Below are 43,775 nucleotides of genomic sequence, written 5' to 3'. Positions count from 1 at the left end.
CCCGTGACTGTGGCAAGCCGGACGATGACGCGACCGAGCCTAACCCACGACGCCCAGGGGGCCAACTTCACGCGAGGGGTCTCAGCCGCTTCCCCTCATATCGTCTAGATGGCTGCATGACAAGGGCGAGGTTTCCTAGATGGCTGCGTGACAAGGGCGGCGTTTTCTGGAGCGGGCGGGACCGTCGGCCCCTACGACGAAGGCCGCCCGCCCCTCTCGGCCGGCGACATGCCGGCGAGAAGGACGGGCGGCCCCTCAGGTGCGTATGGCGCGAGCGCTACTTACTCGTTGTCGCCCGCGGTCATCTGCGTGGCGGAGATGTCCTCGCCAGCGTCGGAGGCGTCACGCCACTTCCAGTCGGTGAAGGCCGGGTGGTCGTAGCCGTTGTCGACGGCGAACTGGAACGCGTCGACGCGGAACTTCTCCCACTCAGCGATCTGGTCGGCCCACTTGTCGGCGTCGATCATGCGGAGCGCGTCGGCAGCAAGCGCCCAGCGGTCCATGTCGTTCACGCGAACCATGTCGAACGGCGTGGTCGTGGAGCCCTGCTCCTTGTAGCCGTGGACGTTGAAGTTGTCGTGGTTCGGGCGGTCCCAGATGAGACGACGGATCGTGCCGGGATAGGCGTGGAACGCAAAGAGGACGGGCTTGTCGGCCGTGAAGAGCTCGACGAACTTCTCGTCGGACATGGCCTTGTCGTTCTCGGAGGCGTTCTGGATGCTGAGCAGGTCGAGGACGTTGACCAGTCGGACCTTGACGCCGAGCTTGTCGAGCAGGTCGAGGGCGGCCATGGCCTCGCCGGTGGGAACGTCGCCGCAGCAGGCGAGAACGACGTCGGGCTCCTCGCCCTCAGCGGTGTTGGAGGCCCACTTCCACTCGGCGGCGCCGACCTCGAGCTCCTCGCGGGCCTCGTCGAGCGTCACCCACGTCGGGGCGGGCTGCTTGCCGGCGAAGATCGCGTTCACGCAGTTGGTGGACTTGTAGGCGCGCTCGGCGACGGCCAGCAGCAGGTTGGCGTCGGCCGGGTAGTAGATGTTCACCACGTGGTCGTTGTTGAAGTTCTTGTTGAGAAGAATGTCAACGAAGCCGGGGTCCTGGTGGGAGAAGCCGTTGTGGTCCTGACGCCAGACGTGGCTGGAGAGCAGCATGTTGAGGCCGGAGATCGGGGCGCGCCAGTCGATGTGGCGCACGGTCGCCTCGAGCCACTTGCAGTGCTGGTTGACCATGGAGTCGACGATGTGGACGAACGACTCGTAGGAGCTCCAGAGGCCGTTGCGGCCGGTGAGGATGTAGCCCTCGAGCAGGCCCTCGCACTGGTGCTCGGAGAGCTGCTCGATGATGTTGCCCACGGGCGAGAGGTGCTCGTCGTTGGCGGGGTCATCGTAGTTGCCCTCGCCGAACCACTGCTTGTCGGTCACCTGGTAGGACGGCTGCAGGCGGTTGGAGGCCGTCTCGTCGGGTCCGAAGATGCGGAAGGCGTCGCGGTTGTGATTGATGAGCTCGGCCGTGTACTCGCCGAGGACGCGCGTGGCCTCAACAGCGCCAAAGCCGTGGCCCTTCTCGGCCACCGGCACCTCGTACTTGCGGGTGTCGGGGAGGTCGAGCTCGTTGCGGACCAGGCCGCCGTTGGCGTTGGGGTTGGCGCCGATGCGCAGCTCGCCCTTGGGCATCCAGCTGTTGACCTCGGGACGGATGGCGCCGTTCTCGTCGAAGAGCTCGGCGGGCTTGTAGGACTCGAGCCAGCCCTTGAGGGTCTGGAAGTGGGCCTCGGTGTCACGGGCGGACGCCAGCGGCACCTGGTGAGCACGCCAGGAGCCCTCGGTCTTCTTGCCGTCGATCTCCTTGGGACACGTCCAGCCCTTGGGGGTGCGGAAGACGATCATCGGGTAGAACGGGCGGGAGGCCTCGCCGGCGGCGACGCGCGCCTTGATGTCGCAGATCTCGTCGAAGACGGCCTCGAGCAGCGCCGCAAAGCGACGGTGGATGGAGGCGTGGTCCTCGTTGTCGAAGCCGGCGACGAAGTTGTACGGGTGGTAGCCCATGCCGCGGAAGAACTCGTCACGCTCGGCGTCGGAGATGCGGGCGAGGATCGTGGGGTTGGCGATCTTGTAGCCGTTGAGGTGCAGGATCGGCAGCACGATGCCGTCGGTCAGCGGGTCCATGAACTTGTTGGTCTGCCAGGACGTGGCGAGCGGGCCGGTCTCGGCCTCGCCGTCGCCCACGACGGCCACGGCGAGCAGGCTCGGGTTGTCGAGGACCGCGCCGTAGGCGTGGGACAGCGTGTAGCCGAGCTCGCCGCCCTCGTGGATGGAGCCGGGGGTCTCGGGCGCGAAGTGGCTGGGGATGCCGCCGGGGTAGGAGAACTGGCGGAAGAACTTCTGGAGGCCGGCCTCGTCATCGGTGATGTCGGGACGGACCTCGCGGTAGGTGCCGTCAAGCAGGGACTGAGCGGTGCCGGCGGGTCCGCCGTGGCCGGGGCCCATCAGGAAGATGGCGTTCTGCTGGTGGTCGGCAATGAGGCGGTTGATGTGACCAAAGAGGAAGTTGATGCCCGGCGTGGTGCCCCAGTGGCCCACGAGACGGTGCTTGACGTCCTCACGGGAGAAGCCGTCCTTCATGAGCGGGTTGGAGCGGAGGTAGATCTGGCCCACGGAGAGGTAGTTCGCGGCGCGCCAGTAGCGGTCGACGCCCTTGAGCTCCTCCTCCGAGACAGGAGTGTTGAGCTTCTGCCACGGGGTGCCAATAACGGGATTAGCCATGCGTGTCTTCCCTTCTGCCCGCGCAGACCCGCCAACCGGGCCTGCGGTGTTTCCAGCTGATTTCAGTATATTGGGTAAAACGTTTTACTTCTCGAGATTTTTAGTTTCTCACCTCCGTGTGGAGACGCTGTCCTTGACGACGAGCCGCGGCATGAGGGTCCGCCGCTCGGGGGCGCCCAGCTCACCGCACTCCCGCTCCCCCATCCTGCGGAAGAGCACCTCGAGCGCGGCGGAGGCGAGCTCGTCGACGTTCTGCTCGATTGAGGTGAGCGCGGGCTCGAACAGCAGGTCTGCCGCCGAGTTGTCGTAGCTCACCAGCGAGTAGTCGCGCGGGACGCGCATCCCCTGCTCGTAGAGACGCTTGAGCAGGCCGAGCGCGATGTTGTCGCTGCTCGCAAAGACGGCGGTCGCGTCGGTGCGCAGCAGGGCGGCGGCCGCCTCGTAGGCGTCGGGGATGTAGTAGTCGCACGACAGGACCAGCGCGGGGTCGACCTCCAGGCCGCGCTCGCGCAGCGCGCGCTCGTATCCCGCGAGGCGCTCGCGCCCCGTGTTCGAGGCCACGTTCACGAGGCACGCGATGCGCTCGTGGCCGGCGTCGAGCAGGCACCGGCACGCGAGGTAGCCGCCCGCCTCGCTGTCAAACGAGACGCAATCGCAGGCCATCCTGCCGATCGAGCGGTCCACGGCCACGAACGGCATCGGGATGCCCTCCAGCGCCGAGGTGAGGGCAGCGGCCTCCTCATCGCGCGAGGAGGCGACCACGAGCATGCCGTCGACCCCGCGGTTGGCGAGCATCGCCACGAGCTTGGCGTCGTTCTCCGCGAGGTCGTCGGAGTTGGTGATCAGCAGCGCATAGCCGCGCTCCCGGCATCCCAGCTCGAGGCGGCGCGCCAGGGACGAGAAGTACCTGCTCTCGATGTTGGGGACGATGAGGCCCACGGTCTGGGAGCGCCTCGTCACCAGGCTGCGCGCGATCTGGTTGGGGATGTAGCCCTTGCGCCGGGCCACCTCCTTGATCCTGCGCCTGCTCTCCTCGGAGATCTTGCACGGGCGGTCGTTGAGGACGAGCGAGACGGCTGTGGTGGACAGCCCGACCTCCTGGGCGATGTCCCTCAGCGTGACCTTCTCGGCCAACCTTGCTCACCTCCCGTGCGATCGCGCCCGGGGGTGCGACCCCCGGGCGCGTCCGGCGTCCCTAGTGGGCACCGCCCTGGCCGTAGTAGGCGTTGGGGCCGTGCTTGCGCAGGTAGTGCTTGTCCTGCAGGTACTGAGGCGCGGGCTCGACGCCGGGGCGCAGGGCCTCGGTGCGGGTGGCCATCTTGCAGACCTCCTCGAGGACCACGGCGTGGTAGACGGCCTGGGCGGCGTCCTTGCCCCAGGAGAAGGGCCCGTGGTTGCGAACGAGGACGGCGGGGACGGCGACCGGGTCGATGTCGCGCTCGGCGAAGCCGTCGACGATCACCTTGCCGGTGTTGGCCTCGTACGCCTCCTCGATCTCCTCCTCGGTGAGGCCGCGCATGCAGGGCACGGGGCCGTAGAAGTAGTCGGCGTGCGTCGTGCCGTAGGCGGGCACGTCGCGGCCGGCCTGCGCCCAGGAGACGGCCCAGGCGGAGTGCGTGTGGACGACGCCGCGGACCTTCTCGCCCCACGCGCGGTAGAGGGCGGCGTGGGTGGGGGTGTCGGAGGAGGGGTTGAGGTCGCCCTCGACGACCTTGCCGTCGAGGTCGCAGACCACGAGACTCTCGGGCGTGAGCTCGTCGTAGTCGACGCCGGACGGCTTGATCACGAAGAGGCCCGTCTCGGGGTCGAGCTCGGAGGCGTTGCCCCAGGTGAAGACGACCAGCCCGTGCTTGGGAAGGTCCATGTTGGCCTCGTAGACCTTCTCGCGAAGCTCCTTGAGCATCATGCTTGGCTCCAAACTGTTGGGTGAGCAATGGGAACGAGGACGGCCGCCCGCCAAATAACACGCAGATTCGGAGTTTACATCGAAGTTCATATGGGGATATACGATGCTTTATCAGATTATGCGTGTTATTCGAGAACGGGAACAGGGGCGGACGGTCGTCAGCGGGCCGATAAGAGCCCGGAGAGAGGGGAGGCCGCCGGGAAAGGAGGGCGGCCTCCCCGGGGGAGGAACTAGTCGGTGAAGGCCTGCTCGGCCGCCTTCTCGGCCTCGTTGGCCTTGCGGAACGCGGCGAGGAACGCGCGGTAGCCCTCGACGTCGGCGGCGTCGGGCTCGAGCGTCGTGCCCTCCATGCCGGCGAAGACCTTGTTGGTGAGGTAGTCGGCGAGCGACTCGCCCTCCTCGTGGCGCGCCATGTAGGCGGCGGCGACGGCCTGGCCCCAGGCGCCGCCCTCGCCGGCCGTGGCCATGACGGTCACCGGGGCCTCGAGCGCCGCAGCGAGCAGGCTCTGGGCGACCTTGGGGGTCTTGAAGATGCCGCCGTGGCCGTAGAGCTTGTCGATCTTCACGTCCTCGGCGCGCAGAACCTCGTTGCCCGCGGCGAGGGCGCCGAAGGCCGCCATGATGTTCATGCGCATGAAGTTGGCGATCGTGAAGTTGGCGTTCTGGCCGCGGACCACCAGCGGGTAGCCGGTCTGGACGCCCATGACCGTCTCGCCCGAGATGAACGGGATGGAGACGAGGCCGCCCGCGTCCTTGTCGCCCGTGAGCGCGGCGTTGAAGAGCTTGACGTAGACCTCGCCCTTGTCGAGCTTCTGGCCCATGAGCTCAGCGAAGTCACAGAGCAGGTCGACCCAGTCGTTGATATCGGAGGTGCAGTTGTTGCAGTGCACCATGGCGACGGGGTCGCCGACCGGCGTGGTCACGAGGTCGATCTCGGGAATGGTGGCGTCCTTGAGCGCGTGCTCGAGAACGACCATCGAGAAGACCGACGTGCCGGCGGAGACGTTGCCGGTGCGCGGCGCCACGGAGTTGGTGGCGATCATGCCGGTGCCGGCGTCGCCCTCGGGCGGGCAGAGCGGGCATCCCGGCTCGAGGTCGCCGTCGGCGTCGAGAAGGGCCGCGCCCTCGGCGGTGAGGTGGCCGGCGCACTCCCCCGCCACCAGGATCTTGGGCAGCAGGTCCTCGACCTTCCAGGACACGCCCTTGGACGCCACGAGCTCGTCGAACTTGGCGATCATGGCGGCGTCGTAGTCGTGCGTGGTGGAGTCGATCGGGAACATGCCGGAGGCGTCGCCGATCGAGAGAACCTTCTCGCCGGTGAGGCGCCAGTGGGCGTAGCCGGCCAGGGTGGTGAAGAACGCGATGTTGGGAACGTGCGACTCGTTGTTCAGGACGGCCTGGTAGATGTGGCTGACGCTCCAGCGCTCCGGGGTGTGGAACGCGAAGAGCTCGGAGAGCTCGTGGGCGGCCTGCGTGGTGGTGGTGTTGCGCCAGGTGCGGAACGGGACGAGCAGGTTTCCGTCGGCGTCGAAGGGCAGGTAGCCGTGCATCATGGCGGAGATGCCCAGGGCGCCCACGCGCTTGAGCGTGACGCCGTACTTCTCGGCGACGTCAGCCTTCATCGAGGCATAGGCGGCGGCGAGGCCCGCGAAGATCTCCTCGTCGCTGTAGGTCCAGTAGCCGTCGACTAGGGAGTTCTCCCAGTCGAAGGCACCGATGGCGATCGGCTCGTTGTCGGAGCCCACGAGCACCGCCTTGATGCGCGTGGAGCCGTACTCGATGCCCAGCGCGGTGTTGCCGGACTCGATGTCGGCGATGATCTGGTCTTTGTTCATGTTCGTCTGCCTCTCTCTGCAGAAGTGCGGCCGCGCCCGCAAGCGGGACGCGGCCGGTTCAGGTTCTCACGCGCATGTGCGCGCTCTCACGCCGCGCCCGCTCCTAGCGGTAGTAGACCTCGCCGAGCTTGAGGTCACGCTTGAAGTCGCGGATGTTGGTGTTGGCGTCGATGACCACGCTCTCGATGCCCATGGCGTCGGCCCAGTCGATCATCTGGTCGGCCGTGAGGTCGTAGGAGAACGCGGTGTGGTGCGCGCCACCCGCGTAGATCCAGGCCTCGGTGCCCACCTTGAGGTTGGGGCGCGGGGTCCAGAACACGGTGCCGGTCGGCAGCATCGGCATGGGCTTCTCGACCTTCTTGCAGTCCACGTCCTGGATGATCAGGCGGAAGCGGTTGCCCAGGTCGACGAGGGAGGTGGCGATGGCCGGGCCGGTCTTGGCGGTGAAGATCAGGCGGGCCGGGTCCTCACGGTCGCCCATCGAGAGCGGCGTGGCGCGAATGGCGATCTTGCCCTCGGCGACGGAGGGGTCGACCTCGGACATGTGGGACTCGAGGATGCCGTCCTTGCCCGGGACGAGGTTGTAGGTGTAGTCCTCCATGAGCGCGGAGCCCTTGGCGTTCGGGTCGCCGGCGGTCATGACCTTCATCAGGCGCACCATGGCAGGGGTCTTCCAGTCGCCCTCGGGGCCAAAGCCGTAGCCCTTCTGCATGAGGCGCTGGATGGCCAGCGACGGCAGCTGCTTGAGACCGCCGAGGTCGCCGAAGTGGTCGGAGAAGGCGTTGTAGTTGTGCTCCACGAGGAAGCGCTCGATGCCGATCTCCTGCTGGGCCTGGACCTCGACGTGACGACGGAACTCCTCCGGGTCACGGCCGTCGAGGACGAGCTCGTAGGTGTCGTAGTACTCGTCGGTGAGGGCCTTGACCTCGTCGGGGGTGACGGCGTCGACGTAGGGGACGAGCTCGTTGACGGGCCAGGCGTCGACGGTCCAGCCGAAGACCTGCTGCGCCTCGACCTTGTCGCCGTCGGTGACCGCGACGTTGCGCATCGTGTCGGCGAAGCGGCAGACGCGGATGTTGCGGGACTCGTTGATGCCCACCGCGACGCGCATCCACTGGCCGAGCTCGGAGATGACCGCCTCGTCCTTCCAGAACCCAAAGACCACCTTGTGGTTCCAGCGCATGCGGGCGAAGATGTGCCCGAGCTCGCGCTCGCCGTGGGCGGCCTGGTTCTCGTTCATGAAGTCCATGTCGATCGTGTCGTACGGGATCTCCTCGTTGTACTGCGTCGCGAACTGGCACAGAGGCTTGCGAAGGTCCGTGAGGCCGGCGATGTAGTTCTTGGACGGCGAGAAGGTGTGCGCCCAGGTGATGATGCCAGCGCACTCGGGATCCATGTTGGCCTCGTTGAAGGTGGCCTGGATGACGTCGCTCGTGAGCAGGTTGGGCTTGAGCACGACCTCGAACGGGATCTTGTCGGAGGCGTTGAGGTGTGCGACGACCTCGGCGGAGTGCTCCGCGACGTGCTTCAGCACCTCGTCACCGTAGAGATCCTGGGTGCAGGGGCAGAAGTAGAACTTGTACCTCTTGATGTCGAGCATTTCCATCACTCCTTACTGGGGATGCCCCGCCGTGCGGCGGGGAGGCCGGGGGGCGAGGCCGCCCCCCGTGCCAGAACTACTTGATGACCTGGTTGGAGGCGCGCTCGGAGAAGACCGCGACCATGATGACGAACACGATGCCCAGGATGAGCTGCTGGATCTCGGTGGTGAAGCCGAGCATGACCAGGCCGCGCTGGAGCACGAGGTAGGACAGGACGCCGGTCACGACGCTCGAGAAGCGGGAGCGAGCGCCGCCGTTGATGGGCATGCCGCCGAGGACCAGGGCGATCAGGATCTGGGTCTCGAGCATGTTGCCGGAGGACGAGGTGACCGAGCCAACGCGGATGGCGTTGATCAGCGCGGCGAAGCCGGTGATGGCGCCAGCGACCACGTAGATGATGATCTTGGTGCGCTGGACGTTGATGCCGGCGAAGCGGGCGCCGCTCTCGGAGGCGCCGATCGCCTTGAGGTTGGAGCCGAGCGCCGTGAAGTGCAGCACCAGGTACGCGATGACGAGCACGACCACGACGATGCCGACCAGCAGCGGCGTGTTGGTGGCGAGCGAGGTCAGCGTCGTGGAGGCCATGACCGGGCTGGAGGTGGTGATGTAGGCGATGATGCCGCGGAGCAGGAACATCATGCACATCGTGACCACGAACGACTGGATCTGGCCCTTGACGTGGAACACGGCGTTCACCAGGCCGATGAGGGCGCCCGTTGCCATGCCGCCCAGAATGGCGACGAACGGGTTGAACTGCGAGAGATAGCAGACCACGGCGCAGGACAGGCCCATCATCGAGCCCTGGGAGAAGTCCAGGCAGCCCATGGACATGATCATGTAGACGCCGACGGTTGCGATCATGAGCGTGAAGCCACCCGAGATGATCAGCGTGATGTTGCGCGGGGTGATCAGCTGTCCACGCGTCAGGATGGCGAAGATCGCCACGATCGCAACGAAGCTGATGATGGGCAACAGGCTCTTGATCTGGTGCCAGTCGAACTTCTTCTCCTGGACCTCGGCCGCAGCCTTCGTATTAGTAGAAGCCATCTGTTTCGCCTCCTTAAATCATCTTCGCGATGATGTCCTGCTCGGTAAGATCGGGGCTGCGGAACAGCTGGCCGTTGATCTTGCCGTCCTTCATGACCAGGATGCGGTCGCACATGCCGATGAGCTCCATGATCTCCTCGGAGATGATGAGGATCGCCTTGCCCTGGTTGCGCATCTCAGCCAGAAGCTGGTAGATGTCGGCCTTGACGCCGATGTCGATGCCGCGCGTCGGGGAGTCGAGCAGCAGGATGTTGGACCGCTTGCCGAGCCAGCGGGCGAGAACGACCTTCTGCTTGTTGCCGCCGGAGAGCGCGGAGACGTACTGGTCGACGCCGACCATCTTGGTGGACATGATGTCCGCGTACTTCTTGGCGAAGGCCTTGAGGTCCTTCTGCTTGAGGATGAAGCCCATGTCGCGCATCGAGGGCAGCGTGATGTTGTCCTGGATGGTGTCGTTGATGAGCAGGCTCTCGTTGTCGCGGTCCTTGGACGCGTAGGCGATGGAGTGGTTGATGGCCTCGTTGATCGAGTTGATCGGGGTGCCGTCACCCAGCTCGACCGTGCCCGTGCGGTCGTAGGAGGCGCCGAACAGGGCCTTGCCGACCTCGTGCATGCCGCACTCGGACAGGCCGCCGATGCCTAGGATCTCTCCCTTGTGGAGCTGGAGGGAGACGTCGTCGAGCGAACCGGGGACCGAGACGTTGTTCATCATGATCGCGATCTCGCCCTGGGGCTCGGTGGCGTAGTTGGGGTAGTCGGTGCGGTAGTAGTTGTCGCCCATCTCGCGGCCGACCATGAGGGTCTTGAGCTTGTCCTCGTCCACGTCCGCGGCGTTGATGGTGGTGATGTAGTCACCGTCGCGCAGGATGGAGATGCGGTCGGACATCTTCAGGACCTCGGCCATGTCGTGCGAGATGAAGATCACGCAGTGGCCCTTGGCGCGGACGTCGCGCATGACCTCGAAGAGCTTCTCGCGGCCGTCCTGGGAGAGGGCCGTGGTGGTCTCGTCGACGACCAGGATCTTGGGATCGAACCACGTGGACTTGAGGATCTCGATGATCTTGCGCTCCTCGAAGTTGTAGTTCTCGATCGGAGCGGTGGCACGGATCTTCGAGAGGCCAAAGCCGTCGAGCAGCTCCTGGGCCTTCTTGTTCATGGCGGCAGTGTTCTTGATGCCGTACTTCATGAAGCGGTCCTCGTCGCCCAGGAAGAGGTTCTCGGCGACGGTGAGGCCGTTCAGGGTGCCGAGCTCCTGCACGATGACGGCGACGCCGTGGTGGTTGCCGTCGACCTGGTTCTTCGGGGCGATCTGCTCGCCGTCGAGGGTGAAGGTGCCGCCGCCGATGGGCAGGATGCCCGTCAGCATGTTGGTGAACGTGGACTTGCCGGAGCCGTTCTCGCCGATCAGGGCGTGGATCTCACCGGCGTAGAAGTCGAGGGACACCTCTTTGACGGCGTGCGTGGGACCAAACTTCTTGTCGATCTTCTCTGCGTGAAGCAGGAGCTTGTTGTCTGCCATGGTGTATCCCTCCTTTACTTGACGACAGCGCCCTTGACGCGCTTGACGGTCAGGGTGACGACGGCGAGCAGCGTGGCTCCCGTGACGACGTTGTTGATGGTGGTGGGCATGCCGAGCGCGACGAAACCGGCGAACAGCATCGAGATGATGAGCTCGCCGATGACGATGGCGACGACGGGGTGGCCGTACTTCTTGAAGGCGAGACCGAAGAACGCACCCATGAGCGGCGTAAAGTTCAGCGACTGGGAGAGCATGCCGGTCATCGGCGTCTGGGCGGTGCCGTAGCTGATGTAGAGGACAGCCATGACGCCCACGAAGCCCGCGCAGAGGATGAACGCGATGAACTTGTACTTGTCGACGTTCACGCCCATGTTCTTGGCGGTGAGCTCGTTGGTGCCGATGGCGTTGATGTAGGTGCCGACCTTGGTGTACTTGAGGATGAAGCCGCAGATGAAGAACGCGATGAGCGCCAGGATGACGTTCCAGGGATAGGCGCCGAACATGTTGTACTGGGCGTCGAGACGGGTGCCGGCCCAGTTGGCAGCGAAGACGCTGAAGCTCTCATAGATGAGAGAGAGGCCGACCGTGACGATCAGCGACGGGATGCGCAGGACCGTGTAGGCGAGGCCGTTGCAGAACCCGAGCAGGATGCCACAGAGGATCGGGGCGACGACCAGTCCGGCGATGCCGAACATCTGGCTGCAGCCGATGGCCAGCAGGCAGGACAGAACGAGGACCGAGCCGATGGAGAAGTCCCACAGGCCCTGGGTCACGATGAAGTACATGCCGCAGCCGCCGACGGCGTAGATGAGCGCGCTCTGCAGATAGGTCAGGATCTGCTCGGGCGAGCCGAACGTCTCGGGACGCAGCACCTTGAAGATGGCCCAGCAAAGAATCGTGAGGACGACGAGGAAGCCCACGCCGAACCACTGGCTCTGCTGGAGTTTCTTGATTGCGTCCATACACCTCTCCTTCCAATGGTGATGGAAACCTGGAAAAGGGGGCAAGTCCAAGTGCGTGAACTTGCCCCCGGTCCAGGACAGACGGAACTAGCGCTAGGCGCTGTGGCGCTGCATAACGTCGTCGATGGAGAGCGAGGTCGCGGCAGCGTTGAGGTCATCGAAGCTCATCTCGGCGAGCTCGGCGATCTCCTCGTCGTTGTACGGGTCGTCGTCGACGAAGTACTTCTCGTAGTTCTCGTACTCGGCCACGGAGGACACGAAGACGTACGGGAACTGGATGTCCTTGCCGAAGTCGCCCTGCTCGGGGACGAAGCCCTCCTTCTGGCGGACGGCGTTGTAGACGAGAAGGAGCGCGTAGAGCGGGTCGCAGAAGTGGCCGCCGGACTCAGCGTACATACCGCCGGTCTCGAGCTGCTCCTTGAGGTCCTCGAGGAAGTCGGTGGAGGCGACGCGGATGGTGCCGGTGAGGCCCATGTTGGCGAGCTGGCCGATGGAGCCCACGAGCGGGTCGCCGCCGCCGCCGGCGACGATCAGGGCGTCCATGTCGGGATAGTTGTTGACGAACTGCTGGGTGACCTTGGCGCCCTCGGAGGAGGAGGTGTTGGCGTAGACCGGGTCGGTCATGGTCACGGGGTCATCGGGGTGAGCGTCGTTCCAGGCCTTGACGCCGTTCTGGTAGCCGGTCCAGCGCTGCTGGAACGTGGCGTCGCCGACGGTCCAACCCTCGAGGCAGATGTTGCGGGCGCCCTTCTGGATGCCCTCGAAGGCGTCGGGGTTGTCCATGGTGAGCAGCTCGATGAGCTTCTCGCCGTTGCCGACCTCGTCCTCGTGGACGGCGCCGACGTAGTACTGGGAGTTCTGCGCGGTGGCGTAGACCTCGGGGCTGTTCTCCTCGTTGATGATGCGATAGAACTGGGCGAGGTAGACCTGGTTCTGGTCGCAGGTGGAGATGCAGGCCTGCATCTCGGAGTCGGCGGAGTTGCAGACGATGATGCCCTGGCAGCCGGCGGCGCACAGGGTCTCGATGGAGGCCGTGACCTGCTCGGAGACGTGGCCCTGGTCGACGTAGGAGAGCTCGACGCCCAGGATGCCAGCGGCCTTGTCGAGGATGGCCTTGGACAGCGAGCCAAGAGCGTCGGTGGAGCTCCAGATGGAGACGCCGATCTTGATCTTCTCGCCGCCGTCGCCGCCCTCGGCGCCGCCGCCACCGCCGTTGTCGCAGCCGGCGAGGCCGAACGCGCCAGCGGTGCCGCCCATCAGGCCGGCGTACTTCAGGAAGTTCCTTCTCGAGATGCTCATGTTCCTTTCCCTTCTTCTCGGAAACCCTGCTTCCTGCCTTGCTTACAAACACAAAGTAAACGTTTATTTTACGTTTACTCACTTACAAACCATCTGCGTGGGCTCAGTGGGGTCAGTTCCCGGTATATGCCCCTCTACCTCCACCTTCTGGGTATCGGACTCGGGTCGGTTCTCCAATTCTCTAAGAAAACAGCCGGTAGACCTTCTTTTGAAATCGTTTTGACGGTCTCGCGCCACGCTCAGCGCCTGGCGCAACCGCCTCTGGATACTGTTTTACTATTCGTGAGCTGCTTTTTATGTAAGTTTGCCCGCAAACGGTACGGTTCGGTCTGTAAGCGTATTGTCAGCAATACGTTTATGCAAAATATCGGGACGATTTTGCGATTTGTTTAGATTTGTTTAGTTCCATCGCCCTTGTCGCCTGCCGCGCATAGAGAAACCCCGTCCCCCCTCTCGGGGGAACGGGGCACGGGGAGGGAACGCAGGAAGCCCGCTCAGGACGGGCTCCCCACAGGGAACCTGGTTGGAAGAGGTCACTCGACCTGCTTCTTGCGCGCTAGGACGACGCTCTGGATGACCAGGAACAGGCAGATCATCGCGGCGACCGTGATCTTTGCCCACCACGCGTCGGAGAAGCCGGCGGAGGAGACGATGTTCTGGATGGTGCCCAGGGACAGGACGCCGAAGAACGTGCCGATGATGTTGCCCACGCCGCCGGAGAGCATCGTGCCGCCGATGATGGACGCCGCGATGGCGTTCATCTCCATACCGTCGGCGTTGGTGACGGCGCCGGAGGCGGAGTGCATGATGTAGACGTACCCGGCAATGCCGGCCAGGACGCCGCTGATGAGGTGCGCGAGGAACAGCGAGCGCTTGGTGTTGATGCCGAGCATGAGGGCGCTCTGGCGGTTGCCGCCGAGGGCGTAGAAGCTGCGGCCCAGGCTCGTCCAGCGCAGCATCACGAAGGCCAGGACCACGAGGGCGAGCGCCACGGCGACGCCAATCTCAATGTAGGCCGGCGTGAAGTTGCCGGAGTTGTTGAGCGACCCCAGGAACGGAATCGTGATGCGGGTGTCCTTGAGCGCGAGGAACGCGGCGTTCTCGACGTTGAAGGGCTCGGCGTGGATGATCGTGGTCAGGCCGCGGGCGAAGAACATGCCGGCGAGCGTGACGATGAACGGCTGAATTTCCAGGTACGCCACCAGGAAGCCCTGGACCACGCCAAACGCGAGGCCGATGCCCAACGAGATGAGCAGCGCGGTCATGGGGTCCCCGCCCATGTAGTCGAGGTTGACGGCGCAGCACATGGTCACGAGGCCCACGACGCCGCCGACGGAGATGTCGATGCTGCCGCAGATCATGACGAGCGACAGGCCGATGGCCGTGATGATCAGCGACGCGTTGGTGTTGAGGATGTTGAAGAACGTCTGCCACCTCAGGAAGCCGCGGCCGAGGCCGAACATGGCGAAGAGGTACATGGCGGCGAAGACGACGATCGTGATGGTAAGCAGGAGGTTGGTGTCCGTGATGCTGCGCTTACCAACAGCCTTCTTGAGCTCTGCCATCTTACTTTGCCACCTCCACTTCGGTCTGCTTGGGACTACGGATCTTCTTCCAGAGCGCGGAGAGCTTGTTGCGCACGATCGGCGCGCTCAGCACCACGAGCAGGATGACGACGACGGCCTTGTACGCCGGAAGGGCGGCGGAGGCGACGTTGAACTTGTAGAGCGTGGTGGTGAGGAACTGGATGACGTAGGCGCCGAGGATGGAGGAGCCCATGTTGAACTTGCCGCCGGAGAGCGCGTTGCCGCCCAGGGCGACGGCGAGGATGGCGTCCATCTCGATGTCGGCCGCGATCGTCTGGTAGTTGATCGTGGAGATGCGGCTCACCTTGATGAGGGCGGCCACGGCCACGCACACGCCGAGGATGACGAAGGTCAGCCACTTGATGAACGTGGGGTTAAGGCCGTTCAGGCGGGCGGCGCGCTCGTTGATGCCCACGGACTGGACGTAGAGGCCCAGGCTCGTGAACTTGAGCACGAGGAAGATCACCACGATGCACGCGGCGGCGATGAAGACCGGCGTGGGGATGGGGATGCCCGGGATGAACCCGCCGAAGATGCCAAAGCCCGAGTTGGTGGGGATGATCGGCAGCGCGTTGTTGTTGATCCAGGCGGCGATGGAGCGGCCGGCCGTGTAGAGGATCAGCGTGGCGACCATCGGCTGGACCTTGAAGACGGCGACCATGACGCCGTTGAACGCGCCGCAGAGCATGGCGACGAGCACGCCCACGATGAAGGCCACGATGAACGGGGTCGTGACCACCTCGGGGCGCATGTTGCCGCCGCAGAGCACGGCGAGCATGGCCGAGCCGGCAACGGCGATCGTGGCGCCCACGGAGATGTCCTGTCCGCCGGTGGCCGCCGTGACCAGCGTCATGCCAATGGCCAGGATGGCGAGCTCGGAGCCGTTGTTCAGGATGGAGATCAGCTGGCCCGAGAGGACCGGGTTGCCCGTGCTGTCCTGACCCATGGAAATGGCGAAGAACGACGGGTCGGCAATGAGGTTGAACACGACAAGCGCGAGAAGCGCCGCGATCGGGATGATCATCTGGCTGTGAAGAAGCTTCTTGAAGAAGTTGTCGTCCTGGTTCTTCTCGATCGTCACTTTGCCTCACCTCCCGCGATGGTGCTCATGATCTTGTTCTGGTTGAGGTCGGAGCCCGAGAGCTCGCCGACGACGTGACGGTCACGCATGACGACGAGGCGCGAGCAGGTGCGGATCATCTCGTCGAGCTCGGAGGAGATGAACGTGACGCTCATGCCCTCGGAGGCGAGCTGGAGCACCAGCTTCTGGATGTCGACCTTGGTGCCGATGTCGATGCCGCGCGTGGGCTCGTCGAGAATCAGGTAGTCCGGGTGCGTGAAGAGCCAGCGTGCCAGGATGACCTTCTGCTGGTTGCCGCCGGACAGCGACGCGATCGGCGTGTCGGCGGAGGCCGTCTTGATGTCGAGGAGCTTGATGTACTCGTCAGCGATCTTGTAGGTCTCGGCCTTGGAGAAGGGCTTCAGGAAGCCGCGGAGCACCTGGGCGGCGAGGATGATGTTCTCGCGCACCGAGAGGTCGCCGATGATGCCGTCGCCCTTGCGGTCCTCGGGCAGGTAGGCAATGCCGTTCTTCATGGCGTCGAGTGGCTTGGAGATCTTGACGTCCTTGCCGGTCTTCTTGACCTTGCCGCCGGTGACGTGGTCGGCGCCAAAGATGGCGCGCACGCACTCGGAGCGACCGGAGCCGAGAAGACCCGTGAAGCCCGTGACCTCGCCCTTCTTGATGTGGAAGTCGAAGGGGTAGACGGCCGTGTTGCTCTTGAGGCCCTCGGCCTCGTAGACGAGCTCGTCGGCGTCGTCGCCGGAGTAGGTCGTGTAGTCGCCCTTGATGTCGGCCATGTCGTCCATCTGCTTGCCGAGCATGGCGGCGACGAGGTCGACGCGCGGCATCTTCTCGATCTCGTACTCGCCGACGAGCTGGCCGTCGCGCATGACCGTGATGCGGTCGCAGATCTCATAGACCTGGTCGAGGAAGTGCGTGACGAAGATGATGCCGACGCCGCGGTCCTTGAGCTGGCGCATCATGCCGAAGAGCTTCTCGACCTCGGACTCGTCGAGCGACGAGGTGGGCTCGTCGAGGATGAGGACCTTGCAGTCCATGTCCACCGCGCGCGCGATGGCCACCATCTGCTGCATGGCGATCGAGCAGCTGCCGAGCTGCTGCTTGGCGCTGACGGGGATGCCGAGGTTCTGGAGAATGGCGTCCGCGTCGGCGTACATCTTCTTCCAGTTCTCGGTCTTCTTGTGGCCGCGGCCGATGTACATGTTCTCCGCCACCGTGAGGTTGGGGCAGAGCGTGATCTCCTGATACACCGTGGCGATGCCCAGGTCCTGGGCATCCTGCGGCGAGCGGATGGAGACGGCGCCGTCGTTACCCTGGAGGTAGATGTCGCCGCCGTCCTTCTCGTAAACGCCGGTCAGAACCTTGATCAGCGTGGACTTGCCCGCGCCGTTCTCGCCCATGAGGGCGTGGACCTCGCCCGGACGGAGCGTGAAGTCGACGTTCTGCAGTGCCTTCACGCCAGGGAAGTACTTGCAGATGCCGCGCATCTCAACGAGATGGTTCTCGTTCACCGGTAGTTCACCTCCTTGTCAATGGAAGGGGGCGCGGCCCGACGTTACCCCGGTCGCGCCGTGCCCCCTCGAGCGATCAATCAGCCATGAGGCTATCGACTGGGCTTAGATGCCGTTCTCGTCGATGTACTCCTGGGTGATGGTGTCGCAGTCGGCGTAGCCCTCCTCCATGATGACGGTCTTCTCGGTGACTTCCTCACCGGCCTCGAGCTTGTTGATGATGTCGAGGATCGTGGAGGCCTGGTAGGGGTTGCACTGGCCGTCGTAGTTCCAGCGGCCGGCCATAACCTCCTCGAGGGCCCAGGTGTTGTGGTCGAAGCCCATGATGATGACGTCGCCGTCCTTGCCGTGGGTGATGCCAGCGGCGTCGAGAGCGGCCACGGCGCCCTTGGCCATGTCGTCGTTCTCGGCGTAGATGACGTTGAAGGACTGGCCGGAGTCGATCACGGACTGGGTGATCTGCTGGGCGGTCTCAGCGTTCCAGTCGGCGGTCTGCTGGACGACGAGGTTCCAGCCGTTGGCGGCGACGGCCTCGTCGAGAGCGCCGGTGCGGCCGACCTGGGCGGCGGAGCCCATGACGCCCTGGATGTGGATGATGTTGTACTCGGGCAGGGCCTGGTCGGTCAGCCAGTCAACGGCGGTCTGGCCCTCGGCGTCCATGTCGGAGACGACGGCGGCCACGTAGAGGTCCTCGGGGGCGTCGACGACGCGGTCGAAGAGGATCGTCTGGGTGCCGGCGTCCAGGGCGTCCTGGAGCGGGGTGTCCCAGCCGGCGGTGTCGGCGGCGGAGACGAGCAGGTACTTCACGCCGTTCTGGATGAACTGCTGCGCGGAGGCGATCTGCTCCTCGTTCTTCATGCTGTAGGCGAACTCGGCGGCGAAGCCGTTCTCCTCAGTGAAGGTCTCCTTCATGTCCTTGTCGTTGGCGGTGCGGTAGCCGGACTCGTTCGGGTCGTTGTTGATGATGCCGACGGAGATGAGCTCGCCACTGGCCTCATCGGTGGTGGTGTCATCGGTGGTCGCGGCACCGCCGCCACCGCCGCAGCCGACGAGAGCGAGCGTGCCACCGGCGAGGCCGGCGCCCTTCAGAAAGTTCCTTCTCGAGATCATGTCCCATTCCCCTTCCTGTACTTCTCTGTCTTACGACAGCCTACAAACCATAAGTAAACAATCTGTTCATGTTTACTTACTACCTAAATCAGTGACGCCCTCTTGGGAACGAGCGTCGACGTTCTCGTTCCGCTTCCGTCAAACATATCTGGCCCCACGATAGCGTTTCCTCCAACAGGTATCTAACTGGTACCTTGGCAGGAAAGCGCGCAGGCCCAGATGCGGAACGCTTTTCCTCTCTTCAGTTTTGTACTGGTTCAGTTTTACGCCTTGCCTCCGGACGGGCATCACCCTACCCGACGAGCGGTTTGTAATCTCCTGTAAGCGGATTGTTTAGTAACCGTTTAGACGATTTTCAACGAAATTTTGAGTGGTTGTTTAGATTTGTTTACATCCTAGGGGCGCTGGTTCGCCCGCCAGAGCGCCCACAACCCACGCAGCGTGAGCGTGTCGTCGACCTGCACGTCATGGCGCAGGAGGGACGCCATCTCGTCGGCTCCGTCCCCGGTCAGGACAACCGGGGCATCGACGCCCGTCTCGGCCGCGATCGCGTCGAGCAGGCCGTCGATGCGCGCAACCTCCCCCAGCACGACGCCCGACTCCATCGCGGCGCGGGTGCTGCGGCCGACCACGGTCGCGGGGGCTCGGAGCTCAATCAGGGGCAGGCGCGCCGCCGCCGTGCTGAGGGAGCGCGCGCCGAGCGCGACGCCGGGAGCGATGATGCCGCCCGCGAACGCCCCGGTCTCGTCCACGACCTCGAAGTTCGTGGTCGTGCCAAGGTCGACCACCACCACGGGGGCGCCATGCGCCTCGCGCGCGGCGACGACGTCCGCCACGCGATCGGCCCCGACCTCCGAGGGGTCGTCGTAGCGCATGCGGACGCCTGTCCTGAGGCCGGGCCCCACGACGAGCGGTCTCGTCTCGCTGGCGCGGGAGAGGGCGTCACGCCACACGTCGGAGAGGGGCGGGACCACGCAGCCGAGGATGGTACCGTCGACGCTCCCGACACCGAGGGAGCCGAGCGCTCCCGAGAGGGCGAGCCAGGCCTCGTCTGCGGTGAGGCGCTCGGGCGTGGTGAGGCTCAGGGTTCCGGTCAGACCCGTGCCGTCGAAGAGACCCAACCTGGTCACGGTGTTGCCGACGTCGACGACGAGCACGTTCTTCTCGGCGCTGTCACTCATGGAGCCTCCGGAAACTCTGCGGTCCTTCCCTCGCGTTCTCTATATACTGTATCAGTCCATGCCGTAACCCGACTCCCCGCGCGGGGGAGCGGATATACGAAGGAGCACATATGAGCGAGAACGGCTCTCGCGCCTCGTGGCGCGGGCAGCTGAGCCCCGTTGGCGTTGCCATCGGGTGCGTCGGCTGCGTCATCATCACGGCGTCGTCGGTCTACACCGCCCTCAAGATGGGCGCGCTGCCGTGGCCCACCATCTTCACCTCCATCGTCGCGCTGTTCCTGCTGCGAGCCTTCGGGCGCCGCAGCCTCAACGAGGCCAACGTCACGCAGATCGTGATGTCGGCGGGCTCCATGGTGGCGGGAGGTCTTGCGTTCACCATCCCCGGCATCTGGATGCTCGGCCTCGCCGACGAGGTGAGCTGGGTGGAGATGCTCGTCGTGGCGCTCGCCGGCACGCTACTGGGCCTCGTGTGCACCGCGGCGATCCGACGTCGCTTCATTGACGAGTCGGACCTGGAGTACCCCATCGGCACCGCGGCGGCCGAGACCCTCATGGCCACCAAGACGGGCGGCGTCACCGGCAGGCGGCTCTTTGGGTCGATGGGCCTGGCCGGCCTGTGGTGCGTCGCGCGCGACGCGCTGGGCTGGATGCCCTCGCTCGTGGCGCAGCTCCCCATCCCCGGGGTGAGCTTCGCGATCTACAACTCCCCGCAGATGCTCTCGGTGGGCTTTCTCGTGGGCGGCGTCGCGGTGGCGTTCTGGCTCCTCGGCGCGCTCGTGGGCAACTTCGGCATCATCGTGGGCGGGAGCGCCGCGGGCCTCTGGGACGTGGCGACGGCGCAGGGCATCGTGTCCAGCCTGGGCATGGGCCTCATGATGGGGTCCGGCGTGGGCGTGGTCCTGAAGGACATCCTGCCGCACGCGACTCGCGTGCTGCGCGGCAGGCGCTCGGGTGACGAGGGCGACAGCGCCGCGACCTCCGGCTGGAGCGGCCTCGAGCGGGGCACGCTCGCCCTCATGGTGGCCGCGGCGGCACTGCTCGTGTGCATCGGGCTCGGGCTGGGGCCGGTCGTGGCGGTGGCCGTGGTCGTCCTCGCCTTCGTGACCACGATCATGAGCGCGCAGTCCGTGGGCCAGACCGGCATCGACCCGATGGAGATCTTCGGCCTCATCGTGCTGCTGGCCGTGGCCGCGTTCTCCGATGCGAGCCAGGTGCAGCTCTTCTACGTGGCCGGCGTGGTGGCCGTGGCGTGCGGCCTGGCAGGCGACGTCATGAGCGACTTCAAGACCGGGGCGATCATCGGCACGAACCCGCGCGCCATGTGGGTCGGCCAGGCCATCGGTGCGCTGCTGGGCACCGTCGTCGCCGTCGCCGTGCTGGTCACGCTGTTCTCCGCGTACGGGCCGGGAGCCTTTGGCTCCGGGCAGATGTTCGTCTCCGCGCAGGCGAGCGTGGTGGCGACGATGGTCTCGGGCATCCCGAGCGTCCCGGGCTTTGTGATCGGGCTTTTGGGCGGCGTCGCGCTCTATTGGGCGGGGCTGCCCGCGATGATGTTTGGCCTGGGCGTCTACCTGCCGTTCTACATGTCGCTCACCGCGGCGCTCGGCGCGGGCGTGCGATGGGTCTACGAGCGCGTCTGCAGGGCGCGCGGGGTCGCCGACGCCGAGGAGAAGGGCGTCGTGGTGGCGTCCGGCGTCCTGGGCGGCGAGTCCATCGTAGGCGTGGTCATCGCGCTGGCGAGCGTGGTGGGCGGGCTCGCCGGGTAGCGGTCGGCCTCACGCGTAGCGGCGAGCGGCGGCCGTCGCCTCCGCGAGGTACCACCCTCCAAAGAGGACGCAGTGAAGGAGCAGCGGGGCGAGCTGGTGGAGGGCGACGCGCTCCCGCCAGCCGTCCGCGAGCGGCGACGCCTCGTCGTAGCCGCGGAGCACCTCTTCGAGGAAGGGATACCCGAAGAGCGCGAGCATCGCGAGGTCGGTCTCAGCGTGGCCGCCGTAGGCCATCGGGTCTATGAGGACGCCGCCGGTAGGCGAGGCGGGGTCGGCGTCCCACAGGACGTTGCCCGCCCAGAGGTCGCCGTGGAGCCGGGCGCAGAGGACGGCGGAGTCGCGCACGAGCCGTGGCTGCGGGGCGTCGAACTCTCCCGCCTCGAGGCGCGCCGCCACACGCTCGAAGAGGTTGAGCTCTGACGTGCCGAACTCGCCTCGGTCCACGAGGGTCCGGACGTAGTTCATGATGCGATGCTCGGCAAAGAACGAGCCCCAGCTTTCCGTTGCCCCCTCGCGCGCGACATAGGGCGTTCGGGCTTGGCTGCACCACGGCTCCCCTGACCATCCGTCCGGGGCGCATCCGTACCAGGGGGCGCCCGCGGCATGTGTGCGCGCCAGCGCGGCACCGATCCGTCGTGCCGCCGCAGCCGACGGGGCTCCCGTCGTCACGCGCTCCTCGACGAGCTCGTCCGTGGTGACGCTCAGCACGCGGGCGACACGGATGCCCCCTGTCGACTCCGCCTCGGCGAGCCAGCGCAACGCCGCCGCCTCACCCGGAAGGTTGTCCCCGTACCCCGCAGTCTTCACGAACGTCTCTGCCACGATGCCCCCAATTGCATAAAACTGTCGCTCGTGCGACATTTTGGCCGTTTGATTCATAAAAACGTCGCTCGTGCTGCGTAGAATTCCCCTCAGAAGAGCATATCAATAAATTAAACTCATGTTTTCGCAGGATTTGATAACAATAGTTGAATCGCTTTCGCGCATGGTCGAAAAAACGTGCTACACGAACGAGCGTTTTATGCAGCCAATAGGTCAGCTTGTAGCACGAGCGAACATTTTATGCACCCAATGTGACTCATTCGCCCCAATCGCCCCACGAGCGCTCGCACGTTAGAATTGCCTCACGCAATCGCACCCGAAAGGACGCCCATGGCAGGCATCAACTACCAGACCGCACGCTTCGAGGCCTCGTACGGCACCGTGGCACAGCTCCCCGCCTCCACCACGCCCGAGGTCGCCGTGGCCGGTCGCTCCAACGTGGGCAAGTCCTCACTGCTCAACAAGCTCTTCGGACGCAAGGGCCTCGTCAAGGTCTCCGCCACGCCGGGCAAGACCGCGAACATCAACTTCTTCGAGGTGGACGGGATTCGCTTCGTGGACCTGCCTGGATATGGCTTTGCCAAGGTCTCGCAGAAGGAGAAGCAGCGCTGGGCCGACCTCATCTCGGGCTACTTTGCCCAGGAGCGCAGCTTCAACCTGGTGATCGCCCTCGTGGACATCCGTCATGACGCCCAGCGCCTGGACCACGAGATGGTCGCCTTCCTCAAGGAGAGCGAGCTTCCCTTCGTGGTGGCACTCACCAAGGCGGACAAGCTGGGACGTTCGAAGCAGGCCCAGCAGGCCGCCGCCATCGCACGCCAGCTCGGAATCGACCGCGATCAGCTGGTCGTCACGTCCTCGGAGACGGGCCAGGGCGTCGACGAGCTCCGCCGTCGCATCGCCGAGGCATGCCTATAGCGCCAGCACGCCGAGGTGCTCCAGCAGGACCTTGAGCCCAATCAGGATGAGCACGACGCCGCCCGTCACACTCGCGGGCTTCTCGTAGCGCGCGCCGAAGAAGTGCCCCACCGCCACGCCGGCGAACGAGAGCGCAAAGGTGATGACGCCGATGAGCGTCACCGTCGTGACGATGTCGACCGACAGCGCGGCGAACGAGATGCCCGCCGCGAGCGCATCGATCGAGGTCGCCACCGCCAGGACGAGGAACTCACGCAAGTCGATGCCGCTCGTGTCCTCGCAGCCACAGTCCTCGTCGGCGTCCTCGTGGAACGCCTCCCAGAGCATCTTGCCGCCGATGAAGGCGAGCAGCACGAAGGCGACCCAGTGGTCCACCGGCTCGATCAGCCACATGAACTGACTGCCGAGCGCCCAGCCGACGAGCGGCATGAGCGCCTGGAAGCCGCCGAAGAAAAGCGCCAGCACCGCCGCCGTGCGCAGGTTGAGCTGCCGCATCCCCAGCCCGCGGCAGATCGAGACGGCAAACGCGTCCATCGAAAGCCCCACGGCTATGAGCAGCAGCTCCACGATTCCCATGACGTCCCCTCTCGCGACCACTCGCACGGGGACGCATGGTACCACAGCCCCTCTGTTTCCAGCCTGAAAACCGTCTTGCACTCTATCGTGGTAAAGCGTATATTCGAGCATGCACTTTAGCAAAGTAAAGCGCCTCACGTGGGCGCCTCATGAAAGGATCTCTCATGCTCGATAGAAGGTCGTTCCTGTCCCTCGCCGCCGCCGGTCTCTCCGTCACCGCTCTTGTCGGCTGCGGTGGATCGCCCGACGCCAGCGACGACGCCCCCGCCAGCGACACCACCACCGAGGCCGAGGATGAGGCCGGAACCGGCGCCGTCGACACCGGCAAGCTCATCGTCGGCTTTGACTCCTCGTACCCACCCTACGGCTACGTCGGCGACGACGGCGAGTACACCGGCTTCGACCTCGAGCTCGCCCAGGAGGTCGCCGCTCGCAACGACTGGGAGGTCCAGCTCGAGCCCATCGACTGGGACGCCAAGGACACCATGCTCGACAGCGGCGCCATCAACTGCATCTGGAACGGCTTCACCATGGAGGGTCGCGAGGACGACTACACCTTCTCCGAGCCCTACATGATCAACGGCCAGGTCATCGTCGTGCGCGCTGACTCCGGCATCGCGAGCTTCGACGACCTCGCGGGCAAGGCCGTGATCACCCAGGTCGACTCTGCCGCCTACAACGTCCTCGCCGGCGAGGACGCCACGCAGGCCGAGCTCGCTGCCACCTTCGCCGGCCTCGAGACCATCGGCGAGTACAACACCGCCTTCATGCAGCTCGAGTCCGGTGCCGTGGACGCCGTGGCCTGCGACCTCTCCATCGCCGCCTACCAGCTCGCGGCCAAGCCCGACGCCTACGTCCAGCTCGACGAGTTCCTCTCCGAGGAGCACTACGCCGTCGGCTTCAAGAAGGGCGACGACGCCACCGCCGACGCCGTGAACGAGGCCCTGCGTGCCATGGACGAGGAGGGCTTTGTCCAGGAGCTCTGCGACAAGTACGCGGAGGACGGCATCTCCTACGACAACTGGTGCCTCGCGTAGCGCCCCAGAAGAATTCCTCCCCGGGATGCCCGAGCGGCGAGCCGCCTCGGGCATCCCGCGCATGAAGGGAACACCGTGGACTTCCTCACCATGACCGGCATGCTCTCCGAGGGTTTCCTCGTGAGCCTCCAGATCTTCGCCTTCACCCTGCTGGGCTCGCTGCCGCTCGGCATGCTGGTGGCCTTCGCGCGCATGAGCCGCTTCAAGCCGCTCGCGCTTCTCGCCCGCCTGTACATCTCCATCATGCGCGGCACCCCGCTCATGCTGCAGATGTTTGCCATCTACTTCGTGCCGTACTACGTCTTTGGCATCCGCCTCACCACCGACAGCAAGTGGTACGCCACAATCGTGGCCTTCATCGTCAACTATGCGGCCTACTTCGCCGAGATCTACCGCTCCGGCATCCAGTCCATCCCGCGCGGCCAGCACGAGGCGGCCCAGGTCCTGGGCTACTCGCGCGCGCAGACCTTCGTGCGCATCGTGCTGCCGCAGGTGGTCAAGCGCATCATGCCCGCCATGACCAACGAGGTCATCACGCTGGTCAAGGACACCTCGCTCGCCTTCTCCATCGGCGTCATCGAGATGTTCACCGTTGCCAAGCAGCTGGTGGCGAGCCAGGTGTCCATGCTGCCCTTTGCCATCGCCGCCGCGTTCTACTGGGTCTTCAACCTGCTCATCGACTTCGTCGCCGGGCGCATCGAGAGAAAGCTGAGCTACTACCATGACTAGCGCAAGCACCGTCGAGAAGGACGAGATGCGTCCCGTCGTCTCCCTCGCGCACGCGCGCAAGAGCTTTGGCGACGTGGAGGTCCTGCACGACATCTCGCTCTCCGTGGCCCCCGGCGAGGTCGTGGCCATCATCGGCCCGTCCGGCGGCGGCAAGTCCACGCTGCTGCGCTGCCTCACGCTGCTCGAGCGCCTGGACGGCGGCGACCTCTCCTACGAGGACGTCACCGTGGCCACGAACGGCGCGTATGGCGACAAGGGCGTCCTGGCAGCGGCGCGCGCCCGCTTTGGCCTGGTGTTCCAGAACTACAACCTGTTCCCGCACTTCTCGGTGCTGCGCAACGTGATGGACGCGCCGGTCGTCGTCCAGGGGCGCGACCGCTCCGAGGCCGAGGCAGAGGCCCGCGCGCTTCTCGCCAAGATGGGGCTCGCCGGTAACGAGGACAAGGTGCCCTGCCAGCTCTCCGGCGGTCAGCAGCAGCGCGCGAGCATCGCCCGCGCCCTGGCCCTGCACCCCGACATCGTCTACTTCGACGAGCCCACGAGCGCCCTCGACCCCGAGCTCACGGCCGAGGTCCTGCGCGTCATCAAGGAGCTCGCCGCGGAGAACATGACGCTCGTGATCGTGACGCACGAGATGGGCTTCGCGCGCGAGGTCGCCGACCGCGTGATCTTCATGGACGGCGGCGTCATCGTGGAAGAGGGCCCTGCCGAGCAGGTCATCGACCACCCGCGCGAGGAGCGCACCCGCGCCTTCCTCGCCCAGCGCGAGGGATAGCGCGACTATGGAGCGGTTTGGGTTCGCATTCTCGCGGTTTCGAGAGTAGCCGATTAAGGAGTCCCAGCTCAGCGGCTTGCGCCGGTGCGCGGTGTTGCGGGCACGAACCCAAACCGGAAAACGGTTTGGGTTCGCTGTGGGGCGACGGCGTCAGGACGCGACACCGCTACCTGCGCGTTTGCAAACGGATACTCGCGGAACCGCGAGAACGTGAACCCAAACCGCGTGGAGGGGGCAACGGAGCCGGCTACTCTGCGGACTTGAGGGCACCCACCATGTCCACGCGGTCGAGCGCGCGGTTGGTGATGAGGTTCACCACGACCGTGAAGGCAAAGGCCATAACCGCCGCGATCAGGTACGTGAGCGGGTCCACCACCACGTCGAAGTAGAGCGAGGGCATGCGCAGGATCCACGTGAGGCTGCGCGCCAGCGCATAGCCCAGCGGCAGGCCCATGACCACGCCGATCCCCGTGAGGATGAGCGTCTCGGTGTTGATGTAGCGGTGGACCTCGGGACGCTTGAAGCCCAGGACCTTGAGGGTGGCGAGCTCGCGCTCGCGCTCGGAGATGTTGGTGTTGGAGAGCGTGAAGACCACGGTGAACGAGAGCGCCGCCGCCAGGACGATGACCACGTAGACCACGGTGTTGATCAGCGTGAAGGCGCTCGAGAAGTCGTTCACGAGCTTCTGGGTTGAGACCACGGAGAGGTAGCGCCCGTCCTCGGAGAGGCGCTCGGAGAGCGCGACCTGCTCGCCCGCGTCACCCGTCAGGTGGGCGAGAAGACCATTGGGCTCAAGCTCCTCCCCAAACGCGTCCTCGTAGGCCGCCTCGGTCATGTAGAGGGTGTTGCCCAGATAGTTGAGGACGATCGAACCCGGCGCGGCCGTGCCCTCGGCAAGCGTGGAGTCCTGCAGGCCCAGCTCGTCGCCCACGACGACGCCCATGACCTGCTCGGCGTTCTTGGTGATGGCCACCTGCGCCTCGTCCAGGGAGACCGCCGAGCCGTCGTCCGCGACGAGGTTCACGTAGCCCTCAAGGCTCTCCCCCTCCGGCACCACCACGAGCTGCACGGTCTCCTTGTCGTCGCCATAGCTCACGGTGAGGTTGTCGATGTAGACGCGCACGAGGTCGGAGACGCCCTCGTCGTCGGCCAGCTCATCGGCGGCGGAATCCAGGTCGTCAACGGAGGTCACCGCCATGAGGTCGTAGCCGATCACGCCCGCATCGCCGTACTGGCGCGGCGAGAGCGAGAGCACGGTGTCGCGAATGCCAAAGCCAGTGATGAGCAGCGCCACGCAACCCGCCACGCCAAACGTGGTCATGAAGAAGCGCTGCTTGTAGCGGAAGAGGTTGCGCGCCGTGACCTTGTTCAGGAAGCTCATGCGCCGCCAGACGGGCCCGATGCGCTCGAGGAAGATGCGCGAACCGGCCTTGGGGGCCTTGGGCAGCATGAGGGAGGCGGGAGTCTCCCGCAGCTCATGGCGGCAGGTAAGAGCCGTCGCGCCCACGATGCCCACGGTGAAGAGCAGCAGCGAGACAACCGAGTACGCCGCGTCGAAGCCGTAGACAAAGCCCGGCAGCGCGTACATGGTCGAGAAGATCGTGAAGATGATGGCCGGGAGCACGATGAAGCCGAGCAGCGTACCCACGAGCCAGCCGAGCACGCACGCCGCCAGCGCGTAGAGCACGTACTTGGAGAGGATGCGCCCGCGACCGTAGCCGAGCGCCTTGTAGACGCCGATGAGCCCGCGCTCCTCCTCCACCATGCGCGTCATCGTGGTGAGGCTGATCAGCACCGCCACCACGAAGAAGACGACCGGCAGCACCGTGCCGATGGCCTCGATCGAGGAGGCGTCGGAGTCCACGCTCGCATAGCTCGAGAGGCTGGAGCGGTCCTGCACGTACCACGTGGCGTCAGGAAGGTCCTCGACCTCCTCGCGGGCGTCCGCGATCTCCGTGAGCGCGTCGTCACGCTCCTGCTCGAAGGTCGCGCGGCCCTCATCGAGCTCTTTCTGGCCGTCGGCGATCTCGGCGAGCGCATCATCGAGCTGGCGCTGGGCGTCCGCGAGCTGCTCCAGGGCATCTGCGCGCTGGCGGTCGAGCTCGGCCTGGCCCTCGGCGAGCTGGGCACGGCCGTCGGCGATCTGCGCGGCGCTCTGGTCGAGAAGGGCGCGGGCGCTCTCGAGCTGTGCCCGCCCGTCGGAGAGCTCCTGCCAACCCTGGTCGATGAGCGCCTGCTGGCGGTCGAACTCGGCCTCCACGGCGCTCTTCGCCTGGTCGATCGCCGGGTTGAGCTGGTCGAGACCCGCCTGGGCCTGCGCGAGGCCGGCGACTGCCTGGATGCGGCCGCTCGCCAGGGCAGTGGCGCCCTGACCGTCCGCGGCGTCATCACGTCCGAACGAGACAAGCTGGTCAAGGCTCGTCTGGTGACCGGCGTAGGTCTCGCGCTGGGTTCGCAGGGTGTCGCACTGACCCTGGAGCTCCTCGCGGTCCCCCCGCTGCCACTCAAGCGTCCCCTCGAGCTCGGACTTTTGATCGATGAGTTCCGCAAGATCGGGCGACCCGGGATCGGACGCCTGGAGGTCCTCGATCTTGTCCGTAAGCTCCTCAAGTTTCCCCTCGTTCTCCCCGATGGCAACCTCAAGGTCCCTAAGCTGGCCATCGAGTTTTTCGATCTCCGCGTCGAGTCCACTCAGCTGCCCCGCAAGAATCGACGAGAAGGGCGCGAGCTTGTCCGCCGTCTGGGAGAGCACGTCCGCGTAGGCGGTGGTGGCGGCAGCCGCGGCCTCCTCGTCTGACGGGTCCACGGTCTCGACGGTCGCCCACGCCTCGCGCGCCTGCGTCGCCAGCGCGCCAAGCCCCATGTCCGTGCCCATCATGCCCTTGAGCGCTGCGGCCAGCTGGTCGATGCCCGAGGCAATGCTCTCGGCGGTGTCGTCGATTCCGGCAATCGTTCCCGGCAGCGAGTCCACCGCTGCCTGGGCCTCGTCGCGCTGCGCCTCGAGGTCGCCGATCGTGACGCCATCCGCGACCTCGATGCCGCTCACGTTTGCCCGCGCGGCATCGAGGGCCGCCTGGCCGTCGCGGAGTTGCTGCTCGGCGCCGGGGAGCGCCGCCTCGTACTCGGCAAGGCCGGCCTCGTACTCCGCGAGGCCCGCCGCGTACTCCGCGGCGCCGTCCTCGAGCGTGCGGCGGTTCTCGTCTATCGTGGCCTGCGCGTCGTCGAGCTGCGCCATCGCGTCCTCGCGCTGCTCGTCGAGCTCGCGCTGGCCGTCGGCCACCTCGGCGCGGCCCTCGTCGAGCTCGCGCTGCGCGTCGTCGAGCTCGGCCTCGGCGTCGGCTAGCTCCTCGAGCGCCTCGGCCTCCGCCTCGTCGATCTCCTCGTTCGCATCGGAGCGAATCTGGTCGCCACGGGCGCGCTCGCGCTCGGCACGCGCGTCCTCGACGCTCTGAAACACCTCGTCGACGATCCCCTCGTACTCGGCCGAGTAGCACAGCGGCGCCTCCGCGCCCTCGACCATGACGTACGCCACGGTATAGACGCTCGGGTCGACGACCTCGTCGGCCACCACGAAGAACGAGTACTGCGAGCCTCCGCTCGAGCGGAACGACATCGTGCCCTCGCCGGCGTTGATCTCCATCGGGTCGAGCACCGAGCCCACGATCGTGTACTCGCCGCGCTCGAAGACCTCGGTCGACTCGGAGTCCAGCGCGTCGAGCCCCTCGTCCTTCTCGGCATCGTCGCCCTGGTCGTCGTCACCGTGGAAGCTCACGACGTCGCCGATCGTGAGCCCGGAGTCCTTGAGGTAGCGCTGGGTAACAGCTACCTCGCCCGACGCCTCGGGCAGGCGCCCCTCCAGGACGAGCGGCTCGTTCAGGCCGCTCGACGAGAGCGCCTTGACGTCGACCTTCTCGGAGGCGGAGCCCACCGTCGTGTAGGCGGTCTCCGACCAGCCGCCCTCTGCCGTCTCCACGCCGTCGAGCGCCGCGAGCGCCGCCACGTCCTCGTCCGTGAGGCCGAGCGTGGACTGCACGCGCACGTCGAAGAGGCTCTGCTCGTCAAAGAAGCGGTCCGCGGAGTTGCGCAGGTCGACGCAGGCAGCACGCAGGCCCACGAGCATCGTAACGCCAAGCGCCGTGATCGTGGTCAGCGCCACGAAGCGCTTGAGGCTCCCGCGCACCGTGCGCAGAATTCCCTTGGCAAAGGCTGACGTATCGCGGCGGCCGGCCATGCGCTACCACTCGATCTCCGCGATGGGCTTGGGCTCGGGGTTCACGGTCATGGAGGTGACCTTTCCGCTCTTGAAGCGGATGAGACGGTCGGCCATGTCCGCGAGCGCCGCGTTGTGCGTGACAATCACGACCGTGATGCCCTCCACGCGGCACATGTCCTGCAGCAGCTGCAGGATCTGCTTGCCCGTCTGGTAGTCGAGGGCGCCCGTGGGCTCGTCGCAAAGCAGCAGCTTGGGGTTCTTGGCCAGGGCGCGCGCGATGGAGACGCGCTGCTGCTCGCCGCCGGAGAGCTGGGCCGGGAAGTTAGCCAGACGCGCGGACAGGCCCACCTTGGCGAGCGTCTCCTCGGGGTCGAGCGAGTCCGGGCAGATCTGCGTGGCCAGCTCCACGTTCTCGAGCGCCGTGAGGTTGGGAACGAGGTTGTAGAACTGAAAGACAAAGCCCACGTCGGCACGCCGGTACAGCACGAGCTCGCTCTCGCTCGCGCCGCTGATGTCGCGGCCGTCCACGCGCACGGTCCCGGAGGTGGCGCTATCCATGCCGCCCAGGATGTTGAGCGCCGTGGTCTTGCCCGCGCCGGACTGCCCCAGGATGACGGCGAGCTCGCCCTTCTCGACCTCAAAGGTGGCCCCGTCCAGGGCGTTGATCTTGGCGCCGCCCTCACCGTAGGTGCGCACGACGTCCGTAAACTCGATGTAGGCCATCCCAGCTCCGATTGCTCGACAGCGTGTTGTCTACATCGAAGTATACTGAGGAAGGTGGGCGAGAAGAACCTGCGCTCGACAGGCGCGCTCCAAGTGTCGCGCCCTTCTCGGCTCCGCCACAAAACCTAAGGGGATGCCGTCATGAAGAAGCAGCCGCAGGTCACCGAGCAGACGCGCGCCAACCTCCGCCAGGCGTTCTGGGAGCTCTACGCGGAGAGGCCCGTCGAGAAGATCTCCGTGCGGGAGATCACGGACCGCGCCGGCTACAACCGGGCGACCTTCTACCTCTACTACCACGACGTCTACGAGCTACTCGATGAGATCGAGGACACGGTGCTCGGCAACATCGAGCGCCTGGTGCAGGGCCGCCTGCTCCAGGGCGACCGACTCGACTTCTCGCAGCACATGGGTCTCATCCTGCGCCTCGCGCAGCGCTCGCGCGACTACACCCGCGTCCTTCTGGGCCCGCACGGCGACCCCGCATTCTCGGACCGCCTCAAGCAAATCATCAGCCCGCTCGTTGACCGCTTCTTCCTGCCCGAAGCCCAGCTCGACGAGCAGGCAGGCGACATCGTGCGCGAGTTCTACCTCTCCGGCATCCTCGCAATCATTCGCACCTGGACGGCCGACGAGGACCCCATGCCCATCGACCAGCTCATCCAGCTCGTCATGCGCATCGTGCAGTGAGGTGCGGCGCTAGTTCTTGGCAAAGAAGGCGAGCGCGATGGCACCCGGGCCCACGTGCGTGCCGATGGTGGCGCCCACGGACGCGATGGGCAGGTCCTCCTCGGCGACCATGTGCTCCCAGATGGCGCGGTTGTCGTCGAGATACTTGCGCAGGAGCTTGTCCGAGAGACCCGTGTAGCCGAGAAGAACCGGCATGGTGAAGTCGATGCCGTGCTTCTCGACCTGCTGGTGCAGCTGGTTGCGGCCGTTCTTGGAACCGCGCGCCTTACCAAGCATGACGACCTCGCCGTCCTCCACGCCCACGACGGGCTTGATGGAGAGCACCTCGCCGACCATGCCCACGCTTTTGGGGATGCGACCACCGCGGCGCAGGTACTCGAGCGTGTCGAGAAGCGCGAGCAGACAGACGCGATCTGCCGCCTCCGCGGTCTTCTCGGCGATCTCCGCCGCGCTGAGTCCCTCGTCGACAAGGCGCAGCGCGTACTGCACGAGAATCGTCTGACCGATGGTCACGTTCTTGCTGTCGACCACGTGGACCTCGGGATAGTCGGAAGCGGCGGTCACGGCGCTCTGGTAGGTTCCGGAAAGCTTGGAGGAGAGCGTGATCACCACGGCCTCCTCTCCCGCCGCGCGGACCTGCTCGAAGGCCTCCTGGTAGGCAAAGGGCGTGGCCTGGCTCGTCTTGGGGAGCTCGTCGCTCTCGATGAGCAGCTCGTAGAAGCGGTCGTTGGTGAGGTCCACGCCGTCGGCGTAGGTGGTATCGCCGAAGGTGATGCCGAGGGGCAGCACCGTGAGACGAGGGTCGGCCTGACCGGGGAGATCGATGCCAGAGTCGGTGATGATGCGAACAGCCATGGGTCTTCCCTTCTCTCGCCCAGCCGGGCTCGGGCGCGACTAGCGGCCGAAGGTCCTGAGCTTCTCGAGGATGTGGTTGAGCGAATCGTACATCTGCATGCGCTGGCGCAGGGCGAGCTCACCGCCAGCCTCGTCGAGGACTCGGTGAATGATGTCGTCGAGCGGCCTCGCGGCCTCGTAGCCCTTCTCGGTGAGGCGAATGGGCGCGCGGTAGCGGGAGGCCTCCTCGTCGGAGCCCCCCACCTCAACGAAGCCGTCCTCGGCGAGGTGGGCCACGGTGCGCGACACGGCGGCGCGGCTCACGTCCACCAGCCGGGCGAGCTCGGCGGCGGTGAGACCGTCGGGATATTTGACGAGGTAATAGAGGCACATCACGTCCGCGCCGCGAAAGCCCAGTCGATGCGCCTCGGCGTTCTTGATGCGCTGGATCTCCTTGTTCAGGGCGCTGATGATGCCCACGAAGTCCTCGAAGCGGGTCTCCTCCATGGCGCGCCTTCCTCCTCGCTTGTTGACACGTCAACAGTATCGGCGGAGTTGTTACCCTGTCAACATTCGGCACGCGCTCATCACGGTTCCGTCACGAGGTGTAAATCGGCCAACCATACACACCTACCCCTTTTACGCCACTTTCAAGGTGTTTTTAGGTAGGTATGTATGGTCGCTCGTTATGGGTATCTCTAGAGCAGCGAGAAAGGCGGCGCATGAACCTCTTCGACTATCTGGAAACGGCCCTCGACACCTTTGACGAGCGCCCGCTGGGCCCGGTGGACTCGGCGGCGCTCTCCCAGTTCTGCATGGTGCGCGGCGAGGGCGTCATCCCCGCGGCCCTGTGGCGCGGGAGTGCCGCGGATCGCCTGCGCGCCTGGGCCAGCCGGCCCGCGCGCTTCTCGGACCTGTTGCAGGCCGAGCGCTACAGCGGCCTCTTCTGCGGCCTGGCGCCCGAGGGCGTCAAGCGCGAGCTGGCGGCACTCGTGGCGAGCCCGCGCTTCCGCGACCTCGAGCTCAGGGACTATGCCTCCCGCTTCGATGAGACGGAGCATGTGCAGTTCTCGGCGACCACCTTCGTATGGCGCTCCCCCGCCGGGCACGACCGCGACTTCGCCTACGTGGGCTTCCGCGGCACCGACGACTCCTTCACCGGCTGGCGCGAGAACTTCGACATGGCCATCGACCCGCCGGTGCCGGCACAGCGCATGGCGGCAGACTACCTGGCGTCCGTCGCACGCTACCTGCCGCGACGCCTCTACGTGGGAGGCCACTCCAAGGGCGGCAACCTCGCCACCTACGCGGTGCTGCGGGCGCCCGAGGAGGTCCGCTCCCGGATCGAGCGCGTCTTTGACCACGACGGGCCCGGTTTCAAGGCCGGCTTCCTGCGCGATGAGGACTTCGAGCCCGTGCGCGACCTCATCCACCGGACCGTCCCCGAGGAGTCCGTGGTGGGCATGCTCATGGACACGCCCATCGAGCCGCACGTGGTTCGCAGCACCGCCCGCGGTGCCGAGCAGCACGACATCTTCACCTGGGAGATCGACGGCAACGACTTTGCCTACGTCGACGAGCTCTCGCCCTCGGCGGTGTTCACGCACGAGCTCATGGACGACTGGCTCGCGTCTCTTTCGCCCGAGGAGATGCCGCGCGTGGTGGACGCTCTCTTCCGCGCGCTCGAGGCGTCCGGCGCGCCGAGCGTGGGTGCCGTGATCTTCAGCGGGGCGGACGCGCCCGCGCTCATCGGCGAGGCTGCGCGCAACCTCGACCAGGAGTCGCGCGACGTGCTCACACCGGCGCTCGGCAAGCTCGCGGCCTCGGCGGCGCGGGCCGGCGCCAAGGGGCTGTCGGAGCTGTTCTAGGGACGAGAGCAAGAAGGGCGGAGCAGAGGCGCTCCGCCCTTCCGATTAGGACGTATGGGCCGTCAGTTAGTCGTCGTCCCAGTCGTCATCGTCGTCGTCCCAGTCATCGTCGCGATCGTCATCGCGGTCGTCGTCATCGTCGCGGTCGTCGTCCCAGTCGTCGTCACGGTCGTCGGCGTCGTCCCAGTCGTCGTCACGGTCGTCGGCGTCGTCCCAGTCGTCATCACGGTCGTAGCGGTCGTCGTGCCAGTCGTCCCAGTCGTCACGGTCGTCCCAGTCGTCGTTCCCGTCGATGTCGGCCTCGAGGACCTTGCCGGTCCTCGCATCGACCTCGTATTCGTACTCAACGCCGTCCGACGTGAACTCGAGCTCGTAGACGCCGTCATCGAGCTCGTACTCATGGTCGTTGAACGACGCCTCGCTCAGGCCGAGCTGGGCGAGGACAATGTCCTTTGCCGCATCGATGCCGATGTAGCCACGGTCGTCGAGCTGCTCGGGGGCAACGGAGAGCGTGTCGGACTGCAGGCCAAAGCCGCTGACGGTCGATCGAACGTCGCTCTCAATGCCCGTGAGGAAGTCGTCCCCGGGATACTCCGACCCCTGCTCGAGCTTGACGACGATGTTGCGGTCGTGACCGTCAATCGTCTGGTTGAAGTGTCCAGACTCGTAAATCTCGGTCACGAGCTCGGACACGACCTCGCGACACTCCCTGCCCTCGAACCCGCTGTAGCCGTCCGCGATGCCCCTGCCCTCGTCGTTGACGCCCTCGACCTCGGTCACGAGGCCCTTCTCGTCATACTCGACCTCGATCTCGGGGTTGACGCTCAGGAGCAGGACGCCCGCGGTCCTCGTTGCGGCGGTCTCTGCGGAAGCTCCCGACGGGGTGCTCTGGGCGGTTCCCAAAGCCGCTCCGCACCCTCCCAGGGTTGCCACTAGAGCGGCGCCGACGGCCGCGGTCGCGATGATGCCCCTCATCTTCAGGCTCGTGGTCTTCATGGTGTCCTCCTCGGTGGTTGAGCCCTTTTCTTGCCGTACGGTGAGAGAATGCGCAGGGACAACCTCAAAACCGGGGTCGCGCCGGAACTTTTTTCTCGCGACTAGTCATCGTCATCCCAGTCGTCGTCCCAGTCGTCGTCATCGTCCCAGTCAGCGTCGTCGTCATCGTCGTCCCAGTCGTCGTCATCGACGTCGGGGGCGGGCTGAGCGGGCGCAGGGGTGGGCGCCTCTGGAGCCTCCGTCTCCGGCGCACCCTGCTCCGGAGGCGTCTCTACTGGGCCGGCCTCTTCCGCCTCGGGCTCGGGGGTTACCGGCTGCTCGAGGTGCACCTCGAGCTCGATGATGAGGCGGTCCTCGGTCGCGACGCGCCACTCCTCGTCATCGGACTCCACGCTGATCTGGATCGTCCCGCCCGGCACGAGATAGCCCTGGTCCTTGGCCCGCAGCGCAAGATCGTCCGAGACCTCGTCGATCGTGCGCCCGTAATACGAGAAGCCCTCGATCAGCCTCTCGCCGTCCTCGTTGCCCCCGTCGAGCCCCACCACGCGGTCGAAGCGGTTGACGTCGATGTCTACCTCGGGGTTGATGCTCATGTGAACCGTTCCTATGGGCGTCTGCCACGTCGCGAAGCCGCCAATGACGAGCGCGCACAGGCATGCAGCAGCCGCGAGCGCCGCAGCGAGCCTGCGGCGAGCCCTTCTCGGCCGCGCTCGCTCGAGTGACAGCACCTCGGCGTCGAAGGTCACGACGTCGTCGAGTCTCTGTCCCACCTCGTAGCCGAGGTTTGGCACGCGGACGAACCTGCCCTCCCGATCAAGGACGACGGCGTATGCCGGATGGCATTCCATGACGAGGTATCTCATCGCCCGTCACCCCCAGTCGGGACGATCTTTCTCAGGTGGCCGCGGATGATCTCGAAGCCGTTCGTGAAGGCGAGAAGGACAGCCACGAGGTACCGACGGTGCCGCTCGATCGTCTTCCGCTCCACCCCCGAGCCACGGGAGAGCTCCGCCATGGGCAACTTCTTCGTCTGCACCAGACGGTCGAGCAGCTCCGGGTTCCTCCGCGCGCAGCCGAGCACGCGCTGGCACGCCTCGAGCGTGCGCTGTTGCTTCGGGCAGTTCTCGGACACATCGAGGAAGGTGAGGCCAAAGGACTCGAGCTCCGCCCCAAACTGGACGATCTCCTGACGGGAGGCCTCCCGCGTCTGACGCTCCTCGAGCTCGTCGCGCTCGGAGGCGATCATCTCAACGAGGGAGCGCTCGCCCCCCTCGCCTCCGTCGGGGCGCCTCTCGTCGAGCGAGAGGACGTCGGCGTGGCGACGCTCCCTGCGGGAGAAGTCCACGAGACGGTTGCGCACGTTCATCGCCGCGAATAACAGGAACGCGCCGCGCGCCCGGTCGTACGAGAGCACCGCCTCGTGGAATGCGAACATAGCAATCCCCAGCTCGTCGTCGCTTCCCTGCCGCGGGGGCCGGCCCATGAACCGCGCCGTCTCCGCCTTGATGAACGGAAGGTAATCGCGCACGAGGTCGTCCGCGCAACGAGGGTCCCGCTTCGCAGCAAGGACCCGAGCAACCAGATCCCTGTCCCGTTTCATCACGCCCCCCATGTGAAAGAATGCGCACGGCGTGCCCCGATTTCGGGGTCGCGGCGAAAATTGTCCGATCACCTCAGGTTACCGGCCCGCCACGACCCGTATGTAAGCCGTTCGTAAGGAGCGGCGAGTGTACGAGTTTTGGCCTTCCGAGCGTCCTTCTCGCCCGCGTTTGCCCAGTTGGCGAGAAGGACGACGTGTCCGACGAGCGGCTAACTCGTACACTTGACGCAGCCAGACGGACGGGGCGGAAAGGCGCACAATGGGAGGGCGAGAAGAACCGTCCGCCCGAGGGGGGTGCGCGTGCCCACGCCGATCGACATACTGCGCCAGACCTTTGGCTACGAGACCTTCCGCCCGCACCAGGCGGAGATCGTGGACGCCGCGCTGGCGGGTCGCGACGTCCTCGCCGTCATGCCCACCTCGGCGGGCAAGTCGATCTGCTACCAGGTGCCGGCGCTTGCGCTCGACGGGCTCACGATCGTGGTCTCGCCGCTCATCTCCCTCATGGCCGACCAGGTGGGAGCGCTGCGCCAGATGGGCGTCGCGGCGAGCTACCTCAACTCGACGCTCGGGGCCGCCGAGCGCTCCGAGGTGCTCCACGGCGTCGCCGCCGGCGCGCTGCGCCTCGTCTACGTGGCGCCCGAGCGACTCGACGACCCCGCCTTCGTGGAGACCGTGACCGCGCGCGGCGTGAGCCTGCTCGCCGTGGACGAGGCGCACTGCATCTCGCAGTGGGGCAACGACTTCAGGCCCAGCTACCAGCGAATCATTGACTTCCTGGACGCGCTGCCTGAACGGCCGCCGGTCATGGCGCTCACGGCGACGGCCACGCGCGCGGTGCGCCGCGACATCCGGGAGGCGCTCGCGCTGCGCGACCCGCTCGTGGTTCTCGCCAGCTTTGACCGCCCCAACCTGTTCTTCTCCGTGGAGCGCCCGCGCGGGCGCGCCGAGAAGGACCGCATGCTCGTGGCCTTCTGCCGCGAGCGGACCGAGCGCTCCGGCATCGTCTACTGCTCGAGCCGGCGTGCGGTCGAGGAGGTCTGCGAGCTGCTGTGCGACGAGGGCCTGGCCGCCACGCGCTACCACGCGGGGCTTGCAGCCGGTGAGCGCGAGCGCAACCAGGAGGACTTCCTCTACGACCGCGCCCGCGTGATGGTGGCGACCAACGCCTTTGGCATGGGGATCGACAAGTCCAACGTGAGCTACGTGGCCCATTACAACCTACCGCTCTCGCTGGAGAACTACTACCAGGAGGCTGGGCGCGCCGGGCGCGACGGCACGCACGCCGACTGCCTTTTGCTCTACTCCCCCGGCGACGTGCACACGGCCGAGTTCCTCCTCTCGAAGAGCGAGCCGCGCGAGGACCTCACGCCCGAGCAGGTGGCGCTTCTCGCCGAGCGCGACGCCGAGCGGCTGCGCCAGATGGTCTTCTACGCCACCACCACGGAGTGCCTGCGCGCCCACATCCTGCGCTACTTTGGCGAGGAGGCGCCCGCGTACTGCGGGAGCTGCGGCAACTGCCTCACCGACTACGAGGAGACCGATGCCACCGAGGACGCCCTCAAGGTCGTGAGCTGCGTGGCGCGAATCGCCCAGCGCGGGCGCAGCGCCGGGGCCGGCATGGTCGTGGACGTGCTGCGCGGCTCGCGCGGCGAGAAGGTCCGGCAGCGCGGCTTTGACACGCTCTCCACCTACGGCATCATGGCGGACGCGCCCGCGGCGCACGTGCGGGCCGTCCTGGACGAGCTGGTCTTCCGCGGCGTGCTCGCGCGCACGGGCGGCGACTACCCCACGGTCGCACTCACCGCGAGCTCGGGCGCGTTCCTGCGGCGCGAGGCGCCTTGGGACGAGCCGTTCGTCCTCAGGGTGGCGCGCGGCAAGCCCAAGGCGGAGCGCGTTCCCGCGGCGCCCGCGAAGACGCGCGCGGCGACCGACGTCTCCGAGCTGGACGCCACCGGCCAGGAGCTCTACGCTCGCCTCGCGTCCCTGCGCGGCGAGCTCGCGCGCGAGCAGGGCGTGCCGGCCTACATCGTCTTCTCCAACGCCGCGCTGGTTGACATGTGCGCCAAGCGACCGCGCACGCACGAGGAGTTCCTCGGCGTCTCCGGCGTGGGCGCCAAGAAGGCCGAGCTCTACGCCGACGCATTTCTCGCCGAGATCGCCCGGTGAGACAAAGGGGACAGGTTCGTTTGTCTCACAGCGTCACGGTATGGAGCGGCTTGTAGCGGGCGCCGTCGGGTTCGAGGATGCTGCGGAAGAGCGTGACGCGGCGCGCCTCGTCGGGCAGCGGGAAGGCGAGCTCGCCCAGCTCGCCGCGGGGCATGCGGGCGCGACGGGCCAGCGTGACGTGCGGCAGGAAGTCCTTCTCGTCGTAGGCGAGCCCTCGCGCCGCGAGCTCGCCGCGCACGCGCCGGGCGAGGAGGTCCAGCTCCTCGGAGCGCCGAATCCCCAGCCAGAGCGTAGTGGCGCGGCCACGGCCGAACGTTCCGAGCCCCTCCGCCACCAGCTCGACCGGCCCCATGCCAGCGCACGCCACCTCGAGCGCGTCCATCGCGGACCGCACGCCCGCCTCGTCGAGCTCGCCAAGAAACGCCAACGTGAGGTGGTGGTTTCCCTCCGCCACGAAGCGCCCCTCGCAGACAGCGGCCAGCTGCCGCGACAGGGCGGCGACCTCGTCCGCAAACGCCTCCGGCAGCTCCAACGCAATGAACGCCCGCATGACACCCTCCTCGAAATTGTCCGGCCCCTTCGCTATGATGGTCCCATCATAGAACAAACGTTTGGACCGGAGGACATGGACCGCGCCTACCTCTGCATAGACCTCAAGTGCTTCTACGCCTCGGTCGAGTGCGTGGACCGCGGGCGCGACCCGTTCGAGCACCGGCTCGTGGTGGCCGACCCCTCGCGTGGCCGCAAGACCATCTGCCTGGCCATCTCGCCGGCCATGAAGGCGCTCGGCGTGCGCAACCGCTGCCGCGTCTTCGAGATCCCGGACGGCATCGACTACGAGATGGCCCGGCCGCGCATGCGGCGCTACATGGAGGTCTCCGCAGACATCTACGCCCGCTACCTGAGGTACTTCTCGCCCGAGGACATCCACGTCTACTCGGTGGACGAGGTGTTCATCGACGTGACGCCCTACCTCGCGCTCTACGGCAAGACGGCTCGCGAGCTGGCCGTGGAGCTCATCGACATGGTCCGTCGCGAGACCGGCATCTGCGCCACGGCCGGCATCGGGACCAACCTGTTCCTGGCGAAGGTCGCGCTGGACATCACGGCCAAGCACACGCCCGACAACATCGGCGAGCTGGACGAGGAGCGCTACAAGTGCCTCATCTGGCACCACCGGCCCATCACCGACATCTGGGGCATCGGTCCCGGCATCGCTCGGCGCCTGGCCCAGATGGGCGCGCACGACATGGGCGGCGTGGCCCTGCTTCCCGAACGGGCCCTCTACGACGAGTTTGGCATCAACGCCGAGCTGCTCATCGACCACGCCTGGGGTATCGAGCCGTGCACGATGGCAGAGATCCACGCCTATCGGCCCAGGGCGCACTCGATGGGCTCGGGGCAGGTCCTCATGCGCGACTACGCCTTCGAGGAGGCGCGCGTGGTCCTGCGCGAGATGGTCGACAACCTCACGCTGGAGCTCGTGGACAAGGGCCTGGTCTGCGGACACGTCTCGCTCTTCGTGGGCTACGCGCACGAGCGGGGGCCGGCGGGCGAGAGGGGCGCGGCAACGGAGACCTTCACCGGCGAGCACGGGACGCGCGTGGTGGGCCGTCGCGGCGAGGGCGCCAACGCCTCGCGCAAGCTCGCCGAGGCCACGAGCTCGCGCACGGAGCTCACTGCGGCGTTCCTCGCGCTCTACGAGGAGATTGTGGACCCTGCCCGGGCCGTGCGCCGCGTCAACATCTCCGTGGGCGAACTCGTGCCGGAGGAGTATGCGGAACTCACGCTCTTCTCAGACCCCGCGGCGGACACGGCCGAGAAGAGCCTCGCGCGCGCCACGATGGCCGTGAAGCGGCGCTTCGGAAAGAACGCGCTCGTGCGCGGGATCAGCTACCGCCCCGAGGCGACCGGGCGGGAGCGAAACGAGCAGGTGGGAGGCCATCATGAGTAGGGTCGAGGAGCCGCGCCGACACGCCGACCGAGCGGCGCAGTTCTCCCCGTTCGCGGCGCTCACCGGCTATTACGACCTCGTGCGGGAACGCGAGCGCGTGACCGAGCCGCGCCGCGAGCCCTCCGAGGAGGAGTCCGCGCGCATCTCCGGCGAGCTCGCCGCCGTGCGCAAAGGCCAGCTCGTCCGCGTGACCCACTACGAGCGCGACGCCTACGTCACGACCGAGGGCATCGTGACCTGCGTGGACCCCGTGTCCCGCGAGCTCACGGTCGTGCGGCACCACATCGCCTTCGACGACGTCTGGTGCGTGGAGCCGCTCTCCTGAGCATTAATTGGGTACTTTTTGAGGACCCCCGAAGTATCCCCGCCCATCCAGCTCACAAATCCGCTGGTAGAAAAATGGCACCTCCCAGGTCGTACTTGGGAGGTGCCAGAAAAAGTACCCAGATAATGAAAGACGGACGCTAGCCCTGGCGGTAGTGGGCGAAGAAGTCCGCGAGGTCGGTCATGGCCTCGCGCAGGACGCCCATGCGCGGCAGATAGACAATGCGGAAGTGGTCGGGCTTGGGCCAGTTGAAGCCGCCGCCGCGCGTGATGAGGATGTGCTTCTCGTGCAGCAGGTCGAGGGCGAACTGCTCGTCATCAGTGATGTTGAACTTCTTCACGTCGATCTTGGGGAAGATGTAGAACGCGGCCTTGGGCTTCACGGCCGTGATGCCGTCGATGTCGTTGAGCGCCTCGTAGACGAAGTTGCGCTGCTCGTAGATGCGCCCGCCGGGCTCCACGTAGCGCTCCACGCTCTGGTAGCCGCCGAGCGCCGTCTGGACGATGGACTGCGCCGGCACGTTGGAGCACAGGCGCATGTTGGAGAGCATGTTGATGCCATAGATGAAGTCGCTCATGCAGCGCTTGTTGCCCGAGAGGATCATCCAGCCGATGCGGTAGCCCGCCACCATATGGGACTTGGAGAGGCCGGAGAACGTGACGCACGGCAGGTCGGGCGCCAGCGAGGCAATGGAGACGTGCTCGAAGCCGTCCATGCACAGGCGGTCGTAGATCTCGTCCGAGAAGATCATCAGCTGGTGCCGGCGGGCGATCTCCACGATCTGCTCGAGCACCTCGCGCGGGTAGACGGCGCCCGTGGGGTTGTTGGGGTTGATGATCACGAGCGCCTTGGTGTTGCTCGTGATCTTAGCCTCCATGTCGGCGAGGTCGGGCGTCCACTCGGCCTCCTCGTCGCACAGGTAGTGCACGGGCGTGCCGCCCGCGAGCGTGGCGCAGGCGGTCCACAGAGGGTAGTCGGGGCTCGGGATGAGGATCTCGTCACCGGTGTTGAGCAGCACGTTCATGCAGAGCTGGATGAGCTCGGAGACGCCGTTGCCGGTGTAGATCCCGTCCATGCTCACGTTGGGCAGGTGCTTGAGCTGCGCGTACTGCATGATCGCCTTGCGGGCAGAGAAGAGGCCGCGCGAGTCGGAGTAGCCCTCGCAGTCGGGCAGCTGCTGACGCATGTCGTGGACAACCTCGTCGGGCGTGCGGAAGCCAAACGGCGCGGGGTTGCCGATGTTGAGCTTGAGGATGCGCAGGCCCTCGTCCTCCATGCGGGCCGCCTCGTCGGCGACGGGGCCGCGGACGTCGTAGAGGACGTTGTCGAGCTTGCTGGACTTCTTGAACTCGCGCATGGTGGAACTCCTTTTGCCGGTGTCGGTGGGGATGGGCTGGGTCGCGGTCTCAGGCCGCGCGGCAGCTCGGGCCCCCTCCCCCGTGGCAAGCCAACCCGCATCCACGCCGAGAAGCGCAGCAAGCAGGGACACCACGTTCGCACGCGGCACGACCTTGCCGCTCACATATTGGCTGACCTGGCTCTTCCCGAGCTTCTCGCCACGTGCCGACGCCTCGCGGACGAGGTCCGTCTGCTTGAGGCCCTTCTCGGCCATCGCCTGGCGAAGACGCTCTGCGAAGGTCTCGTGCGCCATCTCGTCTCCCGGAGTTCAATCTGATGGGCAAAAATTGAACTTCTCGACCGAGAAGTTCAATATCGGTACTCTAGCACAACTCAAATTGAACTTGTCGAGACAACGGGCCCTTGTCGTCAGTACTTCTAGAAATCGCGGACCTTGTGCGGTCCTGGCCGCCCTCCAGCGTACAAGGGCGCCATTTCATAGAAGCTCTGGCGACAAGGGCCCGGATTCTTAGAACCCTGGCGGACAAGGACGGCGATTCCTGGACGCCGGCAGGACAAGGCCCCGGCTTTCCAGGCTCGCACATGAGGTCAACGGGGGCAGGCTCGTCAGCTGAGGTCGATCTCCACCATCGTGACGCCGCCAAACTCCTCGCCGCCCATGAGACTCACCTGGCAGCTTCCCTCCCCGTCGCGGAACGGCATCGAGTCGCTGTCAACGAACAGCACCTCGCCGAGGTAGTCGGTGACGTCGCCTCGGTCCTCGCCTACGCCCAGCTCGTCAAGGGTGCTCGAGAGGATGTCGTCACTGCTGGCAGAGACGCGGGTGGCGGCGGGCAGCTCCATCGAGGAGAAGATCGAGCCGGCCGCGCTCGCGAACTCGGAGGACTCGACGGGAGAGTAGAACTCGATCGCGATTCCGCTTATCTCCGCGTCGTCGGCGAGATCGTTCAGGGAGGAAATCACGTCGTCGGCATATCCGAGGTCATCCCACGTGACGGGGGTGGAGCCAAGATAGGCCTGGACC

General features: G+C 66.1%; 36 protein-coding genes (1 of these 36 running past the window's edge). 10 read left to right on the top strand and 26 right to left on the bottom strand.

Annotation, left to right across the window (positions count from 1 at the left end):
* Positions 1-281: 281 nt before the first annotated feature.
* The 14 genes from B5F73_RS06325 to B5F73_RS06260 all read right to left on the bottom strand — a co-directional run bounded on the left by B5F73_RS06325 (position 282) and on the right by B5F73_RS06260 (position 19,400).
* Positions 282-2,759, bottom strand: coding sequence for a phosphoketolase (locus tag B5F73_RS06325; protein ID WP_087227407.1), 2,478 nt, complete (start codon positions 2,757-2,759; stop codon positions 282-284).
* Between the two features lie 108 nt (positions 2,760-2,867).
* Positions 2,868-3,893 (bottom strand): LacI family DNA-binding transcriptional regulator, encoded by a 1,026-nt coding sequence (locus B5F73_RS06320; protein ID WP_087227406.1) that lies wholly within the window; start codon positions 3,891-3,893, stop codon positions 2,868-2,870.
* Positions 3,894-3,954: 61 nt separating this feature from the next.
* Complete coding sequence (locus B5F73_RS06315) at positions 3,955-4,665, bottom strand: L-ribulose-5-phosphate 4-epimerase (RefSeq protein ID WP_087227405.1); 711 nt, start codon at positions 4,663-4,665, stop codon at positions 3,955-3,957.
* 230 nt (positions 4,666-4,895) lie between these two features.
* The gene (locus tag B5F73_RS06310; RefSeq protein ID WP_087227404.1) at positions 4,896-6,500 is read right to left on the bottom strand and encodes an FGGY-family carbohydrate kinase; all 1,605 of its coding nucleotides are present in this window, start codon (positions 6,498-6,500) and stop codon (positions 4,896-4,898) included.
* A 103-nt stretch (positions 6,501-6,603) separates the two neighbouring features.
* Positions 6,604-8,100 carry an L-arabinose isomerase gene (araA, locus tag B5F73_RS06305; RefSeq protein ID WP_087227403.1) on the bottom strand — a complete coding sequence of 499 codons (1,497 nt, stop codon included), beginning with the start codon at positions 8,098-8,100 and terminating at the stop codon, positions 6,604-6,606.
* Between the two features lie 76 nt (positions 8,101-8,176).
* Positions 8,177-9,148 (bottom strand): ABC transporter permease, encoded by a 972-nt coding sequence (locus B5F73_RS06300; RefSeq protein WP_087227402.1) that lies wholly within the window; start codon positions 9,146-9,148, stop codon positions 8,177-8,179.
* Positions 9,149-9,161: 13 nt separating this feature from the next.
* Entirely contained in the window at positions 9,162-10,667 is a 1,506-nt protein-coding gene (locus B5F73_RS06295; protein ID WP_087227401.1) for a sugar ABC transporter ATP-binding protein, read from the bottom strand.
* Positions 10,668-10,681: 14 nt separating this feature from the next.
* On the bottom strand, positions 10,682-11,629 hold the full coding sequence (locus B5F73_RS06290; RefSeq protein WP_087227400.1) for a branched-chain amino acid ABC transporter permease: 948 nt from the start codon (positions 11,627-11,629) through the stop codon (positions 10,682-10,684).
* A gap of 93 nt (positions 11,630-11,722) precedes the next feature.
* The gene (locus B5F73_RS06285) at positions 11,723-12,928 is read right to left on the bottom strand and encodes a twin-arginine translocation signal domain-containing protein (protein ID WP_087227399.1); all 1,206 of its coding nucleotides are present in this window, start codon (positions 12,926-12,928) and stop codon (positions 11,723-11,725) included.
* 533 nt (positions 12,929-13,461) lie between these two features.
* Positions 13,462-14,493 carry a sugar ABC transporter permease YjfF gene (locus B5F73_RS06280; RefSeq protein ID WP_087227398.1) on the bottom strand — a complete coding sequence of 344 codons (1,032 nt, stop codon included), beginning with the start codon at positions 14,491-14,493 and terminating at the stop codon, positions 13,462-13,464.
* A 1-nt stretch (position 14,494) separates the two neighbouring features.
* Positions 14,495-15,595, bottom strand: coding sequence for an ABC transporter permease (locus B5F73_RS06275; RefSeq protein ID WP_239379818.1), 1,101 nt, complete (start codon positions 15,593-15,595; stop codon positions 14,495-14,497).
* Positions 15,592-17,109, bottom strand: a complete 1,518-nt coding sequence (locus B5F73_RS06270) for a sugar ABC transporter ATP-binding protein (RefSeq protein WP_204206273.1) — start codon at positions 17,107-17,109, stop codon at positions 15,592-15,594. The genes B5F73_RS06275 and B5F73_RS06270 overlap by 4 nt, the downstream gene beginning before the upstream one ends.
* A gap of 105 nt (positions 17,110-17,214) precedes the next feature.
* Positions 17,215-18,219 (bottom strand): substrate-binding domain-containing protein, encoded by a 1,005-nt coding sequence (locus B5F73_RS06265; protein ID WP_087227397.1) that lies wholly within the window; start codon positions 18,217-18,219, stop codon positions 17,215-17,217.
* A 395-nt stretch (positions 18,220-18,614) separates the two neighbouring features.
* Positions 18,615-19,400, bottom strand: coding sequence for a type III pantothenate kinase (locus B5F73_RS06260; RefSeq protein WP_087227396.1), 786 nt, complete (start codon positions 19,398-19,400; stop codon positions 18,615-18,617).
* Between the two features lie 110 nt (positions 19,401-19,510).
* Between B5F73_RS06260 and B5F73_RS06255 the strand changes: the two genes are divergently transcribed.
* Positions 19,511-21,166: an OPT/YSL family transporter gene (locus tag B5F73_RS06255; RefSeq protein ID WP_087227395.1), complete on the top strand. Its 1,656-nt coding sequence runs from the start codon at positions 19,511-19,513 to the stop codon at positions 21,164-21,166.
* 9 nt (positions 21,167-21,175) lie between these two features.
* On the opposite strand, the gene B5F73_RS06250 is transcribed toward B5F73_RS06255, so the two are convergent.
* Positions 21,176-21,988: a fructosamine kinase family protein gene (locus B5F73_RS06250; RefSeq protein WP_204206272.1), complete on the bottom strand. Its 813-nt coding sequence runs from the start codon at positions 21,986-21,988 to the stop codon at positions 21,176-21,178.
* A 330-nt stretch (positions 21,989-22,318) separates the two neighbouring features.
* Here B5F73_RS06250 and yihA point away from each other — a divergent pair, with 330 nt between their 5' ends.
* The gene (gene yihA, locus B5F73_RS06245; RefSeq protein WP_087227393.1) at positions 22,319-22,906 is read left to right on the top strand and encodes a ribosome biogenesis GTP-binding protein YihA/YsxC; all 588 of its coding nucleotides are present in this window, start codon (positions 22,319-22,321) and stop codon (positions 22,904-22,906) included.
* Here yihA and B5F73_RS06240 read toward each other — a convergent pair.
* On the bottom strand, positions 22,901-23,482 hold the full coding sequence (locus tag B5F73_RS06240) for a manganese efflux pump MntP family protein (protein ID WP_087227392.1): 582 nt from the start codon (positions 23,480-23,482) through the stop codon (positions 22,901-22,903). The two genes, yihA and B5F73_RS06240, sit on opposite strands and share 6 nt — an antisense overlap.
* Before the next feature lie 164 nt (positions 23,483-23,646).
* Here B5F73_RS06240 and B5F73_RS06235 point away from each other — a divergent pair, with 164 nt between their 5' ends.
* The 3 genes from B5F73_RS06235 to B5F73_RS06225 all read left to right on the top strand — a co-directional run bounded on the left by B5F73_RS06235 (position 23,647) and on the right by B5F73_RS06225 (position 26,023).
* Positions 23,647-24,519: a transporter substrate-binding domain-containing protein gene (locus B5F73_RS06235; protein ID WP_239379817.1), complete on the top strand. Its 873-nt coding sequence runs from the start codon at positions 23,647-23,649 to the stop codon at positions 24,517-24,519.
* A gap of 75 nt (positions 24,520-24,594) precedes the next feature.
* A complete protein-coding gene (locus B5F73_RS06230) occupies positions 24,595-25,248 on the top strand; it encodes an amino acid ABC transporter permease (protein ID WP_239379816.1) in 654 nt (217 codons plus the stop codon).
* A gap of 25 nt (positions 25,249-25,273) precedes the next feature.
* Entirely contained in the window at positions 25,274-26,023 is a 750-nt protein-coding gene (locus B5F73_RS06225) for an amino acid ABC transporter ATP-binding protein (RefSeq protein WP_087227390.1), read from the top strand.
* A 247-nt stretch (positions 26,024-26,270) separates the two neighbouring features.
* Here B5F73_RS06225 and B5F73_RS06220 read toward each other — a convergent pair whose 3' ends face one another.
* The gene (locus B5F73_RS06220) at positions 26,271-30,254 is read right to left on the bottom strand and encodes an FtsX-like permease family protein (RefSeq protein WP_087227389.1); all 3,984 of its coding nucleotides are present in this window, start codon (positions 30,252-30,254) and stop codon (positions 26,271-26,273) included.
* 3 nt (positions 30,255-30,257) lie between these two features.
* Entirely contained in the window at positions 30,258-30,959 is a 702-nt protein-coding gene (locus B5F73_RS06215; protein ID WP_087227388.1) for an ABC transporter ATP-binding protein, read from the bottom strand.
* Positions 30,960-31,100: 141 nt separating this feature from the next.
* On the opposite strand from B5F73_RS06215, the gene B5F73_RS06210 reads away from it, so the two are divergent.
* Positions 31,101-31,646 carry a TetR/AcrR family transcriptional regulator gene (locus tag B5F73_RS06210; protein WP_087227387.1) on the top strand — a complete coding sequence of 182 codons (546 nt, stop codon included), beginning with the start codon at positions 31,101-31,103 and terminating at the stop codon, positions 31,644-31,646.
* A gap of 9 nt (positions 31,647-31,655) precedes the next feature.
* On the opposite strand, the gene B5F73_RS06205 is transcribed toward B5F73_RS06210, so the two are convergent.
* Positions 31,656-32,501: a DegV family protein gene (locus B5F73_RS06205; RefSeq protein WP_087227386.1), complete on the bottom strand. Its 846-nt coding sequence runs from the start codon at positions 32,499-32,501 to the stop codon at positions 31,656-31,658.
* Positions 32,502-32,540: 39 nt separating this feature from the next.
* Positions 32,541-32,987 (bottom strand): MarR family transcriptional regulator, encoded by a 447-nt coding sequence (locus B5F73_RS06200; protein WP_087227385.1) that lies wholly within the window; start codon positions 32,985-32,987, stop codon positions 32,541-32,543.
* A 215-nt stretch (positions 32,988-33,202) separates the two neighbouring features.
* Here B5F73_RS06200 and B5F73_RS06195 point away from each other — a divergent pair, with 215 nt between their 5' ends.
* Positions 33,203-34,348 carry an Mbeg1-like protein gene (locus B5F73_RS06195; protein WP_087227384.1) on the top strand — a complete coding sequence of 382 codons (1,146 nt, stop codon included), beginning with the start codon at positions 33,203-33,205 and terminating at the stop codon, positions 34,346-34,348.
* A 66-nt stretch (positions 34,349-34,414) separates the two neighbouring features.
* Here B5F73_RS06195 and B5F73_RS06190 read toward each other — a convergent pair whose 3' ends face one another.
* The 3 genes from B5F73_RS06190 to B5F73_RS06180 form a co-directional block, all read right to left on the bottom strand.
* Complete coding sequence (locus B5F73_RS06190; RefSeq protein WP_087227383.1) at positions 34,415-35,344, bottom strand: PepSY domain-containing protein; 930 nt, start codon at positions 35,342-35,344, stop codon at positions 34,415-34,417.
* Positions 35,345-35,445: 101 nt separating this feature from the next.
* The gene (locus B5F73_RS06185) at positions 35,446-36,207 is read right to left on the bottom strand and encodes a hypothetical protein (protein ID WP_087227382.1); all 762 of its coding nucleotides are present in this window, start codon (positions 36,205-36,207) and stop codon (positions 35,446-35,448) included.
* Positions 36,204-36,944, bottom strand: a complete 741-nt coding sequence (locus B5F73_RS06180) for a sigma factor (protein ID WP_255376241.1) — start codon at positions 36,942-36,944, stop codon at positions 36,204-36,206. The genes B5F73_RS06185 and B5F73_RS06180 overlap by 4 nt, the downstream gene beginning before the upstream one ends.
* 300 nt (positions 36,945-37,244) lie before the next feature.
* On the opposite strand from B5F73_RS06180, the gene recQ reads away from it, so the two are divergent.
* Positions 37,245-39,113, top strand: coding sequence for a DNA helicase RecQ (gene recQ / locus B5F73_RS06175; RefSeq protein WP_204206270.1), 1,869 nt, complete (start codon positions 37,245-37,247; stop codon positions 39,111-39,113).
* A 25-nt stretch (positions 39,114-39,138) separates the two neighbouring features.
* Here the strand turns inward: recQ and thpR are convergent, their stop codons facing one another.
* Positions 39,139-39,663, bottom strand: a complete 525-nt coding sequence (thpR, locus tag B5F73_RS06170) for an RNA 2',3'-cyclic phosphodiesterase (RefSeq protein WP_087227379.1) — start codon at positions 39,661-39,663, stop codon at positions 39,139-39,141.
* 75 nt (positions 39,664-39,738) lie between these two features.
* On the opposite strand from thpR, the gene B5F73_RS06165 reads away from it, so the two are divergent.
* Positions 39,739-41,067: a DNA repair protein gene (locus B5F73_RS06165; protein WP_087227378.1), complete on the top strand. Its 1,329-nt coding sequence runs from the start codon at positions 39,739-39,741 to the stop codon at positions 41,065-41,067.
* A complete protein-coding gene (locus B5F73_RS06160) occupies positions 41,060-41,392 on the top strand; it encodes a hypothetical protein (RefSeq protein ID WP_087227377.1) in 333 nt (110 codons plus the stop codon). Before B5F73_RS06165 ends, B5F73_RS06160 begins: the two co-directional genes overlap by 8 nt.
* A gap of 139 nt (positions 41,393-41,531) precedes the next feature.
* On the opposite strand, the gene B5F73_RS06155 is transcribed toward B5F73_RS06160, so the two are convergent.
* Both B5F73_RS06155 and B5F73_RS06150 read right to left on the bottom strand, forming a co-directional pair.
* Positions 41,532-43,043 carry an aminotransferase class I/II-fold pyridoxal phosphate-dependent enzyme gene (locus tag B5F73_RS06155; protein WP_087227376.1) on the bottom strand — a complete coding sequence of 504 codons (1,512 nt, stop codon included), beginning with the start codon at positions 43,041-43,043 and terminating at the stop codon, positions 41,532-41,534.
* A 314-nt stretch (positions 43,044-43,357) separates the two neighbouring features.
* Positions 43,358-43,775, bottom strand: the 3' portion of a protein-coding gene (locus tag B5F73_RS06150) for a zinc ribbon domain-containing protein (RefSeq protein WP_158094774.1). It continues 839 nt past the right edge of the window; the window shows 418 of its 1,257 coding nt (coding positions 840-1,257); its start codon lies beyond the right edge, outside the window; its stop codon occupies positions 43,358-43,360.

This window comes from Olsenella sp. An270, from assembly GCF_002159735.1.
Classification (GTDB): Bacteria; Actinomycetota; Coriobacteriia; order Coriobacteriales; family Atopobiaceae; genus Thermophilibacter.
The sequence above is the reverse complement of the archived record's forward strand: the minus strand, read 5'-3'. Positions and strand labels throughout refer to the sequence as shown.

Excerpts from the sequence above, each read along its gene's own strand:
- B5F73_RS06310 (WP_087227404.1), bottom strand. The coding sequence starts at position 6,500 with ATGAACAAAGACCAGATCATCGCCGACATCGAGTCCGGCAACACCGCG.
- B5F73_RS06280 (WP_087227398.1), bottom strand. The coding sequence starts at position 14,493 with ATGGCAGAGCTCAAGAAGGCTGTTGGTAAGCGCAGCATCACGGACACC.
- B5F73_RS06180 (WP_255376241.1), bottom strand. The coding sequence starts at position 36,944 with ATGAAACGGGACAGGGATCTGGTTGCTCGGGTCCTTGCTGCGAAGCGG.
- thpR (WP_087227379.1), bottom strand. The coding sequence starts at position 39,663 with ATGCGGGCGTTCATTGCGTTGGAGCTGCCGGAGGCGTTTGCGGACGAG.
- B5F73_RS06300 (WP_087227402.1), bottom strand. The coding sequence starts at position 9,148 with ATGGCTTCTACTAATACGAAGGCTGCGGCCGAGGTCCAGGAGAAGAAG.
- B5F73_RS06255 (WP_087227395.1), top strand. The coding sequence starts at position 19,511 with ATGAGCGAGAACGGCTCTCGCGCCTCGTGGCGCGGGCAGCTGAGCCCC.
- B5F73_RS06205 (WP_087227386.1), bottom strand. The coding sequence starts at position 32,501 with ATGGCTGTTCGCATCATCACCGACTCTGGCATCGATCTCCCCGGTCAG.
- B5F73_RS06210 (WP_087227387.1), top strand. The coding sequence starts at position 31,101 with ATGAAGAAGCAGCCGCAGGTCACCGAGCAGACGCGCGCCAACCTCCGC.
- B5F73_RS06315 (WP_087227405.1), bottom strand. The coding sequence starts at position 4,665 with ATGATGCTCAAGGAGCTTCGCGAGAAGGTCTACGAGGCCAACATGGAC.
- B5F73_RS06325 (WP_087227407.1), bottom strand. The coding sequence starts at position 2,759 with ATGGCTAATCCCGTTATTGGCACCCCGTGGCAGAAGCTCAACACTCCT.
- B5F73_RS06215 (WP_087227388.1), bottom strand. The coding sequence starts at position 30,959 with ATGGCCTACATCGAGTTTACGGACGTCGTGCGCACCTACGGTGAGGGC.
- B5F73_RS06285 (WP_087227399.1), bottom strand. The coding sequence starts at position 12,928 with ATGAGCATCTCGAGAAGGAACTTCCTGAAGTACGCCGGCCTGATGGGC.
- B5F73_RS06220 (WP_087227389.1), bottom strand. The coding sequence starts at position 30,254 with ATGGCCGGCCGCCGCGATACGTCAGCCTTTGCCAAGGGAATTCTGCGC.
- B5F73_RS06260 (WP_087227396.1), bottom strand. The coding sequence starts at position 19,400 with ATGAGTGACAGCGCCGAGAAGAACGTGCTCGTCGTCGACGTCGGCAAC.
- B5F73_RS06240 (WP_087227392.1), bottom strand. The coding sequence starts at position 23,482 with ATGGGAATCGTGGAGCTGCTGCTCATAGCCGTGGGGCTTTCGATGGAC.
- B5F73_RS06195 (WP_087227384.1), top strand. The coding sequence starts at position 33,203 with ATGAACCTCTTCGACTATCTGGAAACGGCCCTCGACACCTTTGACGAG.
- B5F73_RS06160 (WP_087227377.1), top strand. The coding sequence starts at position 41,060 with ATGAGTAGGGTCGAGGAGCCGCGCCGACACGCCGACCGAGCGGCGCAG.
- B5F73_RS06185 (WP_087227382.1), bottom strand. The coding sequence starts at position 36,207 with ATGAGATACCTCGTCATGGAATGCCATCCGGCATACGCCGTCGTCCTT.
- B5F73_RS06165 (WP_087227378.1), top strand. The coding sequence starts at position 39,739 with ATGGACCGCGCCTACCTCTGCATAGACCTCAAGTGCTTCTACGCCTCG.
- B5F73_RS06295 (WP_087227401.1), bottom strand. The coding sequence starts at position 10,667 with ATGGCAGACAACAAGCTCCTGCTTCACGCAGAGAAGATCGACAAGAAG.
- B5F73_RS06290 (WP_087227400.1), bottom strand. The coding sequence starts at position 11,629 with ATGGACGCAATCAAGAAACTCCAGCAGAGCCAGTGGTTCGGCGTGGGC.
- B5F73_RS06225 (WP_087227390.1), top strand. The coding sequence starts at position 25,274 with ATGCGTCCCGTCGTCTCCCTCGCGCACGCGCGCAAGAGCTTTGGCGAC.
- B5F73_RS06190 (WP_087227383.1), bottom strand. The coding sequence starts at position 35,344 with ATGAAGACCACGAGCCTGAAGATGAGGGGCATCATCGCGACCGCGGCC.
- B5F73_RS06155 (WP_087227376.1), bottom strand. The coding sequence starts at position 43,043 with ATGGCGCACGAGACCTTCGCAGAGCGTCTTCGCCAGGCGATGGCCGAG.
- B5F73_RS06265 (WP_087227397.1), bottom strand. The coding sequence starts at position 18,219 with ATGATCTCGAGAAGGAACTTTCTGAAGGGCGCCGGCCTCGCCGGTGGC.
- B5F73_RS06200 (WP_087227385.1), bottom strand. The coding sequence starts at position 32,987 with ATGGAGGAGACCCGCTTCGAGGACTTCGTGGGCATCATCAGCGCCCTG.
- araA (WP_087227403.1), bottom strand. The coding sequence starts at position 8,100 with ATGCTCGACATCAAGAGGTACAAGTTCTACTTCTGCCCCTGCACCCAG.
- yihA (WP_087227393.1), top strand. The coding sequence starts at position 22,319 with ATGGCAGGCATCAACTACCAGACCGCACGCTTCGAGGCCTCGTACGGC.
- B5F73_RS06235 (WP_239379817.1), top strand. The coding sequence starts at position 23,647 with ATGCTCGATAGAAGGTCGTTCCTGTCCCTCGCCGCCGCCGGTCTCTCC.